Annotated in this window: 48 protein-coding genes (1 of these 48 running past the window's edge); 21 read left to right on the forward strand and 27 right to left on the reverse strand. The window is 67.5% G+C overall.

What is annotated here, in order from left to right; genetic code table 11:
* The first annotated feature begins 182 nt into the window (after positions 1-182).
* On the forward strand, positions 183-1,484 hold the full coding sequence (locus ACFFGN_RS26340; RefSeq protein WP_380052594.1) for a cytochrome P450: 1,302 nt from the start codon (positions 183-185) through the stop codon (positions 1,482-1,484).
* A gap of 231 nt (positions 1,485-1,715) precedes the next feature.
* On the opposite strand, the gene ACFFGN_RS26345 is transcribed toward ACFFGN_RS26340, so the two are convergent.
* On the reverse strand, positions 1,716-2,939 hold the full coding sequence (locus ACFFGN_RS26345) for a hypothetical protein (RefSeq protein WP_380052596.1): 1,224 nt from the start codon (positions 2,937-2,939) through the stop codon (positions 1,716-1,718).
* Between the two features lie 160 nt (positions 2,940-3,099).
* Between ACFFGN_RS26345 and ACFFGN_RS26350 the strand changes: the two genes are divergently transcribed.
* Positions 3,100-4,650 (forward strand): GGDEF domain-containing protein, encoded by a 1,551-nt coding sequence (locus ACFFGN_RS26350; protein ID WP_380052598.1) that lies wholly within the window; start codon positions 3,100-3,102, stop codon positions 4,648-4,650.
* Positions 4,651-4,665: 15 nt separating this feature from the next.
* Here ACFFGN_RS26350 and ACFFGN_RS26355 read toward each other — a convergent pair whose 3' ends face one another.
* From ACFFGN_RS26355 to ACFFGN_RS26395, 9 genes are all read right to left on the reverse strand, one after another.
* On the reverse strand, positions 4,666-6,084 hold the full coding sequence (locus ACFFGN_RS26355; RefSeq protein ID WP_380052600.1) for a DUF7059 domain-containing protein: 1,419 nt from the start codon (positions 6,082-6,084) through the stop codon (positions 4,666-4,668).
* On the reverse strand, positions 6,081-6,881 hold the full coding sequence (locus tag ACFFGN_RS26360) for a class I SAM-dependent methyltransferase (protein ID WP_380052602.1): 801 nt from the start codon (positions 6,879-6,881) through the stop codon (positions 6,081-6,083). The genes ACFFGN_RS26355 and ACFFGN_RS26360 overlap by 4 nt, the downstream gene beginning before the upstream one ends.
* A 70-nt stretch (positions 6,882-6,951) precedes the next feature.
* Positions 6,952-7,749 (reverse strand): DUF2785 domain-containing protein, encoded by a 798-nt coding sequence (locus tag ACFFGN_RS26365; protein WP_380052604.1) that lies wholly within the window; start codon positions 7,747-7,749, stop codon positions 6,952-6,954.
* A gap of 110 nt (positions 7,750-7,859) precedes the next feature.
* Positions 7,860-8,615 (reverse strand): ABC transporter permease subunit, encoded by a 756-nt coding sequence (locus ACFFGN_RS26370; protein WP_380052606.1) that lies wholly within the window; start codon positions 8,613-8,615, stop codon positions 7,860-7,862.
* A 1-nt stretch (position 8,616) separates the two neighbouring features.
* The gene (locus ACFFGN_RS26375) at positions 8,617-9,624 is read right to left on the reverse strand and encodes an ABC transporter ATP-binding protein (RefSeq protein WP_380052608.1); all 1,008 of its coding nucleotides are present in this window, start codon (positions 9,622-9,624) and stop codon (positions 8,617-8,619) included.
* A gap of 238 nt (positions 9,625-9,862) precedes the next feature.
* The gene (locus ACFFGN_RS26380) at positions 9,863-11,254 is read right to left on the reverse strand and encodes a hypothetical protein (protein WP_380052610.1); all 1,392 of its coding nucleotides are present in this window, start codon (positions 11,252-11,254) and stop codon (positions 9,863-9,865) included.
* Between the two features lie 163 nt (positions 11,255-11,417).
* Positions 11,418-13,718, reverse strand: a complete 2,301-nt coding sequence (locus tag ACFFGN_RS26385; RefSeq protein WP_380052612.1) for a sodium-translocating pyrophosphatase — start codon at positions 13,716-13,718, stop codon at positions 11,418-11,420.
* Positions 13,719-13,930: 212 nt separating this feature from the next.
* Positions 13,931-14,290 carry an STAS domain-containing protein gene (locus ACFFGN_RS26390; protein WP_446685221.1) on the reverse strand — a complete coding sequence of 120 codons (360 nt, stop codon included), beginning with the start codon at positions 14,288-14,290 and terminating at the stop codon, positions 13,931-13,933.
* Positions 14,291-14,366: 76 nt separating this feature from the next.
* Complete coding sequence (locus ACFFGN_RS26395; protein ID WP_380052614.1) at positions 14,367-15,320, reverse strand: Lrp/AsnC family transcriptional regulator; 954 nt, start codon at positions 15,318-15,320, stop codon at positions 14,367-14,369.
* Between the two features lie 136 nt (positions 15,321-15,456).
* On the opposite strand from ACFFGN_RS26395, the gene ACFFGN_RS26400 reads away from it, so the two are divergent.
* The 8 genes from ACFFGN_RS26400 to ACFFGN_RS26435 all read left to right on the forward strand — a co-directional run bounded on the left by ACFFGN_RS26400 (position 15,457) and on the right by ACFFGN_RS26435 (position 25,007).
* A complete protein-coding gene (locus ACFFGN_RS26400) occupies positions 15,457-17,769 on the forward strand; it encodes a DNA 3'-5' helicase SftH (RefSeq protein WP_380052616.1) in 2,313 nt (770 codons plus the stop codon).
* Positions 17,770-17,819: 50 nt separating this feature from the next.
* Complete coding sequence (locus tag ACFFGN_RS26405) at positions 17,820-18,194, forward strand: hypothetical protein (RefSeq protein ID WP_380052618.1); 375 nt, start codon at positions 17,820-17,822, stop codon at positions 18,192-18,194.
* 365 nt (positions 18,195-18,559) lie between these two features.
* Positions 18,560-19,324: a ricin-type beta-trefoil lectin domain protein gene (locus ACFFGN_RS26410; RefSeq protein ID WP_380052620.1), complete on the forward strand. Its 765-nt coding sequence runs from the start codon at positions 18,560-18,562 to the stop codon at positions 19,322-19,324.
* A gap of 187 nt (positions 19,325-19,511) precedes the next feature.
* Positions 19,512-20,942 (forward strand): extracellular solute-binding protein, encoded by a 1,431-nt coding sequence (locus ACFFGN_RS26415; RefSeq protein WP_380052622.1) that lies wholly within the window; start codon positions 19,512-19,514, stop codon positions 20,940-20,942.
* Positions 20,942-21,865 (forward strand): carbohydrate ABC transporter permease, encoded by a 924-nt coding sequence (locus tag ACFFGN_RS26420; RefSeq protein ID WP_380052624.1) that lies wholly within the window; start codon positions 20,942-20,944, stop codon positions 21,863-21,865. The genes ACFFGN_RS26415 and ACFFGN_RS26420 overlap by 1 nt, the downstream gene beginning before the upstream one ends.
* Complete coding sequence (locus ACFFGN_RS26425) at positions 21,862-22,683, forward strand: carbohydrate ABC transporter permease (protein WP_380052626.1); 822 nt, start codon at positions 21,862-21,864, stop codon at positions 22,681-22,683. The genes ACFFGN_RS26420 and ACFFGN_RS26425 overlap by 4 nt, the downstream gene beginning before the upstream one ends.
* Positions 22,683-23,759: an ABC transporter ATP-binding protein gene (locus tag ACFFGN_RS26430; protein ID WP_380052628.1), complete on the forward strand. Its 1,077-nt coding sequence runs from the start codon at positions 22,683-22,685 to the stop codon at positions 23,757-23,759. Before ACFFGN_RS26425 ends, ACFFGN_RS26430 begins: the two co-directional genes overlap by 1 nt.
* Positions 23,760-23,762: 3 nt before the next feature.
* Entirely contained in the window at positions 23,763-25,007 is a 1,245-nt protein-coding gene (locus ACFFGN_RS26435; RefSeq protein WP_380052630.1) for a CehA/McbA family metallohydrolase, read from the forward strand.
* Here the strand turns inward: ACFFGN_RS26435 and ACFFGN_RS26440 are convergent.
* Both ACFFGN_RS26440 and ACFFGN_RS26445 read right to left on the reverse strand, forming a co-directional pair.
* Positions 25,004-26,248: an RNA polymerase sigma factor gene (locus ACFFGN_RS26440; RefSeq protein WP_380052632.1), complete on the reverse strand. Its 1,245-nt coding sequence runs from the start codon at positions 26,246-26,248 to the stop codon at positions 25,004-25,006. The genes ACFFGN_RS26435 and ACFFGN_RS26440 overlap by 4 nt on opposite strands.
* A gap of 15 nt (positions 26,249-26,263) precedes the next feature.
* The gene (locus tag ACFFGN_RS26445) at positions 26,264-26,656 is read right to left on the reverse strand and encodes a YciI family protein (RefSeq protein WP_380052634.1); all 393 of its coding nucleotides are present in this window, start codon (positions 26,654-26,656) and stop codon (positions 26,264-26,266) included.
* Positions 26,657-27,482: 826 nt separating this feature from the next.
* On the opposite strand from ACFFGN_RS26445, the gene ACFFGN_RS26450 reads away from it, so the two are divergent.
* A complete protein-coding gene (locus ACFFGN_RS26450) occupies positions 27,483-28,106 on the forward strand; it encodes a response regulator (RefSeq protein WP_446685222.1) in 624 nt (207 codons plus the stop codon).
* A 205-nt stretch (positions 28,107-28,311) separates the two neighbouring features.
* Here the strand turns inward: ACFFGN_RS26450 and ACFFGN_RS26455 are convergent, their stop codons facing one another.
* From ACFFGN_RS26455 to ACFFGN_RS26475, 5 genes are all read right to left on the reverse strand, one after another.
* Complete coding sequence (locus ACFFGN_RS26455) at positions 28,312-28,842, reverse strand: hypothetical protein (RefSeq protein ID WP_380052636.1); 531 nt, start codon at positions 28,840-28,842, stop codon at positions 28,312-28,314.
* A 229-nt stretch (positions 28,843-29,071) separates the two neighbouring features.
* Positions 29,072-29,575, reverse strand: coding sequence for a hypothetical protein (locus tag ACFFGN_RS26460; RefSeq protein ID WP_380052638.1), 504 nt, complete (start codon positions 29,573-29,575; stop codon positions 29,072-29,074).
* A 218-nt stretch (positions 29,576-29,793) separates the two neighbouring features.
* Positions 29,794-30,132: a TadE family type IV pilus minor pilin gene (locus ACFFGN_RS26465; protein WP_380052640.1), complete on the reverse strand. Its 339-nt coding sequence runs from the start codon at positions 30,130-30,132 to the stop codon at positions 29,794-29,796.
* Positions 30,133-30,745: 613 nt separating this feature from the next.
* Positions 30,746-31,033 (reverse strand): DUF4244 domain-containing protein, encoded by a 288-nt coding sequence (locus tag ACFFGN_RS26470; RefSeq protein WP_380052642.1) that lies wholly within the window; start codon positions 31,031-31,033, stop codon positions 30,746-30,748.
* A 129-nt stretch (positions 31,034-31,162) separates the two neighbouring features.
* Positions 31,163-31,984, reverse strand: a complete 822-nt coding sequence (locus ACFFGN_RS26475) for an aldo/keto reductase (RefSeq protein ID WP_380052644.1) — start codon at positions 31,982-31,984, stop codon at positions 31,163-31,165.
* A gap of 99 nt (positions 31,985-32,083) precedes the next feature.
* On the opposite strand from ACFFGN_RS26475, the gene ACFFGN_RS26480 reads away from it, so the two are divergent.
* Together ACFFGN_RS26480 and ACFFGN_RS26485 are read left to right on the forward strand one after the other, a co-directional pair.
* The gene (locus tag ACFFGN_RS26480) at positions 32,084-33,151 is read left to right on the forward strand and encodes an ArsR/SmtB family transcription factor (RefSeq protein ID WP_380052646.1); all 1,068 of its coding nucleotides are present in this window, start codon (positions 32,084-32,086) and stop codon (positions 33,149-33,151) included.
* 111 nt (positions 33,152-33,262) lie between these two features.
* A complete protein-coding gene (locus ACFFGN_RS26485; protein WP_380052648.1) occupies positions 33,263-33,577 on the forward strand; it encodes a YciI family protein in 315 nt (104 codons plus the stop codon).
* Between the two features lie 85 nt (positions 33,578-33,662).
* On the opposite strand, the gene ACFFGN_RS26490 is transcribed toward ACFFGN_RS26485, so the two are convergent.
* The 4 genes from ACFFGN_RS26490 to ssd form a co-directional block, all read right to left on the reverse strand.
* On the reverse strand, positions 33,663-34,427 hold the full coding sequence (locus tag ACFFGN_RS26490) for a type II secretion system F family protein (protein WP_380052650.1): 765 nt from the start codon (positions 34,425-34,427) through the stop codon (positions 33,663-33,665).
* A 176-nt stretch (positions 34,428-34,603) separates the two neighbouring features.
* Positions 34,604-35,419: a type II secretion system F family protein gene (locus ACFFGN_RS26495; RefSeq protein WP_380052652.1), complete on the reverse strand. Its 816-nt coding sequence runs from the start codon at positions 35,417-35,419 to the stop codon at positions 34,604-34,606.
* Between the two features lie 7 nt (positions 35,420-35,426).
* On the reverse strand, positions 35,427-36,584 hold the full coding sequence (locus tag ACFFGN_RS26500; protein WP_380052654.1) for a TadA family conjugal transfer-associated ATPase: 1,158 nt from the start codon (positions 36,582-36,584) through the stop codon (positions 35,427-35,429).
* Positions 36,581-37,669, reverse strand: a complete 1,089-nt coding sequence (gene ssd, locus ACFFGN_RS26505; protein ID WP_380052656.1) for a septum site-determining protein Ssd — start codon at positions 37,667-37,669, stop codon at positions 36,581-36,583. The genes ACFFGN_RS26500 and ssd overlap by 4 nt, the downstream gene beginning before the upstream one ends.
* 293 nt (positions 37,670-37,962) lie before the next feature.
* Here ssd and ACFFGN_RS26510 point away from each other — a divergent pair, with 293 nt between their 5' ends.
* A complete protein-coding gene (locus ACFFGN_RS26510) occupies positions 37,963-39,708 on the forward strand; it encodes a glycosyl hydrolase family 18 protein (protein ID WP_380052658.1) in 1,746 nt (581 codons plus the stop codon).
* A gap of 34 nt (positions 39,709-39,742) precedes the next feature.
* A complete protein-coding gene (locus ACFFGN_RS26515; protein ID WP_380052660.1) occupies positions 39,743-41,290 on the forward strand; it encodes a glycoside hydrolase family 18 protein in 1,548 nt (515 codons plus the stop codon).
* 65 nt (positions 41,291-41,355) lie between these two features.
* Here the strand turns inward: ACFFGN_RS26515 and ACFFGN_RS26520 are convergent, their stop codons facing one another.
* Together ACFFGN_RS26520 and ACFFGN_RS26525 are read right to left on the reverse strand one after the other, a co-directional pair.
* Positions 41,356-42,315: a helix-turn-helix domain-containing protein gene (locus tag ACFFGN_RS26520; protein ID WP_380052662.1), complete on the reverse strand. Its 960-nt coding sequence runs from the start codon at positions 42,313-42,315 to the stop codon at positions 41,356-41,358.
* A gap of 3 nt (positions 42,316-42,318) precedes the next feature.
* Positions 42,319-44,031: a chitinase gene (locus ACFFGN_RS26525; protein ID WP_380052664.1), complete on the reverse strand. Its 1,713-nt coding sequence runs from the start codon at positions 44,029-44,031 to the stop codon at positions 42,319-42,321.
* Positions 44,032-44,553: 522 nt separating this feature from the next.
* Here ACFFGN_RS26525 and ACFFGN_RS26530 point away from each other — a divergent pair.
* The gene (locus tag ACFFGN_RS26530) at positions 44,554-45,369 is read left to right on the forward strand and encodes an HAD family hydrolase (protein ID WP_380052666.1); all 816 of its coding nucleotides are present in this window, start codon (positions 44,554-44,556) and stop codon (positions 45,367-45,369) included.
* A 235-nt stretch (positions 45,370-45,604) separates the two neighbouring features.
* Here the strand turns inward: ACFFGN_RS26530 and ACFFGN_RS26535 are convergent, their stop codons facing one another.
* On the reverse strand, positions 45,605-46,384 hold the full coding sequence (locus ACFFGN_RS26535; protein ID WP_380052668.1) for a Fic family protein: 780 nt from the start codon (positions 46,382-46,384) through the stop codon (positions 45,605-45,607).
* Positions 46,385-46,434: 50 nt separating this feature from the next.
* Between ACFFGN_RS26535 and ACFFGN_RS26540 the strand changes: the two genes are divergently transcribed.
* Positions 46,435-48,711, forward strand: a complete 2,277-nt coding sequence (locus ACFFGN_RS26540) for a bifunctional glycosyltransferase/CDP-glycerol:glycerophosphate glycerophosphotransferase (protein ID WP_380052670.1) — start codon at positions 46,435-46,437, stop codon at positions 48,709-48,711.
* A gap of 16 nt (positions 48,712-48,727) precedes the next feature.
* Here ACFFGN_RS26540 and ACFFGN_RS26545 read toward each other — a convergent pair whose 3' ends face one another.
* Positions 48,728-49,159: a MarR family winged helix-turn-helix transcriptional regulator gene (locus ACFFGN_RS26545; RefSeq protein WP_380052672.1), complete on the reverse strand. Its 432-nt coding sequence runs from the start codon at positions 49,157-49,159 to the stop codon at positions 48,728-48,730.
* 124 nt (positions 49,160-49,283) lie between these two features.
* On the opposite strand from ACFFGN_RS26545, the gene ACFFGN_RS26550 reads away from it, so the two are divergent.
* From ACFFGN_RS26550 to ACFFGN_RS26560, 3 genes are all read left to right on the forward strand, one after another.
* Positions 49,284-51,041, forward strand: coding sequence for an ABC transporter ATP-binding protein (locus tag ACFFGN_RS26550; protein ID WP_380052674.1), 1,758 nt, complete (start codon positions 49,284-49,286; stop codon positions 51,039-51,041).
* A 168-nt stretch (positions 51,042-51,209) separates the two neighbouring features.
* Complete coding sequence (gene argS, locus ACFFGN_RS26555; RefSeq protein ID WP_446685223.1) at positions 51,210-52,904, forward strand: arginine--tRNA ligase; 1,695 nt, start codon at positions 51,210-51,212, stop codon at positions 52,902-52,904.
* Between the two features lie 41 nt (positions 52,905-52,945).
* The gene (locus ACFFGN_RS26560; protein WP_380052676.1) at positions 52,946-53,932 is read left to right on the forward strand and encodes a GNAT family N-acetyltransferase; all 987 of its coding nucleotides are present in this window, start codon (positions 52,946-52,948) and stop codon (positions 53,930-53,932) included.
* A gap of 61 nt (positions 53,933-53,993) precedes the next feature.
* Here ACFFGN_RS26560 and ACFFGN_RS26565 read toward each other — a convergent pair whose 3' ends face one another.
* Positions 53,994-55,475, reverse strand: coding sequence for an MFS transporter (locus ACFFGN_RS26565; RefSeq protein ID WP_380052678.1), 1,482 nt, complete (start codon positions 55,473-55,475; stop codon positions 53,994-53,996).
* 169 nt (positions 55,476-55,644) lie between these two features.
* On the opposite strand from ACFFGN_RS26565, the gene ACFFGN_RS26570 reads away from it, so the two are divergent.
* Complete coding sequence (locus ACFFGN_RS26570; protein WP_380052680.1) at positions 55,645-56,334, forward strand: TetR/AcrR family transcriptional regulator; 690 nt, start codon at positions 55,645-55,647, stop codon at positions 56,332-56,334.
* A gap of 69 nt (positions 56,335-56,403) precedes the next feature.
* On the opposite strand, the gene ACFFGN_RS26575 is transcribed toward ACFFGN_RS26570, so the two are convergent.
* On the reverse strand, positions 56,404-57,549 hold the 3' portion of the coding sequence (locus tag ACFFGN_RS26575; RefSeq protein ID WP_380052772.1) for a DUF2786 domain-containing protein. Its footprint extends 168 nt past the window's final position; 1,146 of the gene's 1,314 nt are visible here — the last part of the coding sequence; the start codon falls outside the window, past its right edge; its stop codon occupies positions 56,404-56,406.

Below are 57,549 nucleotides of genomic sequence, written 5' to 3' on the forward strand. Positions count from 1 at the left end.
CGCCGGTGGCGAGTGAACCGGCGTCCGTGACAATGTCTGCTCTGGCACGTCCATGGTCCCCTCCCATGGTGGTGCCGGTGCTACCGCAAAGGTAGTGCCACCACCATCAAATTTGGTCCCTGACACCGATACCGTCTGGTGCGCAGATAGTCGGGGGCGGTCAGAGAGGGCGGCGGAAAGTCATGGTTGCGACATCACTGAAGAAGTGGGTGGGCAATCGCATCCTGAGCAGGGCGACCCGCAAGGGTCTGGACCTGTCCAAGTTGCGGGTGGTGCCGAGCCAGATCTCGATGCCGCTGCGACGCGACGGCCTGGATCCGGTGCCGGAGCTGGGCAAGTTGCGCGAAACCGAACCAGTGAGCCGGCTGGCCAACCTGTTCGGGCTGAACATCTGGCTGGTCACCGGCCACGAGGAGGCCAAGGCCGTTCTCGCCGATACGAAGAACTTCAGCAACGACATCCGGCCGATGATCGGCAACGACCCGTCCAAACCGGCCGAGGGCATCGGTGGTCTGGGCTTCACCGATCCGCCGGACCACACCCGGCTGCGCAAGTTCCTCACGCCGGAGTTCACCGTCCGGCGGCTGGCCCGGCTGACACCGAAGATCGAGCACATCGTCGAGTCCCAGCTGGACCTGATGCAGTCCAAGGGCCCGGTCGTCGACCTGGTGGCGGACTTCGCGTTCGCCGTACCGTTCCTGGTGATCGCGGACCTGCTCGGCGTGGACGAGTCCGACCGCGACCGCTTCCGCGAACTGGGCCCGGCCCGGTTCGACCTGTCCGGCGGTGGCGTCGGGGTGTTCAGTGCGGCGAGTGAGTCCCGCGAGTTCCTGTTCGAGATCGTCGCCAAGCAGCGGAAGAACCCCGGCGAGGGCCTGATCGGCAACATCATCCGCGAACGCGGCGACGAGTTGGACGACGTGGAACTGGGCGGCCTCGCCGACGGAGTGTTCCTGGGCGGTTACGAAACGTCCGCGAGCATGCTGGCACTGGGAACGCTCGTACTGCTGCGCGATCCGGAGAACTTCCGCCGCATCCGCGAGGAGGAAGGCGCGGTCGACGCCATCGTGGAGGAACTGCTGCGCTACCTGACCGTCGTACAGGTCGCGTTCCCGCGGTTCGCCAAGCACGACCAGGTGGTCTTCGGCCAGCAGGTCAGCAAAGGCGACCTGGTCGCCGTCTCGCTGGCCGGCGCCGACCGCGACCGCGAGGTCTTCGGCCCGGACGCGGAACGCTTCTACCCGCAGCGCGCTCCCGCCGCCCACCTCGCCTTCGGCCACGGCATGCACCGCTGCGTCGGCGCCGAACTGGCCCGGATGGAACTACGAGCCGCCTTCAAAGCCCTGGCCAACCGCTTCCCGGACCTGTCCCTGGCCGTCGCCCCGGAACAACTCCGCTTCCGCGACTTCTCCATCGTCTACGGCGTCGAGTCCCTCCCCGTCCGCCTCCACGCCGAACCCGCCACCACCGCCCAAGCCGGCTAACCCACCCGCCCCCGCCCCCACCCCCACCCGCCGCCGACACTCCCTGTATCCCGTTCATCGGACCCTTGTGACGCGGCGTGTCGGCATTCATCGGACCCTTGTGACCAAGGCGGCACGCAGCACAACGGCGCTTGGTCACAAGAGTCCGACGACACGCGGGGGCGTGGCCACAAGAGTCCGATGAACCGCGACACACCGCGTCACAAGGGTCCGATGACACGCTGGGGTGGGTCAGTTGAGGCCGGAGGGGACGGAGATTACGGCGCGGTAGTTGGGGTATTCGGTGAGGGACCAGATCGAGTCGGGATTGGCCGGGTCGGACCAGTAGCTGAGGTCCTCGGCGCCGTAGATCCAGCCGTACGACGTGACCGTGGTGCTGCCGCGGTTCCAGATCCGGAGTGTGCCGTAGTTGCCCGTCGGACCACCCGAACCCGCGCTGGAGGAGAACCAGAAGCGGCCGTCGCGCGCCGCCACGCCTTGCATACTGAGGAATCCGGTCGAGTAGGCCTCGCTGCCGTAGGTCTTACCGTCGGCCTCCTGCGCCGGGAGGCGGTCGGTGTAATCCAGCGGGAATCGCACGATCCGGCTGGTGCCCGAGCTGTCCGGGGTCCATTCGCCCATCACCATGCTGTCCGGCGTCGTCGCCCGGTCGAGCGATACGAACGAATACCGCAGCGCCGCGCCGGCATTGCGGACCCACCCGGTCTGCAACATCACGTAGGCGTAATCGTGCGCGTGAAAAGTACCGTCGGACTGTTTTCCGATCGCATTCGCCTTACCGGTATCGGCCGAGTAGATCTTGCGGAAATCGAAAATGCGGAAGCCGGTACCGGTATCGGCCACGTACAGCAGGTCGCCGTACCAGAAGATGCCGCCGGCATGGATCGGCACGGCCTTGTAGTTGCCGCCGGCAATCGGCTCGACCAGCAGCAGATGCCTGTAGTTGTTGGCGAAATCCGCGTCCCAGTCGGTCAGGGACAATCGCACACCCTTGTTCGGCGAACCGGCCGTGTCGTTCTCGGGCTTGTGGTACCAGCTGTTCGCGATCAGCTGGTGGTTGTCGTACTGCCCGGCCGCGAGCGCGTCCCGGGTGGTGGTGATGCCCTGGGGATACCAGTGATCCGCGGCGTCGTCACCGTCGTTCCAGCAGAAGCCGCCCACTGCGGAACCCCAGCGGTCGGTGGCGGGCTTGTAGGCGGAGGCGTTGCAGAGCGCACCGCGCGGGCGGTTTGCGGCCTGCATCACCTGGTCAACGGTTTTGCGACGGCCGGTCAGGGCCGTCTCCAGCGCGGTAACCTTGGAGGCAAGCCCGGTCATATCGGTGGTCAGGCTGAACTGCCGGGCGTTGATGGCGGTCGGACCGGCCAGCACGGACGCCGGCGCGGCTGTCGCGAACGGCGCGAGCAGTGCCACGGTCAAGGTGCCCAGGGCGGCGGTGAGTCTCAGTTTTCGCATCGTATCCCCAGAAGAAGTTGGGCGGGTCAGAAATTTACATTCCCAGGTATTTGTGCGTTTATTCCTAACACGGCCGGAAGCTGCCGGATAGTGCAACTGGATGACACGGGGACGAATAGTGCATGAGAATGACTCCGCGTCTGTGCGGCCGGGAGGTGAGATGCAGCAGACCCTGTCCGCCCGGATCGCGGCTGCGATGACCCGCGCCCAGTCGGGTAGCCCGATCGAGGCCGCCGCCGATATCCGCCAGGTGCTGCGCGAGATCGGCCCCGAGCCGACGTACGAGCGCGCCTCCGCGGAGTATGTCCGGGCCGTCGCGGCGCATCACAGCAGCGACAGCGAAGGCGTGCTGGAGGCGGTCGAGTCGTGCATTCGGGTGTCCCGCGCGATCGGTGAGCCGGGCTGGGAGGCCAACGCGCTCGCGCTGCGTATCGTCACCCGCCTGCGGACCGGCGAAGGTGGTGACTCGGTCGCGGACCTGGTCGCCGCCGAACAGGCCCTGAGCCGCAGCGAGGACGAGGCCCTGGCCGGCTGGGCCCATACCGGCCTCGGTTACGCCTACGACCTGCTGCGCTTGTTCGAGCTGTGCATCCCGCACTTCGAGCTGGCCGCCGCGCACGACACGGATCCGCTCGAACTACCCGAGTCCACCGCGATCGACCGGCTCAACCTGGCCGAGTCGAACCTGCGCTGGGCCCACGAGATGGAACGCCTCGGCGATCCGGCGTACGACCCGCAGATCGCCGAACGACGGGCCGAGGCCAGGCGCTGGGCCGGGCAGGCGATCGACGCGATCGTGGCCGACGACCTGGTCGGGTACTGGCCGATCGCCGGGCGGATGTGGCTCGCCGCTAGCGACGGCGCGAGCGATCCGGCGGCCGCGGCCGTCGTACTGCGGGATTGCCGCGACCAGCTGACCAAGCTCGGCGATCAGGAACTCGCGGCGATCGCCGGCGCCTATCTCGCCCAGGCTTATGCGGCCATGGGCCGGATCGAGGAGGCCCTGGCCGCCGCTGACCGAGCGGTGTCCGAGCTGCCGCCGACGCCGGATCCGCCCGTTGAGGCCCTCATTCGGAACACGGCCGTCCAGATCCTCGCGGACACCGGCGACGCGGGCGCCCGCGCCGGCCTGCAGTACGCACGATCGATCGCGCGTGGCTGGTGGGCCGAGCGACTACGCGGGCTGTACGCCGTGCGCAGCGCCCTCGCCAGCCAGGAGCTGTCCGAGCGGCACGACGCGGAATGGCGCGCTGCCCGGGAGGATCCGCTCACCGGCGTCGGGAACCGCCGTGCGCTGGACGAGCGGATGGCCGCGGCCCGGTCCGGCCGATCGGTCGCGGTCGTGTTGATCGACGTGGACAACCTCAAGGTGATCAACGACAACTACGGTCACGCCTGCGGGGACCAGGTACTTCGCCGGGTCGGGCAACTCCTGACCGAGCAGTCCCGCGCCGAGGACGTTGTCGCCCGGGCCGGTGGTGACGAGTTCGTCGTGGTGCTGGACAACCCCGACGAGCGCGGTGCCCGGGAGCTGGTCGAACGCATCCTGGCCGCGGCGGAACTGGTCGCCACCACGGCCGAGGAGCCCTGGTTCGCGATGCTGCGCGTCAGTATCGGCTTCGCCACCAGCACCGACGGCACACCGTTCGAGGAACTGCTCGAAGAAGCCGACATCCGTATGTACGCCCACAAGCGCCGCCGCGGCCGGTGACTTCCCTGGACGCACTTACGCCGGGTCGAGGAAGCCTTCGCGGATGAGTCGGGTGATCTCGGGCAGGTAGTCGCGATGCAGGTCGTCCACCGGGCGGTCGAGCAGATCAGCCAGGGCACCGAGGATCTGCCCGACGCTCAGGTCCCCGTCGCACGCACCGGTGAATCCGGCCAGCACGGTGTCGGCCTGTTCCGCCCGGCGCATTCCACGCTGCCGCCGCAGCACGATCGTGGCCGGGTCGTCCGCGCCCGGTGGACCCGCGCTCTCCTCGATCACGTCGGCCGCGACGACCAGGTGCTGCCCGAGCAGGTCTGCGGGCACCTCCCGCTCGAACCGGGCCTGGATGTGTGGCCCGATCGGCTGCTCGATCTCGTACGGCCAGGCCTCACACTCGGCCTGGCCCGGCACGTTGCGCAGGGTGATCCAGCCCATGCCGATGGCCTCGACCTGCTGGTCCTCCAGCCAGGTGAGCCATTCGTCGTACCGCTGGACGTATTCCGGCCGCCCGTGCAGTCCCGCGTCGCGCAGCCACAGCTCGACGTACTCCGCGGGATCGAGGACCTCGCGCTGAACCACCCAGGCCGCGCGGTCAGCGGTCCAGCCGGCCAGGCGGTCCTGCCATTGCTCACCGCGGACGTGGGTCCAGTTGGCCAGCAGCTGGCACCAACCACCTTCGGTCAAGTGTTCCGGCGCTTGGCGGAGCAGGCGCTCGACCACCTCGTCGCCGGCGAAACCCGTCTCCCGGTAGGTGAGCTTGCCTTCGCTCGGGGGCGCGATGACGTACGGCGGATTGCTGACGACCAGGTCGAAGCGTTCCCCGGCGACCGGCTCGTACAGACTGCCTTCGCGGACGTCGATGTCGATCTCGTTCAGCTCCGCGGTCCAGCGGGCCAGCAACAACGCGCGCGGATTGACGTCGGTGGCGACAACCCGGCCGGCCTTCTCGGCCAGATGCAACGCCTGAATGCCGCAGCCGGTACCAACGTCCAGCGCACTGTCCACCCGAACCGGCACGGTGAGGTTGACCAGGCTGATACTGGCCGGGGCGATGCCGAGCACGTAGTCCGTGCGCATGGGCTCACGCCGGCCGTCCAGACCGGGCGTGAGATCCGCGATCACCCACCAGGATCGATCGTCCTCGGCGTACGGCCGGACATCCAGCAGCGCCTTCACTTCCTTGCCGTCGGCAACCAGGAGGTCAGGGAAATTCTCGATGGACGCACCGAAGGCCTTCTCCACAAGGTCTTTCGACACCCAGCGCTGCAACAGGAACAGCCGGATCAAGGTGTCGAGTGGATCGCCCGAGTCGGTTCCGCGCCAGGCGGGAGTGGTCTCGTTCCGGGCCAGCGCGGCATGGGCATCACCCAGCCGGGCCGCCACTGCGTCGACGGTATAACCGGCACCTTCGAGTACGTCGCGCAGGCGCGGGATCATTCGTTGCTCCCAGCAACTGCCGTGGTGTAGAGGATGTTGCCGGACTCAACGAAGTCCTCGGCGTCGAGCTGGGACAGCTCCCGCGCGGCCACCGTGAGACAGGCCGTACGGCGCTCCGGGGCCAGCAGCTCCAGCCGTCGCGCCATTGAACCGACGACCTTCGAATGCTCGATGAACTGCTGCCAGCCGGACTGATGCCGGAACGGCTCGGGCGTGATCCGGACCTCCCCGAACCCGGCCGTCCGGACCGCCTGCCCGAGCGCCTCCGGGTCAGCCGTCACCGCGCCCGATGGCATTTGCGGGGACGGGTCCGGCGGCGCGCCGAAGTCCTCGATGACCCGCACCCACACGTCGTACGCCGGATGCGGATCGTGCGTTGACCAGGTCACCGCCGCGAACGAGCCACCCGTACGGAGGACTCGCCGTACCTCGCTCAATCCGAGCGGCAGATCGGGCAGGTGGAACAGCACGAACGGCATCACCACGGCATCCAGCACGCCATCCGCGAACGGCAGGGCCTGCACATCCGCGACCACCCGGCCGTACGCCGCCGGCGCCCGCTGCAGCATCGCCTCAGTCAAGTCCGCGCCGATGACGGTGGCCTGAGGCGCACGATCGGCCAGGTGAGGCAGGAGCCGCCCGGGACCACAGCCGAGCTCGGCCACCCGTCGAGCGTCGGTGAGCGGCAAGCGATCCGCGACGGCCTTGGCGTGCAGCGCGAGGGTGTCCGCCCAAACGCCGTCGTATGCCGTCGCCACCCGGCTGTAGTTGTCGCGAATGGCTCGGGTCGTAGTCACCCGCTCATCCTGTCAAACCTCGGTACGACGACCGGTACACCCCGCCGAAGGATCAGAACCCGGGACCGGGTCAGCCCTGGCGGCGGGAGACCTCGCGTAGGACGTCCGCTAAGCGCCCTAGGACGGCCTTGCGGTGCGGGACGTGGACCTGGGCGTCCTGCAGCGGCGGCTCGACTCCACGGTCCACCAGGACGTAGAGGGCTCGCAGCAGGTTGACGGTGTTTGTGAGCGGTGCCGGGATACCACCGTCGAATCCGCTCAACTGCAATCCAACGGACGCTGGGCCGAGCCAACCCGTCGCATCGTGCTCGGTGAGCTCCGGCCTGGTCAGCGTCGACGCGAGTGCGTATGCGAGCCGATCGTCCTCCAGATCCCGAAGGACGTAGGAGGTGGGAGTGAGCACTCGAGCCAGGCCAAGTTCCAGCAGGGGCCTTGGCTCCACCTCGTCGACCTGGCCGAAGGTGGCGAGCAGATCGGCTCCATGCGCGACGGCGTGTAGCCAGCCGAGAGACGCGTCATGACCGCGAAGGTCCTGCTCCGCGCCGTACCACCGGGTGAACGGCTCGACCCAGCGCGACTCGAAGACCCCCGCCGAGACGATGCAGTCCAGAATCAACGGCGCGAACGTCCTGGCCTGGATCTCGCTGTCCCCGAATCGCTCGGCCATCTCGTCACCGAGGCGGACCAACTGCGCGGCCGGTACCACCCCGCGGTCGATCCAGGTCGCCAGCGTCGAGTAGGCCTGCCGGTCCCGCGTGAGCGGGTCCGGCGAACGGAGCAGGCCGGACAACTCCTCGACCATCTCCTCGACCGGGCGGTCTGTCGGTACGGCGAAGTCGTCGGCTCGCACCTGCGCCCAGTCGGTCATCCGGGCAGGTTAGCCGCCTGGAACGAAAACAGCCCGTGGTTTCTCCGGCGAACCGGAGAAACCACGGGCAGTGCGGCCAGGACCCCTCAGCCCGGCCGGGCTTTCGGGGGCTACGCGTCGCGCTTGTTGGTCACGAAGAGCGCGATGGCGAGCAGACCCGCGGCCCAGGCGGCGAAGTACAGCAGCGCGGCCCACGGGCTCAGGGCGAAGGTGCCCATGCCGCCCTCGCCGGCCGCGGCACCGAAGTCCTGCGCCTGGATGATGAACGAGTCGGCGTTCGCGAACGGCGCCCACCGACTCAAGTCGTCGCCGACCTTGGGGATCAGGCTCACCAGGCTCTCGACCGCCAGCGGCCAGAGCACCAGCAGTGCCACGGCCCCGGCGCTCTGCCGCAATAGCGCGCCGACCGCGACCGCGATGACCGCGGCGATCGCGTAGACCAGGCCTTGCCCGGCCACCATCCGCCACTCGGCGCCGGTGTCGATGGCCATGTCGGCGCTGCCGGCGAACACGGTGCCCACCGCCCAGGCGCCGAAGGAGGCGACCAGGCCGACCAGGCCGGCCAGGCCTGCCACCACCGCGGTCTTGCCGAGCAGCATCGAGGTCCGGTTCGGAATGGCCTGGAAGCTGGTCCGGATCGTGCCGAACCGGTACTCGGTGGTGATGGCCAATGCCGCCATCACCATGATCACCATCCGGCTCAGGCTGACGCCGGCCTGGGTGAAGAAGACGGTCACGTCATCGTTGGCGGCGAGCCCGGTCAGCAGCGCCGACAGGCCCACCGACAGCACTGCCGCGACGATCATGCACCACCACGGCGAGCGGGTGGAGAAGAGCTTGATGCGCTCGACTGCGATCACTGACATGTCAGTTGTCCTCCTGCGGCCCGGCGGCCACCTCGGTCGCGGAGACGCCGGGAGCGTTCACTGCGGTCACCGCGGCGATCTCGTCGGTGCCGTGGTACTCGACGGAATCGCCCGTCATCTGCATGAACGCGGCCTCCAGCGAGCCACGCTTCAGCGTCAGCTCGTGCAGCACGATGTTCTGCGCGGCGGCGGCCTCACCGATCAGGTCGGTGGTCACGTCACCCTCGACGATCAGCGCCTTGCCGTCCATGCCGTCCTTGCCCTGGTCCTCGATCCGGGTGACCAGGTTCTGGCGCTGCAGCACGCTCTGCAGAGCGTCGAGCTGCGGGCTGCGCACCAGCACGGTGGTGCCGCTGGCGCGGTCGACGAACTCCTGCGTGGTGCACTGCGCGATCAGCTTGCCGCGGCCGATGACGACCAGTTCCTCGGCGGTCAGCGCCATCTCCGACAGCAGGTGGCTGGAGACGAAAACCGTGCGGCCTTCGTCGGCCAGCTTGTGCATGAAGGTCCGGATCCAGACGATGCCCTCGGGGTCGAGGCCGTTGACCGGCTCGTCGAACAGCAGCACCTCGGGATCGCCCAGCAGCGCCCCGGCGATACCGAGCCGCTGGGACATACCCAGCGAGTAGGCGCCGGCCCGCTTGCCGGCCACCGAACGCAGGCCGACCATGTCGAGCACTTCGTCGACCCGCTTCTTCGGCAGCTTGTTGGAGGCCGCCATCCAGTTCAGGTGGGCCCGGGCCGACCGGTTCGGGTGCACCCACTTGGCGTCCAGCAACGCGCCGACCTTGGTCAGCGGGCGCTTCAGGTCGCGGTAGTGCTGGCCGTCGATCCGGACATCGCCGCCACTGGGCGTGTCCAGACCGAGGATCATGCGCATCGTGGTGGACTTGCCGGCACCGTTAGGACCCAGGAAGCCCGTCACCTTACCGGTCTTGACACTGAACGACAGGTTGTCGACGGCAACAGTTTCGCCGTAACGCTTGGTGAGGCCGGTTGCCTCGATCATCGGTACTCCTCGTCCGTGTGCACACCAGGTCTCTGGGGCGGGTATCAGGATCAGTATCGAGGCACCGAGAGGTCAGTACATCGGACCCGGGGCGGATTCCGCGTGTCCACCCTGGGGTGGATTCTGCTCCTGCCCCGGGCGCGCCGCCATCGGTTGTTCCCCTGAACCGGGCTCAGGGCCGACCCTGAGCCCGGTCTACTTCAGCCTTCAGTCAGGCCGCGGGTTCCCGGCGTCAGGGTTACTGCGGCAGGGCGAAGGTGACCGTCATCGGCTTGAAGTTCAGCGTGCCGCTCTTGGGATTGGCCTGCTTGATCCAGAACGGGTCGGCCACGAAGTTCGCCACCGGCGCGTAGGTCATCGTCAGCGACTTCACGTCATCGGCCACGCCGACCGCGAACCAGGACTTGTTCGCGCCGCCTTCGCGCAGCGTCGGCAACGCGCCGGCGAGCGGGTACTTCCGGCCGCGGTCGTCGGTCAGCGTCAGGCTCTTGGCGCTGTCGTAGGTGGCGGTCTGGTAGTAGTTGATCGGAGCCGTACGACGCAGCGAGCCGTCGTCGAAGTCGAACTTCAGCCAGACCGTGCCCGGCTTCGCCCAGCCACCGTTGCCCAAGTACGGCTTGAGCTGGACCGTGGTGAAGCGGACGGTGTGCTCCAGCCCGAACAGCCCGTTGACCACCTTCGTCAACGGATAGGTCTTGTCGAGCCGGACCTCCGAGGCCGATCGGTAGTAGGCCGGCACGTTCTTCGACGTACGCTCACCGGTCGTCAGTGACAGGGTCTGCTCCAGCCCGGCCGACGTCACCACCAGCTGCGCGTCCTGCCCTTGCGGAATGCCCGCCACCAGGGTCTGCTGCTTCGGCTGCGGCTCGTCCTCACCGGACAACTCCAACGGCTTCCGCGTGGTGCCCACCTTCACGGCGTACGTCGTTTTGGTCTTCGGGTCGTCCGTGCCTTCGGGCCCCGCGCTGATCGTGAAGGTGATCGCCCGCAGCTCCTCACCTTCGGCCGGTCCGCGAAGCTCGACGCCACCCGTGCCCGGCAGGGTCGGAAGTTCGGCCACCTCGTGCACCTTGAGGTCCACCGAGGGCGTGACGATGTGACCCACCTTGGGATCGGGCTTCTTCGGCTCGGTCAATTGCAGGCCGTCGACGAGCTCCAGGAAGCCCTTCTCCACCGGGGGCGCTTGCGGCGGGTCGAGGGCCTCTGGGTTCTCCGGGATCTGCGCGCCGTCGGGACGCCAGGCCTCGCGGTCGTCCGGGAAGTCGGCACCCACACTCTTCGGTTCGGCGTTGGTCATCGTGAGCTTGCCGTCCTCGCCCACCTGCGCCTCGAACGACCAGACGTCGAAGACGCCGTCGTCCTTCGCACCAAGATGCCGGATCGGACCGCAGAACGCCTGCCGGTCGAACTCCTTGCTCTCCTTCGCCCGGGCCAGCCAGCAGTGGGACCCGTCGCCCAGGCTGACTTCCTGCTTCCCGACGGCGTTGCGCCAGTCGCCTTCCAGCTGCTGCAGGAACGGCGCCTTCTCGTCGACGTCCTTGCCATCCAGCTTCAGCTCGGACGAACAACCGGCCAGCACCACCAGCGAGGCCACCAGGCCCACCGCACCGAACCGACGGGCGCGACGCATAAGGATTTCCTTTCCTCCGGGACGGGTCGCTGCACATCTTCGCAGCCCACGAGCCCATCGCGCTGCCATCGACCCGCCGCCTGTGGATAACCACGGCCAGGAATGGGCAAGGGCCCACAGGCGAGTGCCTGTGGGCCCTTGTCGGTAAGGGTGTTGCCGCGGCTCAGGCCGCTGTCTTGACCTCGACCGGGGTGTCGGAGATGACCGACTCCCGGCGCTTCGAGACCACGACGGCGCCGATGATGATCAGCGTGGCCGCGATCGCGATGACCGCCCGGAGCACCGGGTTCTGGTCGTCGCCGATCGTCATGCTGACCACGGCCGGCGCGATCAGCACGGAGACCAGGTTCATCACCTTGATCAGCGGGTTGATGGCCGGGCCGGCGGTGTCCTTGAACGGGTCACCGACGGTGTCACCGATGATGGTGGCCTCGTGCGCGGGCGAACCCTTGCCACCGTGGTTGCCGTCCTCGACCAGCTTCTTCGCGTTGTCCCACGCGCCACCGGCGTTGGCCAGGAAGACCGCCATCAAGGTACCGGCGGCGATCGCACCGGCGAGGTAACCCGCCAGCGCCGAGGCGCCGAGGCCGAAGCCGACGGCGATCGGGGCCGCGATCGCGAGCACGCCCGGGGTGGCCAGCTCACGCAGCGAGTCGCGGGTGCAGATGTCGACGACCTTGCCGTACTCCGGCTTGCCGGTGCCTTCCATGATGCCCGGGATGTCGCGGAACTGGCGACGGACCTCGTAGACGACCGCACCGGCGGCGCGGCCGACGGCGTTGATCAGCAGACCCGAGAACATGAACACCACGGCCGCACCGACGATGATGCCGACCAGGGTGGACGGGTCGAAGACCCGCGACGCCTCGTCGAACTTCGCGATGGCCTCGGCCGACAGCACCTCGGCGATCGACTGCGTGTACGAACCGAACAGCGCGGTCGCCGCCAGTACGGCGGTGGCGATCGCGATGCCCTTGGTGATGGCCTTGGTGGTGTTGCCGACGGCGTCCAGCTCGGTGAGGATCTGGGCCGCGTCGCCGTCCACGTCGCCCGACATCTCGGCGATGCCCTGCGCGTTGTCGGAGACCGGGCCGAAGGTGTCCATCGCGACGATGACGCCGACGGTGGTGAGCAGACCACAACCGGCCAGCGCGATCGCGAACAGCGCGACCACACCGGAACCGCCGACCAGGAACGCGCCGTACACGGCCGCGCCGATCACCAGCGCGGTGTAGACGGCCGACTCGAAACCGACCGAGATACCGGACAGGATGACCGTCGCGGCACCCGTCATGGAGGTCTTGCCGACATCCTTGACCGGCTTGTCCTCGGTACCGGTGTAGTAGCCGGTGAGGGCCAGGATGACCGCGGCGAGCACGATGCCGATGATCACCGAGACGGTGGCGATGACACGCGGGTCACCGCTCTGCGCGGCGATCTCGGCCGACACACCGGTCAGACCGGAGAAGCTGCCCGGCAGGTAGGCGAAGGCCGCGATCGTGCAGAGCACCGCGGAGATGATCGCCGACAGGTAGAACGACCGGTTGATCGTCTTCAGGCCGTTCTCGCCGGCCCGCGGCTTGGTCAGGAAGACGCCGATGATCGCGGTGATGACACCGATGGCCGGCACGATCAGCGGGTACACCAGGCCCTGCTCACCGAAGGCGATCTTGCCCAGGATCAGCGAGGCGACCAGCATCACGGCGTAGGACTCGAACAGGTCCGCGGCCATACCGGCACAGTCACCGACGTTGTCGCCCACGTTGTCGGCGATGGTCGCCGCGTTGCGGGGGTCGTCCTCGGGAATGTTCTGTTCGACCTTGCCGACCAGGTCCGCGCCGACGTCGGCGGCCTTGGTGAAGATACCGCCACCGACCCGCATGAACATGGCGAGCATGGCGGCACCGAAGCCGAAGCCCTCCAGCACGGTCGGGGCGTCCCCCTGGAAGAACAGCACCACGGCGGCGGCACCCAGCAGGCCGAGGCCCACCGTGGCCATACCGACCGTGCCACCGGTGCGGAACGCGACCTTCATGGCCGGGTCCCGGCCCTCGTTGCGGGCCGCGGCGGCGACCCGGACGTTGGCGCGCGTCGCGAGCCACATGCCGAGGTAGCCGATGAAAGCCGAGAAGCCCGCGCCGATCAGGAAGAAGATCGAGCGCCAGATCTTCAGCGAGGTTTCACTGCCGTCGCCGTGGACCGGGAGCAGGAACAGCAACAGGAAGGCCGCGGCAGCGAAGACGGACAACGTCTTGAACTGCCGGGACAGGTACGCGGCGGCACCTTCCTGGACTGCGAGGGCGATCGTCTTCATGTTCTCGGTGCCATCGTTCGCGGCAAGCACCTGACCGCGGAACACCATCGCGATGCCGAGCGCGAAAACCGCGATCGCACCGACGACGATGACCAGCGTGGTGTTGCTCGACGAAAGATCCACCGCTTGTACCGCAAGCAGCGCGGACATCCGTCCTCCTTGTTAGGGGCCCCGGCTCGGCGGCCCCCGTGCCGCCGCGAACGCGAGGAAATGTGACTACAACTGAACGCCAAGGGACCTGGCGGTGCGTCACTCTAACGGGTGCTAAACCAGACCTGGCGACAGGGTGGTCTACGCCACATTTCTTGCGGTCCGTGGCCCGGTGACTACGAGTAGTCACCGGGCTTTTGGTGCCCCTCGGCTCAGATCGCCGAGGCCACATCCGGGTGAATGTCGAACACCTTGTCCAGCCCCGTGATCCGGAAGATCTTCAGCAACCGCTCCTGCGTGCAGACCAGAGCCAGCGACCCGTCGTTGGTACGGACCCGCTTCAGTCCGCCGACCAGTACCCCAAGGCCCGTGGAGTCAAGAAATTCGACCTTTTCCAGGTCGAGCACCAGGTGGTGGTTGCCGGCGTCGACCAGCGAGACAAGGGTCTCGCGGAGTTTCGGCGCGGTGTAGACATCGATCTCCCCACCCACTTCGACGACTGTGCGCTCACCTTCGGTGCGCGTCGTCAGCGACAGATCCACTTCGGCCTCCGATCCCGTGAACGGTTGCATTCAACCATGTACGGACCGTGAGAAGGGTGGCCGGATGCAACTCGGTCACCAACTCGTTGCCGAACGCCCGGATGGTTTATTTGTCAACACTTTCGGCTGACCGGTACCGGACCGGCCCGAGCGCTTTCACGGTGCTCAGCACTGGCGTGGTCTCGACAGCCACGATCGCGTCGAACGCCAGCCGCCGGCTCAGATATTCGTGCAGTCCCGAGGCGTCCGGGCAGCACAGATTGACGACCAGATTCGTTCGTCCGGTGGTGGCCGCGACAACGGTCGACTCCTCGTGCTCCGCGAGTGCCTCGGCCACCTCGTCCAGTTGAGCAGGTGCCACCGACAACCAGAGCAATGCCTGCGTCGGCGCATCGTCCACCTCGACGTCGAAGAACAACGCACCCCGGGTCCGCAGGTCGGTAAGGCGCTTCGCGACAGTCGCGGCGGACCAACCCGTCGCGACGGCCAGTTCTCCGTACGGCGTTCGTCCATCCTCAAGGAGTACGTCGAACAGGCGCCGATCCGCCTCCCCGAGTACGACGTACCTCGGGCGCACCGGTGGTGGCCGAAGCTGCCGCTCCTGGTCCTCGGTCAGCACGCGGGTGGAGGCCCTCCAGGCGTTCGGACCACCTAGGTACGTCCTTAGTAAGTAGTGCGCGGATACGGCGGTGACCTCCGTCGACGCCGGGAGATCCCCCAGCACGAACTCGGGTGGAGTCGTATACACCAGCGCGTTGATCTCGGTTCCGCCTGAGGCGATCTGGACCCAGGCCGTGCCGGGCCGTTCGGCCAGCGTCTCGGCCAGCTCGGTGGCTCGCCCGGCGGTGGTGAGCCGGATCAGGCAGGCCTCGCCCTGTGGATAAGGCAGGCCGAGAACGTGCAGGCCGGCCTCGGCGCGGAGCCGGGCATACCGCCGCGTGAGCGTCTGCGTCGAGGTGCCGAGCACGGCGGCGACCCGGCTGAACGGCGCCCGGGCGTCGATCCGCAGCGCTTGGACCAGGCCTCGGTCCAGCGCGTCCAATGGTCTATTTCTCGACATATCTCTCTCGAAATGGAAGTTATCCACAGGCTTATCCACTTATGTGGAAGATTACGGGATCTGTGGACAAACAGCTGGGCGCTACGCCGATTCCGGCGGCTGCTGAGTTGCCCTAGGGGCCCACTAGGTTTGAGGCATGCGTGACGGCGGTGAGGCGGCGAGCGTGCTCAAGCGGCTCGCGGCTGGCCCCGGGCGTGCTGAGCGGCTTACCCATGTGGAGCCGGTTCCGGCACGACCTGGCCGGACGGGCGCTTGGCCGCGCTGGGTGCCGCCGGAAGTGCTCGCGCAACTTGCCGACGTCGGGATCGAGCAGCCGTGGATCCACCAGATCGCGACCGCGGAAGCGGCGTACGCCGGGCGTTCGGTAGTAGTAGCCACCGGCACGGCGTCCGGGAAGTCCCTGGGCTACTGGCTTCCCGCCTTCGCCACGCTGGCTATTGCCGAGGCGGCGTCCCCTCATCGTCGTACGGCCTCGGTGCTCTATCTCTCGCCCACCAAGGCCCTTGCGCATGACCAGCTTCGAGCGGTCTCCCAGTTCACCGTGCCGGGTTTGCGCGCCACCACGCTCGACGGCGACTCCGAACGGACCGAGCGGGACTGGGCCCGCGACCACGGCACGTACGTCTTGAGCAATCCGGACATGCTGCACCGCTCTGTACTGCCGAACCACCAGCGCTGGGCCCGATTCCTCGGCAGCCTCCAGTACGTCGTGGTGGACGAGTGCCATCACTACCGCGGCGTATTCGGCGCACACGTCGCGGGAGTGCTCCGAAGGCTCAGGCGGATCTGCGCGCACTACGGGTCCAACCCGGTGTTCGTGTGCGCCTCGGCCACGGTGGCGGAGCCGGCCGTCTCGGGCGAGCGCCTGACCGGTCTACCGATGGAGGCGGTCACCGACGACGGATCACCTCGCGGCGGTGTCTCCTTCGGTCTGTGGGAACCGCCCCTCACGTCGTACGGCGGGGAGAACGGCGCGCAGGTCCGTCGTTCCGCTACCGCCGAGGTGGCCGACCTCCTGTCGGATCTGGTCGTCTCGGGCGTCCGGACCGTGGCGTTCGTTCGTTCGCGACGTGGTGCCGAGTCGGTCGCGTTGACAGCCCGGGCCAACTTGGCGGAGGTGGACCCGGCTCTGGCCGACCAGGTCTCGGCGTACCGCGCGGGCTATCTCCCGGAGGAGAGGCGCCGGCTGGAGGCCATGTTGCACAGCGGCGAGCTCACCGGTGTCGCCGCGACCAACGCGCTCGAACTGGGTGTGGATATCGCCGGGCTGGACGCAGTACTGCTGACGGGCTGGCCCGGCACCAGGGCTTCGTTGTGGCAGCAGGCGGGTCGAGCCGGTCGTTCCGGCGCGGAGGCGCTGGCGCTGCTGGTGGCGCGGGACGATCCACTGGACACGTACCTCGTTCGTCACCCCGAGGCGATCTTCGGGCGACCTGTTGAGGCCACGGTGTTCAACCCGGAGAATCCGTACATCCTCGGCCCACAGCTTTGTGCCGCCGCCCAGGAGCTACCGCTCACTACGGATGACTATGAGGTCTTCGGCAGTACTACTGAGCGAGTGATCGGCCAGCTGGTCTCGCAAGGGCTGCTGCGCGCCAGGCCGCGTGGCTGGTTCTGGACCCGGCGCGACCGGGCCGTGGACGCGATCGACATCCGCTCGGCCGGTGGCAGGACCGTGCAAATCGTGGAGCAGGAGACCGGGCGCCTGCTCGGTACGGTCGATGGCGGCGCCGCGCACGCGAGCGTGCACGAGGGCGCGGTCTACGTGCACGCCGGGGAGTCGTACCTGGTCCAGGCGCTTGATCTCGAGGGGCACGCGGCGATCGTGGCCCCGGCCGCGCCGGACTACAGCACGTTCGCGCGGGACGTGACCGAGATCGGCATTCTCGGCGCGGAGGCGACCATCCGCTGGGGCGCGGCCGAGTTGTTCCGCGGCTGGGTGCAGGTGACCCACCAGGTCGTCTCGTACCAGCGCAAGCAGCTCGTCACCGGCGACATCCTGGACGAGGTTCCGCTGGATCTGCCCGAGCGGACGCTGCGCACCAAGGCGGTCTGGTGGACCCTGCCCGACGACCAGGTGGCCGCGCTCGGACTCGACGACATTCCCGGCGCGGCACATGCGGCCGAGCACGCGTCCATCGGCCTGCTGCCGCTGTTCGCCACCTGCGACCGCTGGGACATCGGCGGCGTATCGACCGCCCGGCACGCCGATACCGGCTGTCTCACCGTATTCGTGTACGACGGCCATCCCGGCGGCGCGGGATTCGCCGAACACGGCTACGAAGCCGCGCGCGAGTGGTTGACGGCGACACGGGAGGCGATCGCACACTGTGAGTGCAGCCACGGGTGCCCTTCGTGCGTACAGTCACCCAAATGTGGGAACGGGAACAACCCGCTCGACAAGGCAGGAGCCGTCACCCTCCTGTCCGCAGTTCTCGCAGACCACTGAACCTCGTATATCGGCAGTGAGGCCGCACCAGTTCTGGAAAGGCACCAGCCATGTTCGTGCTCGGAATCGTACTGATCGTCATCGCCGTGCTGCTCGGCCTCGGCGTCGCCACCACCTCGGGTGAGGCGACCACGCTGGAGGTGTTCGGCATCGACCTCGGCATGTCCGTCACCGCGGTCTTCTTCTTCGGCGTGGTACTCGGCGCCGCCGCCCTGGCCGGCCTGTGGCTGGTCAAGAAGGGCGTCGGCCGCGGCTACCGCCGGCACAAGGAGGTCAAGGAGCTGCGCCACCAGGTCGAGACCACTCCGGCCGGCACTGACCCCGCCACCCCGGGCACCACCACTTCCAAAGAAGTTGCTCAAGGCACCGATACCGTTGCCGAAGGCACCGAACCGCATCGCTCACCTGAGCGCCCGATCGCCTGATGCCTCGAATTCGTTGAGGTTAGGTCTCAGCCAGCGCGCGGATCACACACGGAAACCGCCCGTTCCGTAATAGGGGCCCCATGCAACGAAACATGACTGGCAGTTAGTTGCCATTGGCATCAAGTTCTGCGGATTTGCCATAACCACCAACGCGGTTGCTGTGCCTTACTGGTCGTGGCGTAAACGTCGCGATCAGTCACCAGCACATCTCCGGCCGACCGGCCCGAACCTCACCGAGCCGGACACCGCGGACCGCCTCCAGCGCAAGGGGCGCCCGGGTGGACCCGAGATACCAGGTGACCGATCAAGACGGGGTCCCGACGACCTGTCGCCTACTCGAGATGGCACGACCTCTGGAGGTTGTCTTGATCATCCGTAGATTGTTGACCCGTACCGGTGTCGCCGTACTGGCCGCCAGCGTGGCACTGGCCACGGCGGTCCCCGCGCAGGCCGCGGTGCCGGCCGAGCGCCATGACGACAAGCCTGCCGCGACGCTCAAGGTCGGGGTGCCGAAGCAGATCGGCAGCAGCGCCGACACCAGGTACTGCCTCACGTTCGTGGCGGCGGAGAAGATCCCGATGGCGGTGATGCTGCCCTGCTCACCGGGTAAGACCGCCAAGGCACAGCAGTGGATCTGGACCGCCAAGGGCGAGTTGCAGGTGGCTCTGAGCAAGTCCGTCGGTGGCGAACTTGCGAAGACCGGCGCCTGCCTCGACACGGCCGCGGACCTGGCCGAGACACCGGCCGACGCGCCGGTGCTGGTGCTGCCCTGCCGCGATGGCGACGGGCAGAAGTGGACCTACGACAAGGACACCCAGGCCCTCGTCAACGTGGCGAACGGCCAGGCCCTGAGTTCGATGATCGGCAAGGCCAAGCAGGCCCGTCCGACGGCCACCGAGCCGGCCGACGGGACCCCGGCACAGGCTTGGCGTCAGCTGCCGATCCCGAACCTGGACATCCTGGGCGCGGTGATGGCCCTGGTGAACGCGCTGCTCAGCGCGCTCGGCCTGAGCCTGCCGCTGCCGATCGAGAAGGCCGCGGCCTCGCTGCTGGAGCTGGTCGGCGGCAAGCTGCCGATCCCGGCCCAGATGCAGGTGCTGCCGAAGCAGATGATCAACCTGGTGCGCTGAGCACCACCTAGGAGGCCTCACTAGAAGGAGGGGCGGTTCCGGCTCACAAGGCCGGGACCGCCCTTCGCTTTGCCATTGGTCAATCGTTGACAACGTTTGCCCTTGGCATCGGTAAAAGTCTTCACATAGTCGTTTGAGAGTGCCAAGGTTGTGCGGGCACGGTTGCACAATCTGCAAGGAGCCCCTGATGCGACGTACCACCCGTCTGTCCGCGGCGGCCGTTCTCGGCACGGTCACCGCATTGCTGCTGACCGGCTGTCTCGGGTCCTCCGGATCCGCCGACGGCGACCAGGACACCGGCCGCAACGCCGACGCGAAGAAGGTCGACCTGGTGATCGCGTCCAACGCGGTCAAGGGCGGCAAGAGCAGCGCGAGCGCGGAGTTCACCGAGAACGTGCTGATCCCGAAGTTCGTCGCCGAACAGAAGGCGAAGGGCGTCGAGGTCACCGTTCGGTACCAGGGTGACGGCTCCGATGACGAGATCTACAAGCAGAAGCTCTCGCTGGACCTGTCGAACAAGTCCGGCGCGGACATCATTTCGATCGACGGCATCTGGGTCGGCGAGTTCGCCCAGGCCGGATACATCAAGACGCTCGCCGATACCGTCGGCGACGCCGCGAAGGTGGACGGCTGGGAGGGCTGGAAGCAGATCCCCGAGACCGTGCAGCAGCTCGGATCGTTCGAGGGCAAGAAGTACGGCGTCCCCGGCGGCACCGACGGCCGCGTCCTCTACTTCAACAAGAAGCTATTCGCCCAGGCCGGTCTTCCCGCCGATTGGCAGCCGAAGTCGTGGGAGGAGATCCTCGCGGCCGGACGCGCGCTGAAGAAGCTGCCGGGCGTCACACCGCTGCAGATCAACGCAGGTACGGCGATGGGCGAGGCCACCACCATGCAGGGCGTACTGCCTCTGCTCGCTGGAACCGGCGCGAGCGTCAACAAGGAAGGTAAGTGGCTCGGGGACACCCCGCAGCTCCGGCAGGTGCTGGACTTCTACCAGAAGGTGTATGGCGGCGAGAAGCTCGGCGACCGGGTGATCCAGCTTGAGTCCAAGGGCCGCGACAAGTCGTTCGCGCAGTTCGCTGCCAACAAGATCGGCGTACTACTGGAGAGCGACTACTTCTGGCGCAGCGTGGTCGAGCCGGAGGAAGGCGTTGCCAAGATGGCAGACCGCGATGCCGCCGTCGGGTACGCGTTGATCCCGGCGGTGCAGCCTGGTGCCGGCGTCAACGGCCAGGACTTCATCTCGATGTCCGGTGGTGGAGCGACCGTCATCAACCCGAACACCAAGTACCCGCAGCAGGCCTGGGAACTGCTGCAGTTCATGAACTCGGCCGAGATGGTCAAGGCCTCGTTGGACGGCAACGCCAAGATCACCCAGCGCACGGACGTCAACGCGGAGGTACTGGCGTCAGACCCGATGCTCACCTTCGTCAGCCAGAAGGTGCTCCCGCTGACGCAGTACCGCCCGGGCCTTGCCGAGTACCCGAAGGTTTCTGCGGCGCTACAGCAGGCGACGGCCGACGTGGTCGGCGGTAAGACCGCGGAGCAGGCCGCGCAGGCGTACCAGTCTGCGGCCGAGCAAGCGGCGGGCGGCAAGGACAAGGTCTTCACGAGCTGATGGCCACCACGACTGGTCCCGCGCCGGTGAAGCCGGCGCGGGTTCGTGGGCCCGCGCAGGATGTTGCCGGGCTGGGCGTCGGGCGGGCGCTCGGGTTCATGGCTCCGGCCTTGTTGCTGATCGGGGCGTTCCTGGTCTTTCCGGCCGTCTGGACGATCTACATCGGCATCACCAACTACCGGCTGACCGGTATCGAGGCGGTGTCGCCGAAGATCGTCGGCCTGGAGAACTACGCGAAGGCCCTGAACGACGCCCTGTTCCACAACGCCCTATGGCTGACGTTCCTGTTCGTGCTCGGTTCGGCGATCATCGGCCAGAACATCCTCGGTTTCACGCTTGCGTGGATCATGCGCAGGGCACGGCCGGCAGTTCGCCGTACGGTCGAGGCACTGGTGCTGCTGGCCTGGATCCTGCCGTCGACGGTGGTCGCGTACCTGTGGATCGCGTTCTTCGATCGCGACACCGGCACGTTGAACAGCGTGCTCGGCACCACCGGCACGGCCTGGCTGATCGAGTACCCGATGATCTGCTTGATTCTGTTCAACACCTGGCGGGGTACGGCGTTCTCGATGATGCTCTACTCGTCGGCGCTGCAGGCGGTTCCGCCGTCACAGCTGGAGACGGCCCGGATGGTCGGGGCCTCCGGCTGGCAGACCCTGCGTGACGTGGTCTTCCCGCATATTCGCGGGCATGTGCTCACGAATACGCTGCTGATCTCGCTGTGGACCGCGAACGACTTCTCGCCGTTCCTGCTCACCAAGGGCGGTCCGAACCACGAGTCCGAGACGGTGCCGGTCTACATCTACAACGTGGCTCTGACCGGTGGTGAACTCGGTTACTCCTCGGCGATCTCGTTCCTGCTGCTGCTGGCGAACCTGCTGGTAGCGCTGCTCTACCTGCGGCTCTTGCGGAGGCGGTCATGACTCCTGCCGAAACCGTGCGCCGGATCGGGTTCTACGTCCTGATCTGCGCGATCACCTTGTTCTTCGCCGTACCGATGCTGTGGATCGCCTCGGCGCCGTTCGACGCGTCACCAGGGCTTGGCGTGAGTTGGCCCGACTGGACGCTCGACAACTTCCGGAAGACGCTCAACCATCCGTACGCCCTTGGTGCGATGGTGAACTCGCTGCTGATCTGTGTGACCACCGCCGTGGCTGTGACGGCCTTTGCGGCTTTGGCCAGCTATGCGTTGTCCCGCGTGCGTATTCCCGGCCGGGACGCCTTGCTGTACGCGTTGTTGCTGCTGTCGTCGGTAGTGACCGGCACCGCCGCGATGGTGCCGATCTTCGTCATGATGTTCCAGCTCGGCTTGATCGACTCACGGTTCGGTGTTGCTCTGGTGATGACCGGAGGCCTTTTGCCGGCGGCGATCTTCATCCTCAAGGACTTCGTCGACGCGGTGCCCAAGTCGTACGAGGAGTCCGCCCGGGTCTTCGGTGCCTCCACGGGCCAGATCCTGCGCGACGTCGTGCTGCCGGTCGCGCGTCCCGGCCTGGCCACCATCCTGGTCTGGGCCTTCGTCAATTCCTGGGGCAACTTCCTGGTGCCCTTCCTGCTGATCCGGTCGATCGACAAACAGCCCGGCGCGGTGCTGCTGCAGACCTTCACCGACGAGGGCGGCAGCGCCAACCTCCAGGTGATTCCGGTCTTCTCGCTGCTGTTCTCGATCCCCGTGGTCGTGCTGTACCTGCTGGTGAACTCGCGATACGGGTTCCGCTTCCACGGAGGGATCAAGAGCTGATGGCCGGTATCGATATCGAAGGCCTGTCCACCGTCTATCCGAACGGCGTACGCGCGGTGGACGGGCTGGACCTGAGCGTGGCCGACGGCGAGTTCTTCGCGCTGCTCGGGCCGTCCGGCTGCGGTAAAACCACCTTGCTGCGCACGATCGCCGGACTGGAGAACGCCAGCGCAGGCAAGGTCCGGATCGACAGTACCGACGTGACCCGGCTGGAACCGGGCAAACGTGGTGTGGCGATGGTCTTCCAGGACTACGCGTTGTTCCCGCACATGACGGTGTCGGAGAACATCACCTATCCCCTGAAGGTGCGGCGTGCTCCCGTGGCCCAGCGCGACGAGGCCGCCCGCCGTACGTCGGAGGAGCTAAGCCTGCAAGGGCTTCTCGAACGAAGGCCCGGTCAGTTATCCGGTGGCCAGCAGCAACGAGTGGCTTTGGCCCGGGCGATCGCCTCGGAGGGCAAGGTGCTGCTGCTGGACGAGCCGTTGTCCAACCTGGACGCCCGCCTTCGCTTAGAGGCCCGGACGTTCTTGAAGAAGCTGCAGCGGGATCTGGGCATTACGACGGTCTTCGTCACGCATGACCAGGCCGAGGCGCTTGCACTGGCTGACAAGATCGCCGTCATGCAGTCAGGCAAACTGCGCCAACTCGGTAGTCCGCGCGAGGTCTTCGCCCGCCCGGCGAACACCTTCGTTGCGAACTTCATCGGCTCCACGCCGATGAACCTGCTCGACGGCACGATCGAGCCCGAAGGCGTACGGCTGCCAGGTGGCTCCTTGCCCGCAGCAACCGGCTCGCTGCCGGTAGGTGCTTCGGTGACGGTCGGGGTGCGGCCCGAGTACCTGACGGTGTCCCCGTCCGGCCCAGGCTTGCAGGGCGTCGTAGTCGTCACGGAGAACCTGGGCACGATCTCGCTGGTGACAGTGGATTGCGACGGCACCTTAATCGGCGCCACCGTGCCGGAAGAGGACGAGCCCGCGCCGGGTACGCCGGTCTCACTGATGGCTGCCGCTCCCCGGGTCCTCTTGTATGACAAGGAGTCCGGCGAACTGCTAGCCCAGCAACCCGCTACGGTCTGACCAATGGCGATCACGACGTACCGACGGGTCTGGACGCTCGACGATCGGGCCGAGTCGATTTGGCATTCGCTCCCGGTGGACATCCGGCCGGGCTGCGAAGGTCTGTCCGTCCGGCTGCTGGAACCACCGCCGGGCGCGGTGATCGACATCGGCTGCGAAGGTGCGGCCGGTTGGCGCGGGTGGTCCGGCGGAGCCCGGCAGGCCTTTGCGATCACCCCTTTGGCGGCGACTCCCGGGTACGTGCCGGGTGAGCTCGAGCCCGGTGTCTGGTGGATCGTGCTCGGGCTGCACCGCATCCCGGTCGACGGGGTGGAACTGGTGGTGGAGGCCTCGACCGGGCCGGTGGACTCGATCCCCGGCCTGGCCGAGTACGAGACGGCCTCCGCGGCAGTCGTCGTACCGGCTCGACCGCCACGGCGCGAGTTGCCCTCGGTGGACGGGTTGCGCTGGGTGGCGGCGGACTTTCACGCGCATACGTTGCACTCGGACGGTTCCGCCCCGGTGGCAGCCGTCGCCGCGCTCGGGCTTGCGGCCGGGCTCGACGTCATGGCGATCACCGACCACAACACCGAGGCGCATCACGCCGAACTGGCCCCGGTCGGTCAACGGCTCGGTATCGGGCTGATCCCCGGGCAGGAGATCACCACGGATTCGGGCCACGCGAACGCCTTCGGCGCGATCGGCGTGATCGACTTCCGCCAACCGGCCGAGACCTGGGTAGCCGAAGTGGCCCGGCGGGGCGGACTCATGTCGGTCAACCACCCGCTGGGCGGGGATTGCTCGTGGCGGCAGCCTTTGCCGGTTCACCCGCCTTTGGCCGAGTTGTGGCACTCATCGTGGTTGGACCGTCGTTGGGGTGGGCCGGTGGCGTTCTGGCATGCCTGGGGACATTCGACGACGGCTATCGGCGGGAGCGACTGGCACAACCCTTCGTCGCTTGCGCCGCCTGGATCGCCTACAACCTGGGTGGCGGTTGATGCGGCCGCTGTCGGGACGGAGGACCTGCCAAGCGCCGTACTGGCTGGGCTCGCTGCTGGCCGTACGACGGTTTCGGCGGGCTATACCGCGCCCGTGCTGCTGCGGAACGGCGAGAGCTTTGTGGCGATCGATGCGCCTGGCACGTTGCTCCTCGGCTGGGACGGAAGCCGCCGGGCGGTACGTACGTCGTACGAGGTCTTGCCGGCCGACGTACCAGGCGCGCACATCCTCATCGACCACACCGGCCAGGTGCTGGCGCTTTGCTCCTAGCCCGGGTTGTGGGTGAGTTCGGCGCGACGGGTGGTGAGGAAGGCTCGCTCGGCGGCGTTCTCCGCCCGGGCGATCGCGTCGTCGTACGCCTCGACTGCCTCGGGGGTGCGTCCGAGCCGCCGGAGCAGGTCGGCCCGGATCGCGTGCCAGAGATAGAACTTCGCGAGGTCCAACCCATCCACCTGCTCAAGCGCCGCGTCGGGCCCGACCACCTCCGCCAACGCGACGGCCCGGTTCAGCTGGATCACCGGGCTCGGCGCGATCACCATCAGCTGGTCGTACAACTGGAGGATCTGTCCCCAGTCGGTGGCGTCCGCCGTCGACGCATCACTGTGTACGGCGTTGATGGCGGCCTGGATCTGGTACGGCCCGGGCTGATCACGCCGCAGGCACCTGCGTACCAACTCCTGGCCTTCGGCGATCAACGCCTGGTCCCATCTCGCGCGATCCTGGTCCGCCAGCAACACCAGCTCGCCTCGCTCGTCGGTACGGGCCGCCCGACGCGACTCGATCAGCACCATCAACGCCAGCAGGCCGACCGCCTCGGGTTCGTCCGGCATCAGCTCGACCAGCAACCGGCCGAGGCGGATCGCCTCGCGGCAGAGTTCGTCGCGAACCAGGTCGTCACCCGCACTGGCCGTATAGCCCTCGTTGAAGATGAGGTAGACGACCGTGAGCACCCCGCGGAGGCGATCCGGCAGATCCGCCTCGGCCGGTACGCGGTAGGGAATGCCCGCGTCCCGGATCTTGCCCTTCGCCCGGACCAGCCGCTGCGCCATCGTCGGCTCGGGCACCAGGAACGCGCGCGCGATCTCCGCCGTGGTCAGACCGCCGAGCAACCGCAGGGTCAACGCCACCCGCGCCGGCATCGCCAGCGCCGGATGACAACAAGTGAAGATCAACCGCAACCGGTCATCCCGCACAACGCCCTCCGTTAGACCTACCTGGCCCTCGCTGTCTGTTTGGAACTGGCTCTGGGCCTGCAGCCAGGCGGCCTGAACGTGCTTGTCCTCGCGCTGCCCCTCCCGCCGAAGGTGATCGATGGCCCGGTTGCGCGCGGTCGTGATGATCCAGCCGGCCGGACTCGGCGGTACGCCAGTCTCGGGCCATCGTTCGACGGCCTTGGCGAACGCGTCCTGAACCGCCTCCTCGGCCAGATCTATGTCCCCGAGCACCCTCGTCAGCACTGCCACCGCACGCCCATACTCCGCCCGGAAAGCACGCTCAACCTCGCCCCGCACCTACCCACCTCCCACTCAGTTGCGCGGGTTTGCCGAATCGCCGCCGTCGGCCTGGCCGACGCAGGACCCGAACTCCATCGGCCGCACCTCGATCGGCAGCGTGAGAATCTCGCTCAACCGCCGGGCCCAATCCATCGCCTCATCAAGATCGGCCACTTGGATCACGTTGAACCCACCCAGGTGCTCCTTCCCCTCGGCGAACGGCCCGTCCGTAACCAAGCTCTCCCCGTCGCGATACCGCACCACCGTCGCCGAACTCGCCGCCGTCAACCCACCCGAGAACACCCACGCCCCGGCCGCTTGCAATTCGTCATGCCAAACCTGCAGCTTCGCCATGATCGGCTCAAGAAACTCCGGCGGCGGCGCCTCCCCGTCCGGCTGGTAAATCCCAAGCAAGTACTGCCTCATCCCAATCCCTCCATCCATTCCACGGCGACCCTTCCGGCCACCCACACCCTCTACACGAACCCCCTCCCGCAAATCGACATCCCCACCGCCAACCCAACCACCGCCTCCCCACGCGACAAACCATCCGCCCGCACCCGTCCGCCGCCCCACGGACCCCGCGAACTGCTCGGCTCGCCCGTACCCGACGGACCGGGCGGACTCCACCGGCTCGACGAACCAGGCGGACTGCACCGGCTCGACGGACCGGCGGGCTCCACCGGCTCGACGGATATGGGCTCGGCAGCTCGGCGGATACCGGAGAAGGTGGTTCGGCGCTGCGTTCCAGCGGACGAAGACGGTCGGCGGTTCGGCTCGCCCGGACTCGGCGTGATCGGCTGATGGGGCGGCTCGCGACCTCGGGGCGAGGCGCGGTCGGTCTGGTCGGCGGACTGGACGGTCGGCGGACTGGATGGTCGGCGGCTGCGCGGTCGGGTCGGCCGGCGCGGTGGGATTGGAGGGCGGCCGGCGGACGAGGGTGGGGAGTTGGCGTCGAGCGCCTTGAACTTCGCGGCGCATAGGTGGGCTCTGGATGGGTGGCGGGCGGCACTTCTTCGGGCGAGTCGCGTACCGGGGTGTGACTGGTGGGGCTGGTGACTATTACTGTCCTCTCAGACACGCTCCGGAACTGGGGCTCATCAGCTGATCGCGATCAGGTCGCGATCAGGTCGCGATCCGGCGTTGACCTGGACGTTTCGCGACCGGGAGCCCGATGATCTGGAAACGTCGTCCCGCCCATTCAGTCCACCGGACGTGTGCCCACCACGCTCCGACAGCGCCACGGAGGCCCGTGTTGCAGGACCGCATCCGGTTGTTGCTGGTCGACGACCAGATCCTCAACCGCGGGGTGCTCAGAAGCCGGCTCGAACGCGAACGCGACCTCGAGGTGGTCGCCGAGCTGAGCCGCAAGGACGATGTGGTGGCCGCGGCCAAACAGCACCGCGCCAACGTCGCACTACTCGACGCGGGCCTGCCCGAACGCGAAAGCATCTCCGTCACCGCCGAACTCCGCACCTCCATGCCGGAATGCCGCGTGGTGATGCTGACCACCTTCGGCCGTCCCGGCTATCTGCGGCGCGGTCTCGATGCGGGCGCGAAGGGTTTCGCCCTGCAGAACAGCCCTGGACCGCAACTGGCCGACGCCCTCCGCCGGGTCCACCTCGGCCTACGCGTGGTGGACGCCAACTTGGCCGCCGAGACGCTGCGCTACGAACAGACCCCCCTCGACCCGGGTGAAACCGACACGCTGCGAGCCGCCCGGGACGGCGGTACGGTGGCCGCCCTCGCGGACAAACTCGCCATCTCCGAACGCCTGGTCCGCGTACGCCTCTGGTCCGCCATCGGCAAGACCGGCGCCCGCACCCGGGCCGACGCCATCACCATCGCAGAACGCAACGGCTGGCTCCCCGACTAACGCACCCGCCGCGCCCGCATCGACTCGACTCGTGCGTGTCAGGTCAGCACAACAACCCGGCCGGGATCGTCGGCCCGGAACAATAGACAGCCGGGATCAGCGCAAGGTGCCGCAGCAGGTCCACCAGCGCGGTGCTCGGCACGCGTCGCGCCGGGTCGGCTGTGCCGAATCGATGCCTTGCAAGGTGCTAGGCGGGGCAGGTTGGCTATTCGGCCAGGTGATCGCGGAGCCAGCTGGGGCCGACCGTACTGGCGCCAAGCTCCTCGACCCGGCGGCGGAGTTCCCGGTCGGCCGTGACTACGACGATGTCGCGGTCGCCGTTCTGGCTCGACGCAGCCACGACCGACACGATCTCGTCGTCGCCCGAACCATTGGCATGCACCACCACGATGTCCCGTTCAGTATCGCTCGCGGTGGAACCGTCCCGCTGCTCAGCGTTCTCGACCGAGGGCGCGTTTGAAGGCGAGGGCGCGTTCGACGGCGCGGAGCCCGAGGGCGCGGCGGTTGCGGGCGAGTGGTCGGTTGGAGTGGCATGGGCGGGCTGGAGTGGGCCGGTTGGCGCGGCCTTGCGGGCGGCTCCTTCCAGAACGACGACAACCTCGTACGGTTCGGCGAAATCGCGCTGGATCGAGGCGAGCAAGCGCGCCGCAGCGCCCGCGCGGTCGCGCCACCAGCCGTCTGGACGCGAGCCGACCACGTTCGCCGCATCGACCACCAGTAACGGGAGTACCGTCACTTGGACCTCATTCCTGACGTCGCCGTCCATGCTGCCCACGACCGGGTTACGGCAGGGCGGCACCACTCTCCTTTCCAGTGTCTCGTTCCCCGACGCCTTTGTGAGACCAACCCGCCGAGCCGACGCCGACCGACCCTGACCGTCCATCGCACCACCGCCCATCGCCGCGATCCAGCGCATTACCCGACGGCCGACCGGACGCTGCGAATGACCCGCTGGGCCGAGCGGCTTAGCTCGGAGCTTCCGCAGCTCCGATCGGACCACCTCGAGCTGCCGCTCGGATCACCGGTGATCCGAGCGCTCCGAGATCCAGCTGTACGGACGTCACTACGACGACCACCTCTGTTTCCACGTCTATCGAGCATTGTTCGAGGTCGGTGTTGTGCGCGTTCGCGATGCTGGCTGCCGTCTGACAGGCACCACCGTCATCCCGAAGCGGTTCGTCCGCAGGGGAACCTAAGGTAGGAGCACCGGGCCGTGCCGAGAATCCAAGCTCAGCCTCGGAACCACCGACTTCAGGACGACGGAGATCTGCGCGATCGCTTGGTCGTTGCCGAGCATTGCTCTGCAAGGCTTCGGCCGCGCTCAACGCCGCCAGATCCGCAGCAGCCGCGGTGCGATGTTTGGCCGCGATCACCGATATCCAAAGCACGGCCGCGACGACGCCTGCTGTGAACAGCATGACGACGGCCAGCACCATCAGCGTGCCGCTTCCGTGCTCGGTACGGCGCATGCGAGGACGAGCCGCACAGTCGGACGGTTGCCGAACGACGTCAGCAGCACGCGGACCGACGGCCCCACCGATCGCTGGTTCCGGAATGGGGGCGCGGCCTTGGCAGTCGTCTCGTGGTCCGCCGCGTCGACTGCGTAGTCGGTGGATGGCAGGGCTGACGGCCCCGCTCGCGGTTCGCGAACTGGCGCGTCGTCCGCGTAGTCGGTGGAGGGCGGGGGTCACGGGCCCACTCCCGCTTCGGCGTGTACGACGGCGCGCGCGATGAGGTCTTTGCTTGGCAGCAGTTTGAGGAATCCTCCTTTGCCTTGGGCAGTTGCTTGGACTGTCACTACGACTTCGGATCCTTGACGAGTGACGGCGATCTGGGCGCCTGGTGGGGCGGATCGTTCGCCGAGTGTTCGAGCCACCGACTCTGGCTCGCCGCGGGCGATCGCTCGGGCGACATCTCTGGCGGCATCACCGCAGCGGACGTTGGCCACCATCAGGCCGAGTAGCCACAGCCCACCAAACATCGCTATCAGCAGCACCGGAAGGACAATCGCCGTCTCGGCCGTCACCGAGCCACGCTCTCCTGCCCTTCGCGGCACGGCTCCCCGCAGGAGCGCCGACCTCGAGGGCCTGATCGTCTCGGCGGATACCGCGTACCGGTCGTGCCCGACCCGCGGCTCGACTGATGCGACGAGCCAGGCCGGTGATCCATGCGCGGCCGATGACCGTCGGGATGCCGCCACTTGATGTCGTCTTAAAGTGCGCCACCGCAGGACCGCGGCGACCAATCGACCAATGGCGTCTCCGAACGTTCCTGTGATGTGCCCCTGGCAAAGCCCGCCGATGGACCGAGCGAATGCCCGCCGCGAGCGCGAGGACCGGCGCGGGCCGCGGTACGCCGTACGGCCCGCTGCTGGTGGCGATTGGTGCTCAGAGGTCTGGGCATTAGGTGGTGCAGGGATCGGGTAGTCGTTCATCTCCACTCCAATCTGGGAGGCCCGGCCAGGCACGGATGGCCTGGACGACCGAGCCGGGCGCGGCCGAGCGCGGATGGCCTGGGCAGGACGGGTCGGGCGCGGCGGGGCACGGATGGCGGGTGAAAGGTAGGGCGTCGCGCGCCCGCCTGGCCACGGGGGGTGAAGGTACGGTTCGGTGCGTGGCCAGGCGGTTGCGGGCGGGCGGTTAGAGCTCGAATTCGATGCCTGCGGCACGCAAACCGGCGTTGATGATTGCCTTTAGCAACGACAGCATGGTGTCCGACTTCAGCAAGGTGATCAGGATGCCGCCGAAACCGCAGGCGGCGACCGTGGCCACCGCGTATTCGGCTGTCGCCGCACCCTGCTCGCCACGATCTCGCCCGGGCGCCAGCCCGGTTCGGAATCGCGCACCGGCATGAACCAGCGCATCGCGGCCCGCCTGCATGCGACCACGGAGAGGGCGGTGCTGAACGGCGACCAGCGTCTTGGACATGTCGAGCCTCCTACTCTGCCACCCTGGCGCTTCCAGGGCGGTTCACAGAGAGGATGCAGTCGAGTTTCACTCTTTATACAAAGAGATTCGACACCTGGGGACAACTCGCAAACTCGGCATCGGACAGCCTCAGCGCAGGTCGTTCAAGCGCCTTGACTGCTGCACATTCAGAGTCATTCGCGCGGCTTCGATGTTCGCCACCAGGTGCGCCGCGGACGACGTACCGGGAATCGGCACGACAACCGGAGACCGGTGCAACAGCCAAGCCAGCGACAGTTGCTGCACTGTCGCATCGATCTCGCGGGCGATCTCGGTGAGCACCGGGCTGGACTCGCGAGCAATCGGAAGCCAAGGAATAAAGGCGATTCCCACACGCGTGCAGTAGTCGAGAACAGCATCGTGTTCACGATCCATCACGTTGTAGCGGTTCTGTACGCTGACCACCTCGATCTGCCGACGCGCCTCCTCAAGCTGCGCGACGCTCACCTCCGACAGACCGATATGCCGAACCTTGCCTTCGGCACGCAATTGGGCAAGCGCGCCGAGTTGGTCCGCCAACGGGACCAGTGGATCTATGCGATGTAGCTGAAGCAGGTCGATCCGTTCCACTCGCAGGCGGCGAAGGCACAACTCGGCCGCTTGGCGCAGGTACTCGGGCCGGCCGACCGGCAACCACTCCGAGGGCGACGGCCTGGTGTGTCCGATCTTGGTGGCGATCACCAGGTCGTCGGCGTACGGGTGTAGCGCCTCGGCCAGGAGTTCCTCGTTCGCGCCGATGCCATACGCGTCGGCCGTGTCGATGAAGTTCACGCCCAGCTCCACCGCGAGGCGGGCGATCCGGATGGCCTCACGCCGGTCGCCCACCGGGCGGTAGCCGGTCAGCCTCATCGCGCCGAAGCCGAGGCGCCGTACTTCTAGCTCGCCGATCTTCAGGGTCGGGTTCTCACTCATGAAACTCTCCTTGGTCGGGTTCGCCCGTCATGGTCCGCGCCGAATCGCCGCCGCGAAATGGATTTAGACTGGACTGAATCCACGACGAAGGAGGCCCGCATGCTCGAACTGGCCTTCACCGTGGAGGACCTGGCTCGAACCAGGTTCGCCATCTCGCCACTGTGGGAGATCGTCGCGAGTGTGCGACTGCTGAAGTCGCCCCGTGCCAGAGCGTTTCACCAGGGTTGGGCCGTCGAGACTGAGCAACGCCTCCACCGGTCCGGCAACGATCTGGGGCTGTTGTTCGGCTTGGTCGATCCTGCGGTCTGGTATCTCCCGGATCTGCTGAGCCCTTCGCCGCGTAGCCCGGTTCCGGATCTCACGTCGGAACTGGCCGCGTTGCGCCGGTTGCCGGCCGACCAGGTTCGGGCGGATCTCGGTGTGCTTGCTTATGCGCGCACGAACCAGATCGGCTCGCTGGCCGAGGCGAAGGTGCCGCGCGGTCCTGATCGGCGTACGCCGGAGCGGCTACCGGCGGGCCCGATCCGGGACCTGTACGACGATCCAGAGACGGGCCTCGACCGGCTGGCGAACGAACTCGCGGCCTACTGGGACCTGGCCATCGGTCCACATTGGGGGCGGATCCGGGCGCTGCTCGAAGGCGATGTGCTGTACCGCGCGAGGCAGCTCGCGGACGAGGGGCACGCGCGGTTGTTCAGCGACCTCGCGGATACCGTGCGGTGGCGGAACGGCTCGCTGTTCATCCGGCATCGCCGGTTCGGCGGCGTGCGGGAGCTGTCAGGCGAGGGCCTACTGCTGGTTCCGTCGGCGTTCGTCTGGCCGGCGGTCTTCTCGAGTGCTATTCCGCCTTGGCAGCCCACGCTGACTTATCCGGCGCGAGGTATCGCCACCATCTGGGAGGCCTCCGGCGGCGCCGTACCGGAAGGACTGGCGAAGGCGCTCGGGCGATCCCGCGCCGATCTACTCGGGCAGCTTGACTTGCCACGGTCGACCACAGAACTAGCGAGCCGAACCGGACTAACTCCGGGTGGAGCCTCACAGCACCTGAGCGCACTTCGCGCCGCTGGACTTGTCACGCCGCACCGCGTGGGACGCATCGTGCTGTACGCCCGAACCGCGGCCGCCGAGGCCTTACTGGTAGCGGCCGGTCAACGGTCCGACACGTGAGCGTGGCGCCACGGATCAGCGCGAGGCCGTCTCCCGGCGATACCGGGTCACGGCAACTAGTACGCCGGAGGGTACTGACCTTTGGCCGGTAATCCGGTTAACCTGGCGGGCATGTTCGTTCTGGAGCTGACCTATCCCGCCACGCGTGACGAGGGATTCATCGAACGCCGCGACGCCATGATCGGCGAACACATCGCCTGGCTGAAGACCCATTTCGAGGCCGGCACCTTCATCGCGTCCGGGCGCAAGGAACCGCGCGACGGCGGCATCATCCTTGCTGTCGGCAATGACCGGGTCGCGATGAACGAACTGGCCGGAACCGATCCGTTCGCCATCGCCGGGATCTGCACGTACCGCGTCACCCAGTTCTATCCGAACACCGTCGCGCCCGCCCTCAACCAGTACCGCCAAGACCCACCCGCCTAACGAGCCGCCCCGCCCATCCCGAGGACAGCGTCGGCCGCCTCGTGGCGAGGTGGCGTGGCTCGGGCCGGGATGGTGACGGCTTGGGTTAAGGGGTGGTGAGGGCAAGGAGGCCGGTTAGGGAGCCGGCGATGGTGGGGATTACGCCTAGCAGGATGAAGGACGGTAGGAAGCAGAGGCCGAGGGGCACCACCGAGCGGGTTTCGACTGCTCTGGCGCGTTCTTCGGCTGTCCAGCGGCGTTCTTGGCGGATGTCGTCCGCGAGGTATTCGAGGGTGGCCGCCAATGGCGCGCCCGAGCGTAGTGCCCGGGTGACGGCGCGGGTGAGACTGACGCAGGCTGGTTCGGCCTGGAGGGTTTCCCAGGCCTGGGCCGGATCGGCACCGAGGCGCAAGTGACGCTCCACCTCGCTGAGCAGTTCGGACAACGGGCCATCGTGGGCGTGGACCACCGTGGCCACTGCCTCGTCGGGTGGTCGGCCGGCTCGTAGGCATGCCGCGAGCAGGTCGATGGTCAGGGGTAGGTCGGCGCGAATTCGCTCGGCTCGTTGCCGCACGGAGGCTGGCTGCAATCGCGCGAGCATCAGCGGTACCGCGACCATCGAGGCGGCTGCTGGCAAGACACCCCAGGGCATGCCCAGCAGGAACAGCATGGCCGCCGCAAGCGACCAGCTCGCGGCTCGATGGAGGCGGCGCTCTCGTGGTGAGATCTCCCGGCCGGCTGTTGGCAGCCACCGGTTCCATGGCGGCGGTGGCGGAGCGACGAGGCGGCGCGGTCCTGGGCGGCCCGGCGCCAGAAGTGCGACCGCCACGGCGAAGGTCACGCATGCCGGCAGAACCTGAGCCCTGCTCATGCGCCCGCCTCCCAAGGAACCTGACGGTCAATCACACGCCACCTCACGAAGCAGCACACCGTGCGCCAGAGGCCCACGTCCGCCGAAGGACTCGGCCTCGGTTGGAGGCGTTCGGATGCCAGCGAGAGGCGATACGGCCGCACGTCCGCGCTCGTTGGCCGGGTGCGGTGGGGAGGCTATTGGGTGGATTCGCATTTGGTGGCCATTCGTTCGACCCAAAACAGGCCGAGTACGCCGAGGGCTAGGCCTAGGGTCAGGCAGGCCCAGCCGATGGGGGTGTTCGTGAGGAAGGTCAGCGGGGCAGCGCCTACCGCGTAGCCGAGGAAGGTCGCCAGGACCGGTAGGGCCGCTAACAGCCGTGCGGTTGCCCTAGTCCCGCCTAGGCCGGCTGTTACCTGTTTTCGCACGGCTTCGTCGGTTCGGAGAGAGAGCGCGAGGCGTTCGGCGATTCCGGCCAACGCGGCACCCGAGCGATCGGAGACGCGCCAAGCGGCGGCCAGGGCGCGGAGGCCGCCGCATCCTGGTGAGCGCGCGGCAAACTCAAGGACCTCGCTCACGTCACCGCCCAGGCGTGCGGCAGCCGCTGCGGGTCTCAGCTCGGGGCAGACCGTCGCCGCGCCTTCCATGGCGTCGCGGGGCGTACGACCGGCGCGAAGGTCCGCCGCCAGAATCGTGCAGGCCTCGATCACCTGGCCGCGACGGCCATCCGCGGCTGCACGGGCGCGGCCCTTCGCCCTCAGCAGCAGCGCGGTACCGACGAGCACGGAGACCGTCATCAGCGAAACCAAGACCTGGGCACCGAGCAGACTCCCGACCACCAGCACCAACATGACGGCCGCAACCACCGTCCGCCGGGAGCGCAAGGTGAACCGCAGGGTGGGAACCTGCCGAGGGCGCAGCCGCCGGATGCCGCGAGCGGAAGCCGGCAAGGCCAACGCGACCGCGACGCCAACCAGAACCGCCGCCGCAAAACCACCGAACTGGATCGTCATCGCGGCCTCACCCGATGAGAAGGCGGTTGAAGATGTGCGAGCCGTCGGACAATTCGAGGCGCCCATCGGTCGCGAAACGGATCGCCGGAACCATGCTGGTGAAACCATCCGGCCGCCGGTCAACGACCTGCAACTCGGCAACGCGGCGACGCCCGTCGGCCTCCCGCACAAGGTGGACGACGACGCGCAGCGCGGACGCCACCTGACTGTGCAGGGCATCCCGACCCAGGCCCGCGATCGCACCTAACGCCTCCAGACGAGCAGGCACGTCGTAGGCGGAGTTGGCGTGCACCGTGCCGCAGCCGCCTTCATGGCCGGTATTCAAAGCGCCGAGCAGATCAGCCACCTCGGCGCCTCGGACCTCCCCAACCACCAGGCGATCCGGCCGCATCCGCAGGGCCTGGCGAACCAGCTCGCGCAAAGTGATCTCCCCCGCGCCCTCCACGTTCGGCGGGCGGGCCTCGAGCCGAACGACGTGTGGGTGCTCGGGTCTCAGCTCGCTCGCGTCTTCCACCAGCAACAACCGTTCCGCGGGTGGCACGAGCGTCAACAGGGAACTCAGCAGCGTGGTCTTCCCGGTGCCCGTGCCACCGCTGATCAGGAAGGCCAACCGAGCGTCAACCAGGTCGCGCAGCACCACAGCGCCCGCGGGCGGAAGCGATCCGGCCGCGACAAGGTCTTCCAAGGTGAACACCTTGCGCGACGGCACTCGCAGGGACAGGCACGTTCCAGGCGCGGCGACCGGAGCCAGTACGGCGTGGAACCTGCTGCCGTCGGGAAGGCGGACATCAACATACGGCGTGGCGTCGTCGAGGCGACGGCCTGCCGCTGCCGCGAGGCGGGTCGCCAGGCGTCGTACGGCGGACTCGTCGCCGGTGCGGACCGGCACCTTCTCCAAACCGCGCCCGCGGTCGACGTACACCTCGTTGGGGCCGTTGACGAGGATGTCGGTGATGCGGGGATCGGCGAGCAGTATGTCGAGCGGTCCGGCTCCCATCGCCTCGCGGCGTAAGGTGGCCACGACTTCGAGGACTGTCGCGTCGCCGACCACGTTTCCGTTGGCGCGCAGCGCGGCGGCCACCCGGTCCGGCGTTGGGTCGGCGCCGTCGGACGCGAGCATGCCGCGGACGCGCTCGACGAGTTCGGCGGGCACTCTCACTCTCATCCCGCCCTCCGGCTGGAAGGCTCAGCCCGGCCGAACTGATCGAGGAGCTCCGACGCCGCACGCCCAAGTGGAGTTCGCGGCTCCACTGGGAATCGGCCTCGGTCGATCTGCACCGCCAGGCTTTTGTCGAAACGCAGCTGCGCCGCCAACCGGACCGACAGGTGTTTCGCCAGGTCCAAGGCGGAAAGCCCACTCAGACAGGGCTCGCGGGCGACAAGCCGCAGATCGCTCGCGAAGGAACGCAGCCTCCCCGCCACCCGGGCCGCCGCCGCGCAGGCACGGACATCGCGCGGCACGACCAGCAAGGTAGAGGTGGCTCGCACCAACGCTTCCTCGCTCGCCTCATCGCAACGTCTGGGTAGATCGACCACAACCAGGTCGCTACTTCGCTGAGCCGCGCTCAGCACCGAACGCATCGCCTCGGGTGGCATCGCGACCACGTCTGCTCGGTCCCACGAGAGCACGGCCAGATTGCCGACCACTGGCAGGGCCGCTCGCAAGGCCTCGGCGCTCACCCGGCCGGCGGTTCCGACCAGCTCGGGCCAGCGCAACCCCGCGCCTTGCTCCTGACCAAGCACAAGGTCGATACCGCCGCCGAGTGGATCGCCGTCGATCAGCATCGTGCGCAGGCCTCGACGCGCACCGGTCACGGCGAGCGCGGCAGCAAGCACGGTGGCCCCCGCGCCACCGCACCCGCCGACGCACGCCAAAGTGAGCGCGGACCGGCTGCCACCTTCAACGGAGTCGGCCAGCTTGTCGCCGAGCATGGCCTCGTCGGCGGGCAGGAAGTACACCTGCTCGGCGCCGACTCCAACCGCGAGGCGAAAGGCGTCCTGGTCGGAAGGATCGGCGCCGACCAGCACCACGCCAGGGCGGCGAAGCGGTTGGACCCGCGCCAGGTCGTCAGCCAGATCTTGGCCGACGATGACCAGCGCAGCGGTCGGCCAGCGGCGCCGGACGGCAGTCAGGTCGGGCTCGACCTGGGGAGTGACACCGGCCGCGGCGGCGAGGCGCAGCAGGTCGTCGAGCAGCAGTTCATCGGCGGTGGCGAGGAGTACGCAGGGCCCGGAATTGGAGTTCACCATGCCGAGAAGATGCACCGAACTTGCGCGGTTTTCCGCCCGATGTTCCTGGGCTGTGGACGGTAAGCGCGTTCCTGTGTCGGCTTTCCGCCAGCAGCGGTGATCCGCCAGTTCCGCGCGGCAACCATCGGGGCTACATTCGCCCCAAGGCACCTTTCGAAAACTCTTTATCTAATCTTTCCACCCACGTCACTTGCCCTACATCCACGAGGCATCGCCAGTAGTCCGGGGTTTTCGACAGCTCGTGCCAGGGACCGTCCACCAGTCCTGTACCGCCCCCAGCCGGAGGACCACCCATGAACAGATTGCGCACGCTGGCCGCGTCCGTCGCCACCGCCGTCATCGTGACGGCCGGCGTCTCGGTCGCCACCGCCGGACCACCCCAATCCGCCGCGGTCCCCACTACCGCCGCTGCCACCAGCGGCGGTGTGAAGTTCGCGTACTTCACCCAGTGGGGTATCTACGGAAACGCCTTCTATCCCAAGAATCTGGACACCTCGGGAGCCGCGGCGAAGCTCGACTTCATCAACTACGCCTTCGCCAACATCCACCCGACCGAGCACACCTGCTTCATGGCGAACAAAGCCGCCTCGCAGGACGAGAACAACCCCAACGCGGGTGACGGCGCCGGTGACGCGTTTGCCGACTACGGCAAGTCCTACGGCGCGGACATCAGCGTGGACGGCGTCGGCGACACCTGGAACCAGCCGATCACCGGCAACTTCAACCAGATGCGCAAGCTCAAGGCCAAGCACCCACATCTGAAGGTGCTGATCTCCATCGGCGGCTGGACGTACTCCAAGTACTTCTCCGACGCGGCCTCCACCGACGCCAAGCGCAAGAAGTTCGTCAGCTCCTGCGTCGACATGTTCCTCAAGGGCAACCTGCCGATGGTCGACGGCTTCGGTGGCGCCGGTAGCGCCGCGGGCGTCTTCGACGGTATCGACCTCGACTGGGAGTACCCGGGCTCGCCGAACGGCCATGTGGGCAACCACTACAGCGAGGCCGACAAGCAGAACTTCACCCTGTTGCTGGCCGAGTTCCGCGCCCAGATCGACGCCTACGGCAGCAGCATCGGCAAGCGCCTCTGGCTGACCGCCGCCACCCCGGCCGGCCAGGACAAGATCGCGAAGATCGAGACGAACAAGATCGGCCAGTACCTCGACTACAACAACGTGATGACGTACGACATGCACGGCGGTTGGGACGCCACTGGGCCGACCAACTTCCAGGACCCGTTGTACGCGTCGCCGGACGACCCAAGCACACCCATTCCCCCGGGCAACGCGAAGTACAGCATCGACGGCGCGGTGAAGGCCTGGATCAACGGAGACCCCGCATACGGCATCGCGGGTGGTTTTCCGGCGAACAAGCTCACGGTCGGATACCCCTTCTACTACAGGGGCTGGAAGGGCGTACCCGCCACGGCCAACGGGAAGTACCAGACCGCCACAGGACCGGCTGACGGCCATGCGATGAGCGGCAACGTGCCCGGTGTCTCCTTCTACAAGGAGCTGGTCGGCTTCGTGGACAGTCCTTCCGCCACGTTCTTCGACAACACCACCAAGGCGTCCTGGTTCTATCGCAACGGCACGTTCTGGACCGGCGACAACCTGCAGTCCATCAAGGCGAAGGCCGATTACCAGCACTGCAACGGACTGGCCGGCGCGATGATGTATTCGATGGAGGCGCTCGACCCGGCCATGACGTTGTTCAACCACGTCGTGAACTCGGTCAACGCGAGCACACCCGGCTGCGACGGCCCGACCCCCACACCGACGCCGACGCCGACGCCGACCCCGACTCCCACCCCGACGCCGACCCCGACGCCCACGCCGACCCCGACTCCTACGCCCACGCCGACGCCGACTCCCACCCCAACGCCGACGCCCCCGACGGCGACTCCGTGGGCGGCCTGGACGACGTACGCCACCGGCGCGCTCGTGTCCTACAACGGCAAGACCTACCGCTGCATCCAGGGACACACGTCGCAGCCGGGCTGGGAGCCGTCGAACGTTCCCGCCCTCTGGGGAGCGCAGTGATCTTCCGTTCTGACCGCCCACTGATCGGAGCACCATGAAACGCAGGCACGTCTCGGTGATCGTCGCGGCGATCACAGCACTCTTCTTCTCCGTACTGGTCGCGCCAACCGCGCAAGCGGCCCCTGTCACTGCATCCTTCGTGAAGGTGTCCGACTGGGGCAGCGGCTTCGAAGGCAAGGTCACCGTCACCAACGGCACTACCAGCGCGATCAGTACGTGGCAGGTCGCACTAGACTTCCCAGCGGGCTACAGCATCAGCAGCTCCTGGGACGCCACCCGAAGCAGCAGCGGCCAGACCCACACCTTCACCCCGCCCGGCTGGGCCGGATCGCTTGCGCCGGGCGCGAGTGTCACCTTCGGCTTCAACGGTTCCCCGGGCAACTTCCCCGGTGTCACCGCCTGCCGCCTCAACGGTGGCTCCTGCAGCGGCGGCGGTAGCGGAACGCTCCCGGGCGTTCCGGGCGGCCTAACCGGTACGTCGACCGCGTCGTCGGTCAGCCTGAGCTGGTCGGCCGCGACGGGTGCCACCGGCTACCGGATCTACCGCAACGGCTCGGCCGTCGGAACCAGCTCCGGTACGTCGTACACGGACTCGGGTCTTTCGGCCTCGACGACGTACAACTACCAGGTGGCGGCTACCAACAGTGCGGGTGAAGGCGCGAAGTCCAGCACCTTCTCCATCGCGACCAAGCCGGGCGGTGGCGACACGGGCACCCGCCGGGCGGCGCCGTACCTCTACATGGGCTGGGGCGATCCGCCCAACCCGACCACGGTGATGAACGCGACCGGTATCAAGTGGTTCACGATGGCGTTCATTCTGTCGTCCGGCGGCTGCAACCCGGCCTGGGACGGCGCACGGCCGTTGCAGGGCAGTGCGGACGCCAACGCGATCGCGGCGATCCGTGCAGCCGGTGGCGACATCGTGCCGTCGATCGGCGGCTGGAGCGGTAACAAGCTTGGGCCCAACTGCAGTACGCCGGAAGCACTCGCAGGCGCCTACCAGAAGGTAATCGACGCCTACGGTCTGAAGGCGATCGACGTCGACATCGAGAACTCCGACGAGTTCGAGAACGAGGTCGTGCAGGACCGCATCCTGACGGCACTGCGCATCGTCAAGCAGAACAACCCCGGTATCCAGACGATCCTCACCTTCGGCACCACAACCAGCGGCCCGAACTTCTGGGGCAACCGGCTGATCGAGCGCTCGAAGGCCCTCAACGCGAACATCGACGTGTTCACGCTGATGCCGTTCGACTTCGGCAGCAGCAACATCTACAACGACACGATCGGCGCCAGCGAAGGCCTGAAGAACAAGCTGATGGCAACGTTCGGCTGGACCGAGGCGCAGGCCTACGCGCACCAGGGCATCTCCGGTATGAACGGTCTGTCCGACCAGCAGGAGATGACCACCACCGCCACCTGGCAGAACATCACCAACTGGGCCAAGGGCAAGGGCCTGGCCCGGCTGGCCTTCTGGTCGGTGAACCGTGACCGCGGTTGCGCGGGCGGCGGCGTGGTCTCGAACTGCAGCGGTATCGCTCAGCCGGACTGGGAGTTCACCCGGATCACCGCCGGCTTCTAACCAAGTGCGCCAGGCCCAGCAGAGGCAGTCGCCCCACTGGCTTCTGCTGGGCCTGGTCCTCCAAGCTAGGTTTTGAGCAGCCCTTGATGTCCCGCGCGCAGGCCAGCCTGGAAACGCGTGGTGGCATCAAGGGCTTTCATGATGCGTTGCATGCGTCGTTCCACTGTGCGCTGGGCCACGCCAAGACGACGCGCGATGGCTTGATCGGTCAGGCCTGCCGCCGCGAGAGCCAGCAACCGCTCGTCCTCGGCGCTAAGCACACCAACCGCTTCACGCGACACAACCAGCGGTGTCGCCTTCTGCCACAGCAGCTCGAACAACGTCAAAAGCCCATCCAGCAAGGCAGAACGGCCTATCTCGACTACGTCCTCCCCGGTCTGCAGTAGGCCCGTACGGCGATCCGTGACGACCAACCTCAGTGGTACGTCGCGGAGCATTCGCGCGTCCCCTAGTTCGGCAGCCGCTTGGAGGTCGCTCGGATTCGTAAGGCCTTCCATGTCGTAGATGGTTCGATACGACACGCCTTTCTGTACCGGCTCACGTTCCACGACGTACGGCGCCTTGTGCAGGAGCAGTACCTCCTGGACGGCCGTCTGCTGCGCCTGGAAGAACCGTTGTGCGACGGCCTCCCGCCCGCGCACTACGGTGAACGGCCCGGCTCCATCACCCGCACGGAACTCCTGCGCCAGCACGGCCGCGTTGATCCTCGCCTGGACGATCGCCGCCTGCTGCCGCAACGCGAGCACCTCGACAGCGGCCTCCGGTACAGCCGGGGTGAACCGCGCCGGACGGCCCGACGTACGCGAGGCAAGGCCCAGCGTTTCCAACGAGCGAAGGTGTTTCGTCACCCGCGAGGTCGGCCATTCGATGTCCTGGACCAGTTCGGCGATAGTGGCGTCGGGACGCGCCAGCAGGGCCCGGTAGATGTGTTCGTCCTCGCGACAGACCCCGAGCCCTTGGAGTACGTGGGCCCGGCCCGGGGCCGGCGCGAACGCCGGCCCCGGGGCTAGTCGTCGTACCAGCACTGGTCAGGGAAGGTTGTGCACGTGGGTACCAACCTGGTTGGCGAACTCGTTGCCGTTAAGGGCGTCCCAGTTCGTCGACCAGGTCATCGCGCCACGCAGCGTCGGCCAGGTTGTCGTGGGCTTGAAGCTGCCGCAGTTCGTCCCCCTGGTCAGGCAGTCCAGGGCGTTCTTGACGATCGTGGGCGACACGTAGCCGCTACCCGCACCACGAGAAGAGGCAGGCAGGCCTAGGCCGACCTGATCCGCCCGTAGACCGTTCTGCAGCATGATGCAGGCCTGCGCGGTGATGAAGTCCACCGTGCCCTGCGAGTACACCTGGCCGTTGCAGCCGTTCATCGAACCCGAGTTGTAGTACTGGGTGTTGACGACGGTCAGGATGTCCTTGATGTTCAGGGCCAGCTTGAAGTACTCCTGCGAGGTGCTCTGCATGTCGATCGTCTGCGGAGCCATCGCGATGATCATGCCCGCGCCGAACCGGCTCTGCAGGCTGCGCAGCGCCTGGCTCATGTACGTCGCGTTCACGCCGTTCTCGAGGTCGATGTCGATCCCGTCGAAGCCGTACTCGCGCAACACCGCCAGAGCGCTGTCCGCGAAGGCGGTCGCGGCCGCGGCGTTGTTGACCGTGATCGTGCCCTTCTCGCCACCGACCGACAGGATCACCTTTTTGCCGGCGTTCTGCTTGGCGGCGATATCCGCCTTGAACTGGGCCGCGGTGTAGCCACCGAGGCGGCTGGCCAGGGTCGGGTCCAGCGTGAAGGTGATAGCGCCCTGCCGGGTCGGATCGGCGTCCGCGAAGGCCACGGCGATGAGGTCGTACTGGCTCTGCACGTCGCTGATCCGCTGCACGGTCGCGCCGTTGTCGAAGTTCTGCCAGTACCCGGTCAGGATGTGCTTCGGCAGCGTTCCGGGCGGCGGCGTAGTACCCGGCGTGGTGGTTCCACTCGCCGCAGCGCCGTACGCCGAGCAGTTGCCGCTCGGGTCACACGCACGGACCTTGAAGCTGTACGTCGTACTGGCGGCCAGTCCGGTCGCGGTCCAGGTGGTGACGTTGCCGACGTTCTGCGCGGAGTCCGAACCACGCTGCACCTCGTAGTGGTGAATGCCGTTCGCGTCCGTCGAAGCGGACCAGGTGAGGCGCAACGAGTTTGAGGTCGCACTACCCACCGAAAGGCCTCCCGGCACGGTCGGCGGGGTGGTGTCCGGCGGCGGGCCACTACCGCCCTCGCCATCAAGAACCACCTCATCGGCCTGGTACGGCGCCTGGCCGTACCAACCGTGCAGGTAGACCGTCACGGTGCTGGCACTTGCGCTGGTCGTGAAGGTGGTTGTGAGCCTGTTCCAGGCGTTATTGGTGCTCCAGGTGCTGGTGCCACCGACGGCCCCCAGATACACGTTGGAGCCCTTCACCCAGGCGCTCAGGGTGTACGTCGAACTCGGGCGGACGGAGACGGTCTGCTGGCAGCGGGCGTGGTCCCCCGGCGTGGGCGATCCCTGCAAGGCGTACGACCCGGCATAGGCCGAGCCGCTGACGACCGAGCCGGTCCCGGCCGAGCAGGACCAGCCGGCCAGCGAGCCGGTTTCGAAGCTGCCGTTGGTGATCAGGTTGGTCGCTGCCGAGCTGCTGAGGGGCGACAGCAGCACGGTGGCGAGGGCGAGCAGGACGGATAGAAGGGCGGCGATGATCGCGGATCGAGGGCGGTTCGTTCGCGGAGTCATGTCCACAAAATGTGACCAGGCAACTACATTGTCAAGTCTCTACATAAAGTGGGAGCGCTCTCATTACAATTTCAACAAAGTTGCCTCGCTCAGCGCGACCAGACAGCAAAAACGGCGCTCACCGATCGGTCAAACCGCACCGTGGAACGCCGAACGCACTAAAGGAGGAAAGGCGACGGCCCCCGGCGGGGGGGTGACCGGGGGCCGTCTTCGGCCACGGGCTCGGGGGGAGGAGCCGGGGGCCGATCAGGAGGCGACAGTCTGCCACTGTCAGGAGGTTATGTACCCCCCAACGCTGGACCCCACACATCTGATCGCGTAATCCAGGAGTGGGTTCCGTGCGCCCGAGCGGCTGAAACCGTTCGGACCAGTGCCACTGTCACACTACTCGTCAGTCTAACCGCCTTGAGGTCAAGACAAAAGCCCGGGCCCCTCGCGTTTCGCCCGCCTTCGCCCCTTGCCAGGGCCTCAGCGGCCCCTCTGCGGCCCGGGCCCGACTCCGTGTCGCCCTATGCTCGGGCCATGGAGCACCCCCGGCCGGGCAGAGCGGCCGCCTTCTTCGACCTCGACAAGACGATCATCGCCCGGTCCAGCACGCTGGCCTTCTCCCGGCCCTTCTACGCGGGTGGACTGATCAACCGCCGGACCGTACTGCGCAGCGCCTACGCCCAGTTCGTCTACCTGCTCGGTGGCGCCGACCACGACCAGATGGAGCGGATGCGCGAGTACCTGTCCGCGATGTGCACCGGCTGGGACGTGCAGGTCGTGCGCGACATCGTGGCCGAGACCCTGCACACGATCGTCGACCCGATCGTGTACGACGAGGCCGTCACGCTGATCGAGAACCACCACCAGCTCGGGCACGACGTGGTGATCGTGTCGTCGTCGGGTTACGAGGTGGTCGAGCCGATCGGCCGGATGCTCGGCGCCGACCGGGTGATCGCGACCCAGATGATCGTGCGCGACGGCAAGTACACCGGCGAGATCGACCACTACGTCTACGGCCCGCACAAGGCGACGGCGATCGTCGAGCTGGCCGCCTCCGAGGGCTACGACCTCACCGAGTGTTACGCGTATTCCGACTCGGTCACCGACGAGCCGATGCTCGCAGTGACGGGTCATCCGGCCGCGGTGAACCCGGACAAGGGCCTGCGCCGGATCGCCGTTTCCCGGAACTGGCCGGTGCTCGATTTCTCCGCGCCGGTGAAGCTTCGCGAGCGCACGCGATCAAGGCAGCGACAGCTCTCGGTCAGCGCAGCACTGGCCTTCGGCGCCGGCCTGATCACGGCCGGCCTGGTCCTTTATCTGAACCGCCGGCGATCTTCTCAATCTCGTTAAGCCCTTCCCCTGAAGGGGTTCTGAGAGTACAAAGGACTACAGGAAGTTCGCAGGGCATTCAGGCACCCACGCCGCGACCAGCCCATCCGAATTGGGCAGTCGACCACAGGCTTGTCCTGAGGCGACAGACTAGGTGCACGCTTGGTAACCAGGATGACCTGCCAGCAGCGGCGCTCTCCCCGGAGAGCGCCGCTCGCATTTTCCCCAAGCCTGGTTGGCTTTTCCGCAAGCCTGGTCAGCGATCGCCCGTCAGCGGCGATCGCTCGGCGCCGAGTGTGACCACCTCACAAGCACGCAGCAGCCAGTCCCGAACACCCGCGACACCACCAGTGGCGTAGTCGCGAAGCCCTTGCGCATAAGAGCCCGCGAGTTCCTGGTGTCCGAGTTCCGGAACGGTCGCGCCGAGCGGATCAGTGCCACGGGCAACCAAGACGAGCCGCTCGGCCGCACGGGCCACCAGGCCGTTCGCCGTACCGAAGGGGCGCAGTATCGCCAGCTCGGCGTGCACGATCGCGGCGACCACGATGGCGGGTGCTGTGGTCGGTTCGGTCAAGGCCCGGGCTAGACCGCTAAGCCGTTCCCACATCTCGTCGGCGCCCGGTGCCGGCGGTAGGCCCTCGATGTCATCGGGAACCGACTCACGCGCCGTACGGAGGTGGCCGAGCTCTGCCTCGTCCGCGACCATCCCGACGGCGGCAAGCTGGTGCAGCCTGGTCCAGACCTGTACGGGCGCCGTATCGGCCTGAGGTGCCATCGACATCAACTCGGTCGTCATCCGGACCGCGCCCGCACTGAGCGCGTCACCCTCTCCCCGGCGTACGTCGTCCAGGGGCGAGGTACTGCCGGCCAGAGCCGCGGAGGCGTGCGCCCCGAGCAGGAGTGCCTCGGTGGTGACATCACTGCTGATCCGGCGTAGACCCCGGTCCCGGAGCAGGACGTCCACGGCGTCGCGGGCGGCCCGTACGGACGACCCGACCCCCTCAAGCCCGGCCAGTGGTGCGAAGACATCGGTCATGCGCCCGACCCTAGTGGGTCCCTACTTCGGTGACCGTAGGATGCGCTGTCATGGTCGCTAGTACGGACTCCGGCGCGGTCGCCGACGGAGCTCCCCGGTTCAGCATCGTGGTTCCCTGCTACGCGCAGCGGGCCTGGCTGCGACCTTGCCTGGACTCGATCCTGGGGCAGTCTTTCGGCGATTTCGAGGTTGTCGCGGTTAACGACGCCTCCCCCGACTTCACGGCCGACCTGCTCTCCGAGTACGCCGCAGCCGATCCGCGCGTGCAGGTGGTCACCCTGCCCGAGAACGCCGGTACCGGCCGCGCCCGCAACGCCGGCTTGGCGCGCTGTCGCGGCGAATACGTGCTGTTCCTGGACTGCGACGACACCATGCAGCCGGGCTCACTCGAAGCGATCAGCGCGCGCATCGCCACCACGGACCAGCCCGACATCCTGCTGTTCGACTACGAGCGGGTGTTCTGGAACGGCAACGTCGTTCGCAGCGTGCAGCACGAGGCCTTCGCTCGCGAGGGCAACGGCGTCTTCACCGCGGTCGAGCGTCCGGTCTTCCTGACCTTCCTGGAGGTCGTCTGGAACAAGGCCTACCGTCGGCAGTTCCTGCACGGTCACGGCTTCAGCTTCACGCCCGGGCTCTACCAAGACGCTCCGTGGACCTACGCGACAATGCTGACCGCCGAGCGCATCGCCACCTTGGACCAAGTGGTCGTGCACTACCGCCAGCACCGGCTACCGGGCGGCGTAGAGGCCTCGCGCAACCGCAAGCACTTCGACATCTTCGACCAGTACGACCGGGTCTTCAGCTTCATCCTCGACCCAGAGCTCTCGCACTGGCACCGGTTCGTATTCGACCGGTCACTCGACCACATGCTCACGGTGCTGCGCCGGCCCGATCGGCTGCATCCGGACGACAAGGCCGAGTTCTTCCACACCGCGGCAGCCTTCGCCCAGCGCTGGAAGCCCGAGGGGTACCGGCCGGATCTGACCCGCCGCGGCTTCAAGCGGTGGCTGGTGGTGACCGACGACTACGCGACGTACACCGCCACCCGGACCGGCACCCGCGTACGGGAGACCACCCGGCGCGTCCGTACTCGCGGGCTGCCAACCGTGCGGCAGACCGCGGCGAACCTGCTGAGCCGCCGCTCCGGCGATATCGATCCGAACCTGGCGGTCTACAACTCGTACTGGTGCAAGCAGTTCGCCTGCAACCCGCGGGCCATCTACGAACGAGCGGCTGACCTGGCCCCGCACATCCGCGGCGTCTGGGTGGTGCACCCGGACTTCGTCTCGGTCATTCCCGAGGGCGTGGAATACGTGCTGGAGAACTCCCCGGCGTACCACCAGCTGATGAACCGGGCGAAGTACTTCATCGCGAACGTGAACTTCCCGGGCGATCTGGTCAAGCGCGACGGCCAGATCCACGTGCAGACCCAGCACGGCACACCGCTGAAGACGATGGGCACGGACCTGCGGCACTACCCGGTCGCGGCGAAGGACCTCGACCTGGACGAGCTGATGCGCAGGGTCGACCGCTGGGACTTCAACCTCAGCTCCAACCGGTACTCCTCCGACATCTGGAACCGCACCTACCCGTCGCGGTTCGAAAACCTGGAGACCGGTTTTCCGCGTAACGACCGGTTGATGAACGCGGACCTGGACACGGTCCGGGAGATCCGCGCGTCCTTCGGGTTCGACGACTCGCACCTGGTCGTGCTGTACGCCCCGACCTTCCGCGACGGCCATGACGCCGTACGGACGAAGGACGGGGTGGTCGACCTCGGCGGCGACGGGATCCACCTGGACCTGGACGCGCTGGCGGCGTCGATCGGCGACCACGGGCGCATCCTGGTCCGGACGCACTACTCGCTGTCCAAGGGCGCCGAGGACATCCACTCCGACCGGATCGTGGACGTCTCGGCCCATCCGCGGGTGGAAGACCTCCAGCTGGCGGCGGACGTACTGATCTCGGACTACTCGTCGATCAGCTTCGACTACGCCAACCTGGATCGGCCGATCGTGCTGCTCGTCGACGACAAGGGCCAGTACGACGCGGCGCGCGGCACGTACTTCGACATCACGGAGTTCCCGCCGGGACTGGTGGCACGGTCACCCCAGGAGGTCGCGGCGGCGTTGACCACGGGCGCCTTCGCGGACGCGGAGGCCAGCAAGCGGCGACAGCTGTTCCGGGAGCGGTTCTGCGAGTTCGATGACGGCCGGGCCGCCGAACGAGTGATCCGCCGGGTCTACCTGGGCGAAACCGACCTGCCGCCGATCACCCCACTGGCCGAGCGCCGGCCCGCGCCGTCGCCGTACTGGTCGAGCCGCTAAGACGTCCGCCAAACCGCTAGGACGTCTCGGGCTTGCGCAGGCTGCGCAAGATGCGGACCAGGTCGGCACGGTCGGCCTCGTCCAGTTCACGGAAGTACGCGTCGGCCTCGGCGACCCGGGCCTGGCGGATGCCGTCGGACACCTCGGCGCCCTTCGCGGTCAGCTCGACCAGGGTGGCCCGGCGATCGTTCGGGTCGGCCTGACGCGCGACGAGGCCGCGCTGCTCCAGATCGTCGACCACCTCGGTCGCCGAGCGCGGCGCGATGTGCAGCCGCTCGGCCAGATCGCGTAACCGCACCGGCCCGTGGTGGTCGAGCACCCGGATGGCACGCGCCTGTGACGGGCTCACGTCCCACGGCGCCAGCGACTCGCGGGACATCTGACGCAGCTGGCGCGCGACGGCCCAGAAGGCCTCCGCGAGGGTCTCGTCAGCCTCCTCCGCACTCACGGGAACAGACTACCAAGCAATAGCGTTGTAACCTCATGATGAGGTAACCTCAGCAATTACCTGAGCCGGAAGGAACCCCTTGGAAGCAGAGATCAAGCAACGCCCGCGCCGGTCCCATCACGAGGTGACCGACGCCGAGAAGACCCAAGCGCGCGAGGTATCGCTGCGCCGCATCGGCCGGTTGTTCCGGCCCTATCGCTGGCAACTCACCGTCGTGATCGCGATCATCGTCGCGTCGTCCGTGGTGAGCATGGCCTCGCCCTTCCTGCTGCGCGCGACCATTGACGACGCGCTGCCGAAGCAGGACGTGCAGCTGCTGATCTGGCTGACCGCCGGCATGGTCGGCGTGGCCGTGCTGACCTCAGCCTTCGGCGTGGTGCAGACGTGGATCTCCACCAAGATCGGCCAGCAGATCATGCACCGGCTGCGCACCGACGTGTTCGCGCATCTGCAGCGCCAGTCGATCTCGTTCTTCACCCGCACCCGCACCGGCGAGGTGCAGTCGCGCATCACCAACGACATCGGCGGCATGCAGTCGGTGGTCACCTCGACCGCCACCTCCGTCGCCTCGAACCTCACCACCGCCGTCGCCACCGCGGTCGCGATGATCGCGCTGTCTTGGCAGCTCTCGCTGATCTCGCTGGTCGTGATGCCGCCCGCCATCTACCTGACCCGCCGGGTCGCGCGGATGCGCCGCGACGTCACCACCAAGCAGCAACAGGAACTGGCCGACCTGAACGTCGTGGTCGAGGAAGGCCTGTCGATCAGCGGCATCCAGCTCGCCAAGACGATGGGTGCCGGCCCGGCTTTGACCGAGCGCTTCAGCTCGTCCTCGACGCGATTGATCGATCTGGAACTGCGCGCGGAGCTGGCGGGTCGCTGGCGAATGGCCTCAATGAGCGTGATCTTCGCGGCCATTCCCGCGATCATCTACCTGAGCGCGGGTCTGCCCGCGACCTCGGGCGCGATGACCATCGGCACGCTGATCGCCTTCACCACCTTGCAGAACGGGCTGTTCCGGCCGTTGATGGGCCTGCTCAACGTGGGCGTCTCACTGGTCAGCTCGCTGGCGTTGTTCGCCCGCATCTTCGAGTATCTCGACCTGCCGATCGAGGTCGACGACCCCGCGAAGCCCATCGAGATCGACCCGCGCCGTACGGCTGGACACGTCCGGTTGGAGGACGTCACCTTCATGTACCCGGGCAACGAGCGGCCCGCGATCGACGGCATCACCCTCGACGTACCGGCGGGCAGCACGCTCGCGCTGGTCGGCGAGACCGGGTCGGGCAAGAGCACGCTCGGCGCGCTGCTGGCCCGGCTGTACGACCCGGACGCCGGGCGCATCACCTTGGATGGCATCGACCTGCGCGACCTTCGTCTCGCGGATCTGGCATCAGCGGTTGGTGTCGTGAGCCAGGAGACGTATCTGCTGCACACGACCGTGCGGGAGAACCTGCGCTACGCCAAGCCGGATGCCACCGACGAGGAGATCGAGGCCGCCGCACGGGCCGCGCAGATCCACGAGTTGATCGCCGGTCTGCCCGACGGATACGACACGATGGTCGGCTCGCGTGGGCATCGGTTCTCCGGTGGTGAGAAGCAGCGCATCGCGATCGCTCGCACGTTGCTGCGCGATCCGCGGGTACTGATCCTGGACGAGGCGACCAGCGCGCTCGACACCGAAACGGAACGGGCCGTGCAGCGCGCGTTCGACGAACTGGCCAAGGGCCGAACGACGATCACCATCGCGCACCGGCTCTCGACCGTACGGGCGGCGGACCAGATCGTGGTGATCGACGCCGGCCGGGTGATCGAGTCGGGTACGCACCACAGCCTGGTCGCGGACAACGGCCGCTACGCAAGTCTCGCCCTCGCGTCTTGAGGTTTTCGATTCGCCAGGCGATGGCGCGGTCTGCATACTAGGCACATGACGTCGAGCCTGGGCACTGTCTGCGCGCTGCGCGACCAGTCCGGCCTGCGACGACGACGCTCCGTCTGAACACCCCAGTCTTTCCTGTTCCGGCGCGTCATCTTTCCTTGAGGATTCCTCATGTCGTTCGTTCTGCCTGTGCTGTCCACCCGGCTGTCCACCGCCGCGACCGCGGCTTTCGCAATGGCGCTCGACCCTGAGCTCCGGCCCGCCACGAAACCCGAGTTCGGCCACTTCCAGACCAACCTCGCGTTGCGCCTCGCCAAGCCGTTAGGCCTTGCACCACGGGCGATCGCGGCCAAGCTGGTGGAGCACCTCCAGGTTGATGACCTGTGCCTCCCGCCGTCCATCGCGGGCCCTGGTTTCGTCAACCTCGAGCTGCGGACCGACGTACTGGCAGACGGGGTGAACGCCGGGGTGTCGTTCCCGCCGCGGGGCGAACGCGTGGTGGTCGACTACTCGCAACCCAACGTGGCCAAGCAGATGCACGTCGGCCATCTCCGGTCGACCGTGATCGGCGACGCGCTTTGCAACGTGCTGTCGTACGTCGGCTATGAGGTGATCCGGCAGAACCACGTAGGCGATTGGGGCACGCAGTTCGGCATGCTGGTTGAGCAACTGCTGGACGAGGATCCGAAGCAAAGCCTCGACCTGGATTCGCTGCAAGGCCTTTATCAGCGGTCGCGGGTGCACTTCGACAGCTCGCCGGAGTTCGCCGATCGGTCCCGGGCGAGAGTGGTCGCGTTGCAGTCCGGCGACCCGGAGACGCGGGCGCTTTGGCAACGGATGGTGGATGTCTCACTGACCGAGTTCGAGCGGCTCTACGCCCGGCTCGGTACCGGCCTGACGCCTGCGGACGTTGTCGGTGAGAGCGCCTACAACAACGAATTGCCCAACGTGGTGGACGAATTGACCGCCGCTGGGTTGCTGACCGAATCGGGTGGCGCGCTGTGCGCGTTTCTGCCGGGCTTCACCGGGCGGGACGGATCACCGCTGCCGGTGATCGTACGCAAATCCGACGGCGGCTTCGGTTACAGCGCGACGGACCTCGCGGCCGTGCGGCACCGGGTGCGCGATCTGCACGCGCGGCGGATCATTTACGTGGTCGACCAACGGCAGGCCCTGCACTTCCGGCAGATCTTCGCGCTCGCGAGCGCGGCCGGGTGGTTGCCCTCGACAACAACTGCGGAGCACGTCGGCTTCGGAACCGTGCTGGGGGAGAACGGCAAACCCTTCAAGACCAGATCCGGCGACACCGTCCGGTTGGCCACATTGCTCGACGCGGCGGTCGAACGGGCCGCCGCCCTGCTGGACGAGCGGGCCGGCTCGCTCGATGGTGACGCGCGTGCCGAGATCGCCCGGGCAGTTGGCATCGGCGCGGTGAAGTACGCGGATCTGTCCAGTGATCGGGTCAACGACTACGTGTTCGCGTTGGACCGGATGGTGGCGATGACCGGCAACACCGGACCTTACCTGCAGTACGCGCATGCCCGGTTGACCAAGCTCCTCGCGAAGGCCGGAACCACTCCAGGGGCTGTGACTGTGCTCGAGAGCCCTGTGGAGCAACGGCTCGCGCTGCAACTCGCGGCCTTCGGCAGCACGGTCGAGCAGGTCGCGGAGACGTTGCAGCCGCATCGGTTGTGCGGGTACCTGTTCGAGTTGGCGACGACCCTGTCCGCGTTCTACGAGTCCTGCCCGGTTCTCACCAGCGATGGCGAAACCCGGGCCAGCCGGCTCGCCCTCTGCGCCGCGACCCGGCGGGTCCTGGCCGACGGCCTCGGCCTCCTTGGCATCACCGCGCCCGACAGCATGTAAAACCCGATGCTTCGCGAGGCCCAGCGCCGTACCTTGGCAGGATGGGTACGACACAGGTGTGGCCGGGTGGGGCGACAGCGCGTGCGCTGACGAAGCCAGATACGAAGGACTGGGCCGAACTGCTCGCAGCGGCTGAGGCCGTCGATCAGACCGGGGAGAACTACAGCGTCGAGGACCTCGATGAGGAACTCGACGATCCGAAGGTGAACACGGAGACCGACACCATCGGGTTATGGCTCGACGGCGTACTGGTCGGGTACGGCGTCGTGCGCGGGCCGGACGAAGTGGTGGACGTGCACCGGGTTCAGACCGAGGGAACGATCCACCCGGACTGGCGCCGCCGCGGCCTCGGTAGCGCCTTGCTGACCTGGTTGGTCGAGCGGGCGACCGACGTACACCGGGAACGGCAGCCGGCGGCGGTCGGCGAGGTCAACACCAGCGTGCCGAGCACCCACGGGATTGCCCGGGACATGCTCACTGCCCGTGGGTTCGAGCCCTGCCGGTACTTCTTCTTGATGCAGCGGGACCTCGGCACCGGGCCCGTCCCGGCGACGCCACTGCCGGATGGCCTGCGCCTCGTCGCGTTCGACTGGAAGTACGACGAGGCACTGCGGCTCGCGCACAACGATGCCTTCCTCGATCACTGGGGTTCGACCCCGAAGGACGCCGAGACCTGGAAAACCTGGTTCACCGGTTCCCGCGCGTTCCGCCCGGACACGAGTGTTGTCGTTCTCGATGGGGACGAGATCGCCGCGTACACCCTCGGGTACGAGTACGAGGCCGACACCGCCGCTACCGGCGTACGCGAGGTGTACGTCGGCCAGGTCGGTACGCGACGGGCCTACCGCGGGAAAGGTGCGGCGCGAGCCGCCCTCGCCCAGGTACTACGCCAGGCCGAGGACCTCGGCTACCAGCGCTCATCCCTCGACGTGGACGGCGAGAACCCAACGGGCGCGCTAGGCCTCTACCAGTCGCTGGGCTACGTCACGACCAAGCAGACCATTCGCCACCGCAAGGCCATCAGCTAAGGGACTACGTCGATTTACTGCGTGCGGGCGGCTCCTGGCTTTGGAGCCGCCCGCAGTCGTGCTAGATGTGGCTGTCGGTTGGGACGGCCGGAACCTCTACGACCACCGCCTTACGCTCCCACGGCCGGACGGCGAGTAGCAGGGCTCCAAGCGTTAGTGCGGCGAATACGACCGACCCCGTGAAAGCGGCCCCCACACCGTCTGCGAGCACCTGCTTGGCCTCCAGAACCCCGTCGGCCACAGCGTTGCGCGAGGCCGTTCCGAAGACAGTGACGAGGATGCCCAGCCCTAGCGCGCCACCAACCTGCTGCAGCACGTTGAGCAGGCCCGAGGCGGCACCAGCATCTTCAGGCAGTACGCCGGCCAGAGCGTGGCTGGTCAGCGGCACGAACACCAGACCCGCGCCCAGCCCGAACAGCACCAGCGGGCCGACAACCGCGGCGGCGTACGTGCTGTCCACCGCGATCTGCATCAACCAGACCATGCCGCCGAGCAACAACGCGCCTCCGGCCAACATGAGCCGGCCACTGCCGATCCGGTCCAGCACTCGCGGCACGGTGCGGACGGTGACAAAGAGCAGTCCGGTCATCGGCAGGAACGCCAGCCCGGCCGCGAGCGGGCTGAACGCGAGCACGCCCTGCAGGAACTGCGTCAGGAAGAAGAACATCCCGAACATCGTGCCGACGAGCAGGAACATCGCGAAGTACGCCGACACGCGGGTCCGATCGGCGAACAACCTGAGCGGCGTGATCGGATGTGCCGCCCGGCGCTCGACCACCACGAAGGCGGCCAGCAGGACCAGGCCGATCGCGAAGGCGGCCAGCACCTCCGGCGCACTCCAGCCGACCTCGGCCACACGGATGAACCCGTAGACCAGGGCGGTGATACCGGCGGTCGAGGTCAGCGCCCCGGCGATGTCGAACCGGCCTTGCTGCGCGGGCGTTTCGGTCAGGTACCGGCGGGCGGCGAAGACCAGCGCGATACCGATCGGCACGTTGATGAACAGGCCCCACCGCCACGAGGCCCAGTCGGTGAGCATGCCGCCGACGACCAGACCGATGCTGGCGCCGCCGGACGAGACCAGGCTGTAAAGGCCGAGCGCCTTGATCCGCTCCGGACCCTCCGGGAACGTCAGCATCAGCAAGGTGAGTGCGGCCGGAGCCGCGATGGCACCGCCGACGCCCTGCAAGACCCGCGCGGCGAGCAGCAGTTCGGCCGTTGGCGCGATCCCGCCCAGCAGGGAGGCGGCGGTGAAGATGGTGATACCGGTGATGAAGACCCGGCGCCGCCCGAGCAGGTCGCCCGCACGGGCGCCGAGCAGCAGCAGGCCGCCGAACGCGAGGGCGTACGCGTTCTGCACCCACGACAGGCTGGCCGGACTGAAGTCGAGCGTCTCCTGGATCTTGGGCATCGCGATGGTGACGACGGTGCCGTCGAGAATGACCATCAACTGGGTGATGACGATGACGGCGAGAACTACCGCCGCGCGCCGTTCGGGCGTGCGGCTACCAGCGCCCGCCGGCGCCGCGGATGTGACCGACATGAGCAGCTTGCTCCTTCCCCCGAAGGGGCTAGAGTGGAAACGAGCAGAAAAGTGGAGCGCTCCTCCGGTTACGATACGGAGGCCGCCTCCGCTTTTCAAGCGATTTATCCGGCCGGTGTATTCCCGGTCTGGCCCGAGGTGTGCGACCGACGCGAAGGAGGCAAGTGACGTGAGAGCACCGAACGACCTCCAGCCACCTGCCGAAGCCACACCCACCCCACCAGCCGAGGCCCAGGCGAGCACCGCGCAGGCCTGCGGAACGGGACCTGTTGGCGAGTCGGCCAGTAGCGCGCGGGCCATTCCGGTGACCTGCGCTCGTCCGACCCGGGCCGACGCGGCTCGCAACTACGACTTGCTGGTGACGGCGGCCCGCGAGGCCTTCGCCGACCACGGCACAAGCACCTCCCTGGAGGAGATCGCCCGTCGCGCGGGGGTCGGTATCGGCACGTTGTACCGTCGGTTCCCGACCCGCACGGCGCTGCTCGAGGCGGTCTACGTCGACGAGATCCAATCCGTCTGCGATCGGGCCTACGGCTTCTCCGAAGAACTCCCGCCCTTCGAAGCGCTCTCGGCCTGGCTGCACTCGCTCGCGTCGTACGCCGCGTCCAAGCACACGCTCGCCAGCGAACTGATGGATGCCCTCGGCAAGGACTCCGAATTCTTCAAGGCCTGCAAGGTGAATCTTCGTGATGCGGCCGACCTGCTCTTCGGCAACGCCAAACAAGCCGGCATGGTCCGCGACGACGTGCAGGCAATGGACGTGCTCCGCCTCATCAGCGCCACCCACGACACCGATGCCGACCAGGCCGCCCGCCTCATCAACATCATTCTCGCCGGCCTCCGCCCGCAACCAAACTAATGTCGCGCCCCCAGCACACGGTCCGGTGACCCTTCGGCCGCCAGCACTCCCCGCTAGCCCGGTTCCCCGCTACGCAGGGCGGAGGGCGGGGGCGGTGTCCAGGGTGGCGCGGTTGGCGGCATCGCGGCCCGCGGCCCAGCCGGCGCCGCTGGAGATGCGGGTTCGGCGGGTGGTGGTTTTGGGGAAGAGCGTGGTGAGCAGCGCCGTGACCTGTTGCTCGCGTTTGGCTAGGACCGGCAGGAGCAGGTCGCCTTGCTCGGCTTCAACCGCAGCTTGGGTGGCGTCGGCCGCGGCTTGCAGACGTTCGCCGATTCGTTGGGCGTAGGCGACGAAGAAGGCGCGCCGGAAGGCCTGCGTCCTGGATTCGTCGTGCCTGCGGGCGCGTTGACCCGTCGCGAGCAGGGCCCGGTTGGCCTGGACAAGCAGCGACGTACTCAGAATCTCGGTGAGTTCGAGGTCGAGTTCGGAACCGACCACGGTGACAAACGGCGGCCGCTCGGTCATCACGGCGTGGCAGCGGTTGGCCATCGCGACGACGTGCACCAGTTGCGATTTGGCCGCGGTATAAGGCGATTCCATCCAGATCCGCCGCGCGGCCGAGTCATCGGCGAGATCGCCCTGACCGTTGCCCAAGGCATCAACCAGGGCTTGGTCGAGCGAGAACTTGGCCATCAGTTCCTGCGCCTTGGCCGACAACGCGTCAGCCTCGTCGGGGAACTCGGTGGCCTCCGCCTTCGCCAGCAGCCCACGGATCCGCCCGAGCGCCTTGTCGTGCCCAGGCTTCCGCTCCCCCGCGGAACCAACCGGGGAAACACCCGAGGAGGCTCCCGGCGTCGATGCGGCAGAACCAGAGGCCCGCCGCGACGACGTGGCGCCCGGACTAGGCCGATAGGTGCCCGGCAAGGGCAACAGCCGCGGCAACACGGGCAAGGTCAGCAGGAAGGCTGCCAGCGTGACGACCGCGTCAATGACGAGATACCGCACTTGGCGATGTTGTTTCGCCCAGGCGGTCAGATCCAGCGACTCGAACGGCGCACGCAACCCAAGCCCGGCAAGTTGATCCACCCACTGTGGCGCAAGACCCTCCACCGCATACGCCCGATGCTGGGACCCGATGGCAGGCACCAACAGTGGCAGCGCGTCCGCCTCCAGCTCCCGACGACCGAACTCAGCAAGGTCATTGGGTTGCCAGCCACGATCCCAGGCGTCTCTCAG

The organism is Kribbella deserti (genome assembly GCF_042434725.1).
Classification (GTDB): Bacteria; Actinomycetota; Actinomycetes; order Propionibacteriales; family Kribbellaceae; genus Kribbella; species Kribbella deserti.

What these genes read in the sequence shown, in the direction of transcription:
- ACFFGN_RS26495 (WP_380052652.1), bottom strand. Translation starts at nt 35,419, where the DNA reads ATGACGATCCAGTTCGGTGGTTTTGCGGCGGCGGTTCTGGTTGGCGTC.
- ACFFGN_RS26405 (WP_380052618.1), top strand. Translation starts at nt 17,820, where the DNA reads ATGTTCGTGCTCGGAATCGTACTGATCGTCATCGCCGTGCTGCTCGGC.
- ACFFGN_RS26500 (WP_380052654.1), bottom strand. Translation starts at nt 36,584, where the DNA reads ATGAGAGTGAGAGTGCCCGCCGAACTCGTCGAGCGCGTCCGCGGCATG.
- ACFFGN_RS26475 (WP_380052644.1), bottom strand. Translation starts at nt 31,984, where the DNA reads ATGAGTGAGAACCCGACCCTGAAGATCGGCGAGCTAGAAGTACGGCGC.
- ACFFGN_RS26460 (WP_380052638.1), bottom strand. Translation starts at nt 29,575, where the DNA reads ATGCGCCGTACCGAGCACGGAAGCGGCACGCTGATGGTGCTGGCCGTC.
- ACFFGN_RS26470 (WP_380052642.1), bottom strand. Translation starts at nt 31,033, where the DNA reads ATGTCCAAGACGCTGGTCGCCGTTCAGCACCGCCCTCTCCGTGGTCGC.
- ACFFGN_RS26375 (WP_380052608.1), bottom strand. Translation starts at nt 9,624, where the DNA reads ATGATCGAGGCAACCGGCCTCACCAAGCGTTACGGCGAAACTGTTGCC.
- ACFFGN_RS26480 (WP_380052646.1), top strand. Translation starts at nt 32,084, where the DNA reads ATGCTCGAACTGGCCTTCACCGTGGAGGACCTGGCTCGAACCAGGTTC.
- ACFFGN_RS26415 (WP_380052622.1), top strand. Translation starts at nt 19,512, where the DNA reads ATGCGACGTACCACCCGTCTGTCCGCGGCGGCCGTTCTCGGCACGGTC.
- ACFFGN_RS26560 (WP_380052676.1), top strand. Translation starts at nt 52,946, where the DNA reads ATGGGTACGACACAGGTGTGGCCGGGTGGGGCGACAGCGCGTGCGCTG.
- ACFFGN_RS26345 (WP_380052596.1), bottom strand. Translation starts at nt 2,939, where the DNA reads ATGCGAAAACTGAGACTCACCGCCGCCCTGGGCACCTTGACCGTGGCA.
- ACFFGN_RS26420 (WP_380052624.1), top strand. Translation starts at nt 20,942, where the DNA reads ATGGCCACCACGACTGGTCCCGCGCCGGTGAAGCCGGCGCGGGTTCGT.
- ACFFGN_RS26540 (WP_380052670.1), top strand. Translation starts at nt 46,435, where the DNA reads ATGGTCGCTAGTACGGACTCCGGCGCGGTCGCCGACGGAGCTCCCCGG.
- ACFFGN_RS26390 (WP_446685221.1), bottom strand. Translation starts at nt 14,290, where the DNA reads ATGCAACCGTTCACGGGATCGGAGGCCGAAGTGGATCTGTCGCTGACG.
- ACFFGN_RS26355 (WP_380052600.1), bottom strand. Translation starts at nt 6,084, where the DNA reads ATGATCCCGCGCCTGCGCGACGTACTCGAAGGTGCCGGTTATACCGTC.
- ACFFGN_RS26350 (WP_380052598.1), top strand. Translation starts at nt 3,100, where the DNA reads ATGCAGCAGACCCTGTCCGCCCGGATCGCGGCTGCGATGACCCGCGCC.
- ACFFGN_RS26370 (WP_380052606.1), bottom strand. Translation starts at nt 8,615, where the DNA reads ATGTCAGTGATCGCAGTCGAGCGCATCAAGCTCTTCTCCACCCGCTCG.
- ACFFGN_RS26525 (WP_380052664.1), bottom strand. Translation starts at nt 44,031, where the DNA reads ATGACTCCGCGAACGAACCGCCCTCGATCCGCGATCATCGCCGCCCTT.
- argS (WP_446685223.1), top strand. Translation starts at nt 51,210, where the DNA reads ATGTCGTTCGTTCTGCCTGTGCTGTCCACCCGGCTGTCCACCGCCGCG.
- ACFFGN_RS26445 (WP_380052634.1), bottom strand. Translation starts at nt 26,656, where the DNA reads ATGAGGCAGTACTTGCTTGGGATTTACCAGCCGGACGGGGAGGCGCCG.
- ACFFGN_RS26565 (WP_380052678.1), bottom strand. Translation starts at nt 55,475, where the DNA reads ATGTCGGTCACATCCGCGGCGCCGGCGGGCGCTGGTAGCCGCACGCCC.
- ACFFGN_RS26485 (WP_380052648.1), top strand. Translation starts at nt 33,263, where the DNA reads ATGTTCGTTCTGGAGCTGACCTATCCCGCCACGCGTGACGAGGGATTC.
- ACFFGN_RS26430 (WP_380052628.1), top strand. Translation starts at nt 22,683, where the DNA reads ATGGCCGGTATCGATATCGAAGGCCTGTCCACCGTCTATCCGAACGGC.
- ssd (WP_380052656.1), bottom strand. Translation starts at nt 37,669, where the DNA reads ATGGTGAACTCCAATTCCGGGCCCTGCGTACTCCTCGCCACCGCCGAT.
- ACFFGN_RS26530 (WP_380052666.1), top strand. Translation starts at nt 44,554, where the DNA reads ATGGAGCACCCCCGGCCGGGCAGAGCGGCCGCCTTCTTCGACCTCGAC.
- ACFFGN_RS26365 (WP_380052604.1), bottom strand. Translation starts at nt 7,749, where the DNA reads ATGACCGACTGGGCGCAGGTGCGAGCCGACGACTTCGCCGTACCGACA.
- ACFFGN_RS26515 (WP_380052660.1), top strand. Translation starts at nt 39,743, where the DNA reads ATGAAACGCAGGCACGTCTCGGTGATCGTCGCGGCGATCACAGCACTC.
- ACFFGN_RS26490 (WP_380052650.1), bottom strand. Translation starts at nt 34,427, where the DNA reads ATGAGCAGGGCTCAGGTTCTGCCGGCATGCGTGACCTTCGCCGTGGCG.
- ACFFGN_RS26385 (WP_380052612.1), bottom strand. Translation starts at nt 13,718, where the DNA reads ATGTCCGCGCTGCTTGCGGTACAAGCGGTGGATCTTTCGTCGAGCAAC.
- ACFFGN_RS26510 (WP_380052658.1), top strand. Translation starts at nt 37,963, where the DNA reads ATGAACAGATTGCGCACGCTGGCCGCGTCCGTCGCCACCGCCGTCATC.
- ACFFGN_RS26535 (WP_380052668.1), bottom strand. Translation starts at nt 46,384, where the DNA reads ATGACCGATGTCTTCGCACCACTGGCCGGGCTTGAGGGGGTCGGGTCG.
- ACFFGN_RS26340 (WP_380052594.1), top strand. Translation starts at nt 183, where the DNA reads ATGGTTGCGACATCACTGAAGAAGTGGGTGGGCAATCGCATCCTGAGC.
- ACFFGN_RS26425 (WP_380052626.1), top strand. Translation starts at nt 21,862, where the DNA reads ATGACTCCTGCCGAAACCGTGCGCCGGATCGGGTTCTACGTCCTGATC.
- ACFFGN_RS26435 (WP_380052630.1), top strand. Translation starts at nt 23,763, where the DNA reads ATGGCGATCACGACGTACCGACGGGTCTGGACGCTCGACGATCGGGCC.
- ACFFGN_RS26395 (WP_380052614.1), bottom strand. Translation starts at nt 15,320, where the DNA reads ATGTCGAGAAATAGACCATTGGACGCGCTGGACCGAGGCCTGGTCCAA.
- ACFFGN_RS26400 (WP_380052616.1), top strand. Translation starts at nt 15,457, where the DNA reads ATGCGTGACGGCGGTGAGGCGGCGAGCGTGCTCAAGCGGCTCGCGGCT.
- ACFFGN_RS26380 (WP_380052610.1), bottom strand. Translation starts at nt 11,254, where the DNA reads ATGCGTCGCGCCCGTCGGTTCGGTGCGGTGGGCCTGGTGGCCTCGCTG.